The organism is Planococcus sp. APC 3900 (assembly GCF_030407735.1).
Classification (GTDB): domain Bacteria; phylum Bacillota; class Bacilli; order Bacillales_A; family Planococcaceae; genus Planococcus; species Planococcus notacanthi.
The window spans coordinates 1-57671 of the sequence record NZ_JASDCT010000010.1 but is presented as its reverse complement, the minus strand read 5'-3'; the positions used below and the strand labels follow the sequence as shown (position 1 = coordinate 57671).

At 45.3% G+C, this 57671-nt stretch carries 58 protein-coding genes and 1 riboswitch (1 of these 59 running past the window's edge); of the genes, 40 read left to right on the top strand and 18 right to left on the bottom strand.

The annotated features are described in order from the left end of the window. From QMA04_RS16725 to QMA04_RS16700, 6 genes are all read left to right on the top strand, one after another. Positions 1-784, top strand: the 3' portion of a protein-coding gene (locus QMA04_RS16725) for a CamS family sex pheromone protein (RefSeq protein WP_191716817.1). Its footprint begins 347 nt before the window's first position; the window shows 784 of its 1131 coding nt (coding positions 348-1131); its start codon lies off the left edge, out of view; it ends in the stop codon at positions 782-784. A 101-nt stretch (positions 785-885) separates the two neighbouring features. Then, positions 886-1176 carry an Asp-tRNA(Asn)/Glu-tRNA(Gln) amidotransferase subunit GatC gene (gatC, locus tag QMA04_RS16720; RefSeq protein WP_146559265.1) on the top strand — a complete coding sequence of 97 codons (291 nt, stop codon included), beginning with the start codon at positions 886-888 and terminating at the stop codon, positions 1174-1176. Positions 1177-1195: 19 nt separating this feature from the next. Next, positions 1196-2665 carry an Asp-tRNA(Asn)/Glu-tRNA(Gln) amidotransferase subunit GatA gene (gene gatA, locus QMA04_RS16715; protein ID WP_191716816.1) on the top strand — a complete coding sequence of 490 codons (1470 nt, stop codon included), beginning with the start codon at positions 1196-1198 and terminating at the stop codon, positions 2663-2665. Continuing rightward, a complete protein-coding gene (gene gatB / locus QMA04_RS16710) occupies positions 2662-4092 on the top strand; it encodes an Asp-tRNA(Asn)/Glu-tRNA(Gln) amidotransferase subunit GatB (RefSeq protein ID WP_191716815.1) in 1431 nt (476 codons plus the stop codon). The genes gatA and gatB overlap by 4 nt, the downstream gene beginning before the upstream one ends. Before the next feature lie 341 nt (positions 4093-4433). Continuing rightward, positions 4434-4994, top strand: coding sequence for a thioredoxin family protein (locus tag QMA04_RS16705; RefSeq protein ID WP_191716814.1), 561 nt, complete (start codon positions 4434-4436; stop codon positions 4992-4994). A 113-nt stretch (positions 4995-5107) separates the two neighbouring features. Next, the gene (locus QMA04_RS16700) at positions 5108-6022 is read left to right on the top strand and encodes a diacylglycerol kinase (protein ID WP_290187126.1); all 915 of its coding nucleotides are present in this window, start codon (positions 5108-5110) and stop codon (positions 6020-6022) included. Between the two features lie 69 nt (positions 6023-6091). Here the strand turns inward: QMA04_RS16700 and QMA04_RS16695 are convergent, their stop codons facing one another. Beyond that, entirely contained in the window at positions 6092-6520 is a 429-nt protein-coding gene (locus QMA04_RS16695) for an NUDIX hydrolase (protein ID WP_191716812.1), read from the bottom strand. Between the two features lie 200 nt (positions 6521-6720). Here QMA04_RS16695 and QMA04_RS16690 point away from each other — a divergent pair, with 200 nt between their 5' ends. The 6 genes from QMA04_RS16690 (at position 6721) to QMA04_RS16670 (ending at position 12607) form a co-directional block, all read left to right on the top strand. Next, positions 6721-8067: a cytochrome ubiquinol oxidase subunit I gene (locus QMA04_RS16690; protein ID WP_191716811.1), complete on the top strand. Its 1347-nt coding sequence runs from the start codon at positions 6721-6723 to the stop codon at positions 8065-8067. After that, positions 8064-9092 (top strand): cytochrome d ubiquinol oxidase subunit II, encoded by a 1029-nt coding sequence (locus tag QMA04_RS16685; RefSeq protein WP_290187123.1) that lies wholly within the window; start codon positions 8064-8066, stop codon positions 9090-9092. The genes QMA04_RS16690 and QMA04_RS16685 overlap by 4 nt, the downstream gene beginning before the upstream one ends. A gap of 14 nt (positions 9093-9106) precedes the next feature. Further along, positions 9107-9217: a cytochrome bd oxidase small subunit CydS family protein gene (gene cydS / locus QMA04_RS18245; RefSeq protein WP_404825543.1), complete on the top strand. Its 111-nt coding sequence runs from the start codon at positions 9107-9109 to the stop codon at positions 9215-9217. Between the two features lie 225 nt (positions 9218-9442). After that, positions 9443-10807 (top strand): 23S rRNA (uracil(1939)-C(5))-methyltransferase RlmD, encoded by a 1365-nt coding sequence (rlmD, locus tag QMA04_RS16680; protein WP_290187121.1) that lies wholly within the window; start codon positions 9443-9445, stop codon positions 10805-10807. Positions 10808-10949: 142 nt separating this feature from the next. Continuing rightward, complete coding sequence (locus tag QMA04_RS16675; RefSeq protein WP_191716808.1) at positions 10950-11114, top strand: Fur-regulated basic protein FbpA; 165 nt, start codon at positions 10950-10952, stop codon at positions 11112-11114. A 44-nt stretch (positions 11115-11158) separates the two neighbouring features. Next, positions 11159-12607: an amidase family protein gene (locus tag QMA04_RS16670; protein WP_191716807.1), complete on the top strand. Its 1449-nt coding sequence runs from the start codon at positions 11159-11161 to the stop codon at positions 12605-12607. A 33-nt stretch (positions 12608-12640) separates the two neighbouring features. Here the strand turns inward: QMA04_RS16670 and QMA04_RS16665 are convergent, their stop codons facing one another. Beyond that, complete coding sequence (locus QMA04_RS16665) at positions 12641-13501, bottom strand: TetR/AcrR family transcriptional regulator (RefSeq protein WP_191716806.1); 861 nt, start codon at positions 13499-13501, stop codon at positions 12641-12643. A gap of 174 nt (positions 13502-13675) precedes the next feature. Between QMA04_RS16665 and QMA04_RS16660 the strand changes: the two genes are divergently transcribed. The 4 genes from QMA04_RS16660 to QMA04_RS16645 all read left to right on the top strand — a co-directional run bounded on the left by QMA04_RS16660 (position 13676) and on the right by QMA04_RS16645 (position 18567). Then, the gene (locus QMA04_RS16660; RefSeq protein WP_191716805.1) at positions 13676-15145 is read left to right on the top strand and encodes an MDR family MFS transporter; all 1470 of its coding nucleotides are present in this window, start codon (positions 13676-13678) and stop codon (positions 15143-15145) included. A gap of 105 nt (positions 15146-15250) precedes the next feature. Beyond that, positions 15251-16411, top strand: coding sequence for a DEAD/DEAH box helicase (locus QMA04_RS16655; protein ID WP_191716804.1), 1161 nt, complete (start codon positions 15251-15253; stop codon positions 16409-16411). Then, a complete protein-coding gene (locus tag QMA04_RS16650; protein ID WP_290187117.1) occupies positions 16408-17637 on the top strand; it encodes an aminopeptidase in 1230 nt (409 codons plus the stop codon). The genes QMA04_RS16655 and QMA04_RS16650 overlap by 4 nt, the downstream gene beginning before the upstream one ends. Positions 17638-17649: 12 nt before the next feature. After that, on the top strand, positions 17650-18567 hold the full coding sequence (locus QMA04_RS16645; protein ID WP_191716802.1) for an SGNH/GDSL hydrolase family protein: 918 nt from the start codon (positions 17650-17652) through the stop codon (positions 18565-18567). Between the two features lie 66 nt (positions 18568-18633). On the opposite strand, the gene QMA04_RS16640 is transcribed toward QMA04_RS16645, so the two are convergent. Then, positions 18634-18783, bottom strand: a complete 150-nt coding sequence (locus QMA04_RS16640; protein ID WP_191716801.1) for a hypothetical protein — start codon at positions 18781-18783, stop codon at positions 18634-18636. Positions 18784-18849: 66 nt separating this feature from the next. After that, positions 18850-19923 (bottom strand): M20 family metallopeptidase, encoded by a 1074-nt coding sequence (locus tag QMA04_RS16635; protein WP_191716800.1) that lies wholly within the window; start codon positions 19921-19923, stop codon positions 18850-18852. A gap of 146 nt (positions 19924-20069) precedes the next feature. Next, positions 20070-20168: riboswitch (TPP riboswitch) on the top strand. 97 nt (positions 20169-20265) lie between these two features. On the opposite strand from QMA04_RS16635, the gene thiT reads away from it, so the two are divergent. Further along, positions 20266-20847: an energy-coupled thiamine transporter ThiT gene (thiT, locus tag QMA04_RS16630; protein ID WP_290187115.1), complete on the top strand. Its 582-nt coding sequence runs from the start codon at positions 20266-20268 to the stop codon at positions 20845-20847. A 156-nt stretch (positions 20848-21003) separates the two neighbouring features. Next, positions 21004-21756, top strand: coding sequence for a type I methionyl aminopeptidase (gene map / locus QMA04_RS16625; RefSeq protein ID WP_191716798.1), 753 nt, complete (start codon positions 21004-21006; stop codon positions 21754-21756). Positions 21757-21867: 111 nt separating this feature from the next. Here map and QMA04_RS16620 read toward each other — a convergent pair whose 3' ends face one another. After that, on the bottom strand, positions 21868-22602 hold the full coding sequence (locus QMA04_RS16620; RefSeq protein ID WP_290187113.1) for a tryptophan-rich sensory protein: 735 nt from the start codon (positions 22600-22602) through the stop codon (positions 21868-21870). 194 nt (positions 22603-22796) lie between these two features. Between QMA04_RS16620 and QMA04_RS16615 the strand changes: the two genes are divergently transcribed. The 3 genes from QMA04_RS16615 (at position 22797) to QMA04_RS16605 (ending at position 25716) form a co-directional block, all read left to right on the top strand. Further along, a complete protein-coding gene (locus tag QMA04_RS16615; RefSeq protein ID WP_290187111.1) occupies positions 22797-24596 on the top strand; it encodes a M3 family oligoendopeptidase in 1800 nt (599 codons plus the stop codon). Position 24597: 1 nt separating this feature from the next. Next, positions 24598-25146 (top strand): GNAT family N-acetyltransferase, encoded by a 549-nt coding sequence (locus QMA04_RS16610; protein WP_290187109.1) that lies wholly within the window; start codon positions 24598-24600, stop codon positions 25144-25146. 87 nt (positions 25147-25233) lie between these two features. Continuing rightward, entirely contained in the window at positions 25234-25716 is a 483-nt protein-coding gene (locus tag QMA04_RS16605) for a DinB family protein (protein ID WP_290187107.1), read from the top strand. A 7-nt stretch (positions 25717-25723) separates the two neighbouring features. On the opposite strand, the gene QMA04_RS16600 is transcribed toward QMA04_RS16605, so the two are convergent. The 4 genes from QMA04_RS16600 to QMA04_RS16585 form a co-directional block, all read right to left on the bottom strand. Then, a complete protein-coding gene (locus QMA04_RS16600; RefSeq protein ID WP_290187106.1) occupies positions 25724-26290 on the bottom strand; it encodes a beta-class carbonic anhydrase in 567 nt (188 codons plus the stop codon). Between the two features lie 487 nt (positions 26291-26777). Then, a complete protein-coding gene (mreBH, locus tag QMA04_RS16595; protein ID WP_290187104.1) occupies positions 26778-27785 on the bottom strand; it encodes a rod-share determining protein MreBH in 1008 nt (335 codons plus the stop codon). A gap of 183 nt (positions 27786-27968) precedes the next feature. Continuing rightward, on the bottom strand, positions 27969-28109 hold the full coding sequence (locus QMA04_RS16590; protein ID WP_191716791.1) for a hypothetical protein: 141 nt from the start codon (positions 28107-28109) through the stop codon (positions 27969-27971). An 85-nt stretch (positions 28110-28194) separates the two neighbouring features. Next, positions 28195-29427 carry an aminopeptidase gene (locus tag QMA04_RS16585; protein WP_290187102.1) on the bottom strand — a complete coding sequence of 411 codons (1233 nt, stop codon included), beginning with the start codon at positions 29425-29427 and terminating at the stop codon, positions 28195-28197. A 147-nt stretch (positions 29428-29574) separates the two neighbouring features. Between QMA04_RS16585 and QMA04_RS16580 the strand changes: the two genes are divergently transcribed. The 4 genes from QMA04_RS16580 (at position 29575) to QMA04_RS16565 (ending at position 33979) form a co-directional block, all read left to right on the top strand. Then, entirely contained in the window at positions 29575-30669 is a 1095-nt protein-coding gene (locus tag QMA04_RS16580; RefSeq protein WP_290187100.1) for a carbohydrate kinase, read from the top strand. Beyond that, positions 30666-31577 carry a pseudouridine-5'-phosphate glycosidase gene (locus tag QMA04_RS16575; RefSeq protein ID WP_191716788.1) on the top strand — a complete coding sequence of 304 codons (912 nt, stop codon included), beginning with the start codon at positions 30666-30668 and terminating at the stop codon, positions 31575-31577. The genes QMA04_RS16580 and QMA04_RS16575 overlap by 4 nt, the downstream gene beginning before the upstream one ends. A gap of 111 nt (positions 31578-31688) precedes the next feature. After that, positions 31689-32996: an FAD-dependent oxidoreductase gene (locus QMA04_RS16570; RefSeq protein WP_290187097.1), complete on the top strand. Its 1308-nt coding sequence runs from the start codon at positions 31689-31691 to the stop codon at positions 32994-32996. After that, positions 32993-33979: a class I SAM-dependent methyltransferase gene (locus tag QMA04_RS16565; protein WP_191716786.1), complete on the top strand. Its 987-nt coding sequence runs from the start codon at positions 32993-32995 to the stop codon at positions 33977-33979. Before QMA04_RS16570 ends, QMA04_RS16565 begins: the two co-directional genes overlap by 4 nt. A gap of 330 nt (positions 33980-34309) precedes the next feature. Here QMA04_RS16565 and QMA04_RS16560 read toward each other — a convergent pair whose 3' ends face one another. Both QMA04_RS16560 and QMA04_RS16555 read right to left on the bottom strand, forming a co-directional pair. Further along, on the bottom strand, positions 34310-34531 hold the full coding sequence (locus QMA04_RS16560) for a DUF1128 domain-containing protein (protein ID WP_191716785.1): 222 nt from the start codon (positions 34529-34531) through the stop codon (positions 34310-34312). A 58-nt stretch (positions 34532-34589) separates the two neighbouring features. Continuing rightward, complete coding sequence (locus QMA04_RS16555) at positions 34590-35951, bottom strand: alanine/glycine:cation symporter family protein (RefSeq protein ID WP_290187094.1); 1362 nt, start codon at positions 35949-35951, stop codon at positions 34590-34592. A gap of 188 nt (positions 35952-36139) precedes the next feature. On the opposite strand from QMA04_RS16555, the gene QMA04_RS16550 reads away from it, so the two are divergent. Then, on the top strand, positions 36140-36643 hold the full coding sequence (locus QMA04_RS16550) for a YtxH domain-containing protein (RefSeq protein WP_191716783.1): 504 nt from the start codon (positions 36140-36142) through the stop codon (positions 36641-36643). A gap of 106 nt (positions 36644-36749) precedes the next feature. Next, on the top strand, positions 36750-37556 hold the full coding sequence (locus QMA04_RS16545; RefSeq protein ID WP_225218640.1) for a YihY/virulence factor BrkB family protein: 807 nt from the start codon (positions 36750-36752) through the stop codon (positions 37554-37556). A gap of 22 nt (positions 37557-37578) precedes the next feature. Here QMA04_RS16545 and QMA04_RS16540 read toward each other — a convergent pair whose 3' ends face one another. The 3 genes from QMA04_RS16540 to QMA04_RS16530 all read right to left on the bottom strand — a co-directional run bounded on the left by QMA04_RS16540 (position 37579) and on the right by QMA04_RS16530 (position 40722). Further along, entirely contained in the window at positions 37579-39447 is a 1869-nt protein-coding gene (locus QMA04_RS16540) for a heavy metal translocating P-type ATPase (protein ID WP_290187090.1), read from the bottom strand. A 197-nt stretch (positions 39448-39644) separates the two neighbouring features. Further along, positions 39645-39839: an SE1561 family protein gene (locus tag QMA04_RS16535; RefSeq protein ID WP_191716781.1), complete on the bottom strand. Its 195-nt coding sequence runs from the start codon at positions 39837-39839 to the stop codon at positions 39645-39647. Positions 39840-40341: 502 nt separating this feature from the next. Beyond that, entirely contained in the window at positions 40342-40722 is a 381-nt protein-coding gene (locus tag QMA04_RS16530; protein WP_191716780.1) for an OsmC family protein, read from the bottom strand. A gap of 78 nt (positions 40723-40800) precedes the next feature. On the opposite strand from QMA04_RS16530, the gene QMA04_RS16525 reads away from it, so the two are divergent. Further along, positions 40801-41979, top strand: a complete 1179-nt coding sequence (locus tag QMA04_RS16525; RefSeq protein ID WP_203341346.1) for an MFS transporter — start codon at positions 40801-40803, stop codon at positions 41977-41979. Between the two features lie 344 nt (positions 41980-42323). Here QMA04_RS16525 and rlmD (QMA04_RS16520) read toward each other — a convergent pair whose 3' ends face one another. Further along, positions 42324-43688: a 23S rRNA (uracil(1939)-C(5))-methyltransferase RlmD gene (gene rlmD, locus QMA04_RS16520; RefSeq protein ID WP_191716778.1), complete on the bottom strand. Its 1365-nt coding sequence runs from the start codon at positions 43686-43688 to the stop codon at positions 42324-42326. Positions 43689-43729: 41 nt separating this feature from the next. After that, positions 43730-44629 carry a TIGR01777 family oxidoreductase gene (locus QMA04_RS16515; protein WP_290187087.1) on the bottom strand — a complete coding sequence of 300 codons (900 nt, stop codon included), beginning with the start codon at positions 44627-44629 and terminating at the stop codon, positions 43730-43732. Positions 44630-44732: 103 nt separating this feature from the next. Between QMA04_RS16515 and recX the strand changes: the two genes are divergently transcribed. From recX to QMA04_RS16500, 3 genes are read left to right on the top strand one after another with little or no spacing between them, the layout of a single operon-like run. Next, positions 44733-45539: a recombination regulator RecX gene (gene recX / locus QMA04_RS16510; RefSeq protein ID WP_290187085.1), complete on the top strand. Its 807-nt coding sequence runs from the start codon at positions 44733-44735 to the stop codon at positions 45537-45539. Then, positions 45532-45864, top strand: a complete 333-nt coding sequence (locus tag QMA04_RS16505; protein ID WP_191716775.1) for a YfhH family protein — start codon at positions 45532-45534, stop codon at positions 45862-45864. The genes recX and QMA04_RS16505 overlap by 8 nt, the downstream gene beginning before the upstream one ends. 4 nt (positions 45865-45868) lie before the next feature. Further along, on the top strand, positions 45869-46123 hold the full coding sequence (locus tag QMA04_RS16500; RefSeq protein ID WP_191716774.1) for a YfhJ family protein: 255 nt from the start codon (positions 45869-45871) through the stop codon (positions 46121-46123). Positions 46124-46184: 61 nt separating this feature from the next. Here QMA04_RS16500 and QMA04_RS16495 read toward each other — a convergent pair whose 3' ends face one another. After that, positions 46185-46370 (bottom strand): hypothetical protein, encoded by a 186-nt coding sequence (locus QMA04_RS16495; protein ID WP_191716773.1) that lies wholly within the window; start codon positions 46368-46370, stop codon positions 46185-46187. Between the two features lie 117 nt (positions 46371-46487). Next, positions 46488-47468 (bottom strand): metal-dependent hydrolase, encoded by a 981-nt coding sequence (locus QMA04_RS16490; RefSeq protein ID WP_191716772.1) that lies wholly within the window; start codon positions 47466-47468, stop codon positions 46488-46490. Between the two features lie 151 nt (positions 47469-47619). Here QMA04_RS16490 and mutY point away from each other — a divergent pair, with 151 nt between their 5' ends. The 9 genes from mutY (at position 47620) to QMA04_RS16445 (ending at position 57649) form a co-directional block, all read left to right on the top strand. After that, positions 47620-48669, top strand: coding sequence for an A/G-specific adenine glycosylase (gene mutY / locus QMA04_RS16485; protein ID WP_290187082.1), 1050 nt, complete (start codon positions 47620-47622; stop codon positions 48667-48669). Positions 48670-48671: 2 nt separating this feature from the next. Further along, the gene (fabL, locus tag QMA04_RS16480) at positions 48672-49418 is read left to right on the top strand and encodes an enoyl-[acyl-carrier-protein] reductase FabL (RefSeq protein ID WP_191716770.1); all 747 of its coding nucleotides are present in this window, start codon (positions 48672-48674) and stop codon (positions 49416-49418) included. Between the two features lie 103 nt (positions 49419-49521). After that, positions 49522-50067, top strand: coding sequence for a nucleoside tri-diphosphate phosphatase (gene ntdP / locus QMA04_RS16475; RefSeq protein WP_191716769.1), 546 nt, complete (start codon positions 49522-49524; stop codon positions 50065-50067). A 59-nt stretch (positions 50068-50126) separates the two neighbouring features. Next, entirely contained in the window at positions 50127-51872 is a 1746-nt protein-coding gene (locus QMA04_RS16470) for an ABC transporter ATP-binding protein (protein ID WP_284700320.1), read from the top strand. 153 nt (positions 51873-52025) lie between these two features. Then, complete coding sequence (locus QMA04_RS16465) at positions 52026-53045, top strand: ABC transporter ATP-binding protein (protein ID WP_203341339.1); 1020 nt, start codon at positions 52026-52028, stop codon at positions 53043-53045. Further along, on the top strand, positions 53020-54003 hold the full coding sequence (locus QMA04_RS16460) for an ABC transporter ATP-binding protein (protein WP_191716767.1): 984 nt from the start codon (positions 53020-53022) through the stop codon (positions 54001-54003). Before QMA04_RS16465 ends, QMA04_RS16460 begins: the two co-directional genes overlap by 26 nt. A 29-nt stretch (positions 54004-54032) precedes the next feature. Then, positions 54033-55655: an ABC transporter substrate-binding protein gene (locus tag QMA04_RS16455; RefSeq protein ID WP_191716766.1), complete on the top strand. Its 1623-nt coding sequence runs from the start codon at positions 54033-54035 to the stop codon at positions 55653-55655. 84 nt (positions 55656-55739) lie between these two features. Further along, positions 55740-56744, top strand: a complete 1005-nt coding sequence (locus QMA04_RS16450; protein WP_191716839.1) for an ABC transporter permease — start codon at positions 55740-55742, stop codon at positions 56742-56744. 53 nt (positions 56745-56797) lie between these two features. Continuing rightward, complete coding sequence (locus QMA04_RS16445; RefSeq protein WP_203341388.1) at positions 56798-57649, top strand: ABC transporter permease; 852 nt, start codon at positions 56798-56800, stop codon at positions 57647-57649. Positions 57650-57671: the final 22 nt, after the last annotated feature.

The following is a 57671-nucleotide window of genomic DNA, read 5'->3' as shown; positions in this document are numbered from 1 at the left end:
CAAAGACAATCCGGCGGGGTTGAATCCTGCAGACGGCCGCTCAGGTGAGCAAAAGAAAGCAGGCGAACGTCCGCCTGCGGAAATCCTTGCCCATGTCATTGAACAGAATTATTTGGTGAAGACAAAAGAAGACACCATAAGGCTCGGCGGAATTTCGGTCGGGCTTGCATTGAACTCGGTTTACTACAGTTCGGAAAACGATATCGCCTATGAAGAGGAAATTCCACAAGAGCAGATTGAGAAAGAAGGCAAGCGCATGGCTGATGAAATCGTCAAGCGCCTGCGTGAAAAAGAAGGTTTGGGAGACGTTCCAATTGTAGTGGGTCTCTTTAAACAAAACTCGCGAAATACTATGGTGCCCGGAACCTACTTCTCATATGGTGCTGCCCCGGGAGGCGAACAAGCTATTGCCGGCTGGAACGCAGTAAACGAAAACAACGTGTTGTTTCCTACTTCCGGTTCGGATGAACGTTACCGTGATATCGATACGGCATTCCGCAACTTCAAGCAGGACGTTGAAATCTACTTTTCCAATTTCACCAGTGTCATCGGTACTGGTCATTATCAGGAAAACCAATTGAAAGAATTAAAGATTGAAATCCCAATCCAATTCTATGGCGCTGCCGAAGTGATCGGATTTACACAATATGTCACGGGACTGGTCGTGGATCATTTCCCTGAAAACGTACTGATCGAAGTCAGTGTAACCTCTACCAACGGACCAGAAGCGTTGGTCTTGCGAAAAGCAGGAGAAACCGAACCATTTGTTCACATTTACGAATAAATTGCATGAAAACGGGGATGGCCATGCGGCTGTCCCTATTCATTTTTTTAGAAAAATGTTATGATATAGCGTATGTTTACTGAATCCGGAGGTGTAGAAAAATGGCGAAAATGACTAAAGAAGAAGTAATCGAAGTCGCTCATTTGGCGAGATTGGCAATTACTGATGAAGAAGCGGAGCATTTTGCAGATCAATTGGAAGCAATTACGAATGCAATGGAGTTGCTGAATGAACTGGATACAGAAAACGTCGAGCCGACCACTCATGTCTTGCAGATGGTCAATGTATTGCGCGAAGACAAATCCATCCCTGGATTGGACCGCGAATTGATGTTGAAAAACGTAAAAGAACATGAAGGCGGACAAGTAAAAGTCCCAACAATCCTGGAATAACCGGAAGGAGGAACCATAGATGTCATTAGTGGATAAAACAGCTGCAGAATTGCAGGAAATGATACATACAAAAGAAACGACGATTGCTGAAATGACGCAACAGGCGTTTGACCGCATCGAAGCTCTTGAACCAAAAGTGGATGCATTTCTTGCATTGAACAAAGAACGCGCAACCGAACAGGCCGCAGAAATGGACAAAGTGCCTTTTGCTGAACGCGGGCCGTTATTTGGTTTGCCGATTGGAGTAAAAGACAATATTGTAACAGAAGGCTTGGAAACAACAGCTTCCAGCCGTATTCTAGAAGGTTTCAATCCAATCTATAACGCAACGGTTGTAGAAAAATTGAAAGAAGCTGGAATGGTGACTGTCGGGAAATTGAATATGGATGAATTCGCAATGGGTTCTTCCAATGAAAACTCGTATTACAAGAAAACGAAAAACCCATGGGATCTTGAAACAGTGCCAGGCGGTTCTTCAGGCGGTTCTGCTGCTGCAGTCGCTGCTGGAGAAGTACCATTCACTCTGGGATCAGATACCGGCGGATCGATCCGGCAGCCTGCTGCATTCTGTGGTGTAGTTGGCATGAAACCGACTTATGGCCGTGTTTCGCGCTTTGGCTTGATCGCTTACGCTTCTTCGTTGGATCAAATCGGTCCGATCACAAGAACCGTTAAAGATAATGCTTTATTGTTGAATGCCATTTCAGGGCATGATGACAAGGATTCAACTTCTGCCAATGTGGAAGTTCCGGATTTTGCTGCTGCCTTGACAGGCGACATTACGGGACTGCGCATTGGTGTTCCAAAAGAGTATTTTGGTGAAGGTGTCGGCGAAGCTGCAAAACAAGCTGCTCTTGACGCTTTGAAAGTGCTTGAAGAAAGAGGCGCCATCTGTGAAGAGATTTCACTTCCTCATTCGAAATACGCGTTGGCGACTTACTATCTATTGGCTTCTTCTGAAGCATCTTCCAATCTTTCCCGCTTTGACGGCATCCGTTATGGCTACCGCACGGAAAAAGCCGGAAGCCTGCTGGAGTTTTACATGAATACCCGTTCTGAAGGCTTTGGCGATGAAGTCAAGCGCCGCATTATGCTTGGCACTTATGCATTAAGCTCAGGCTATTACGATGCATATTACAAAAAAGCACAAAAAGTCCGTACGCTGATCAAAAAAGACTTTGATGATGCTTTTGAAAAATACGATGTCATCATCGGTCCGACAACGCCAACACCGGCGTTTAAAATCGGTGAAATCATCGACGATCCATTGACGATGTATGCCAATGATATTTTAACGATTCCAGTAAACTTGGCTGGCGTACCTGCCATTTCCGTTCCTTGTGGATTCGACAACGGCTTGCCGCTTGGCTTGCAGATCATCGGGAAATATTTCGACGAAGAAACCGTATATCGTGTGGCTGATGTTTTTGAGCAAGCGACCGATTTCCATAAAAAAACTCCTCAAACATGGGAGGGAGCAGCAAAATGAACTTTGAAACGATCATCGGACTTGAAGTCCATGTAGAACTTAAAACAGAATCCAAAATGTTCTCTCCTGCACCGGCTCATTTCGGCGCAGAGCCGAACACGAACACAAACGTGATTGACCTTGGTTATCCAGGCGTTCTGCCAGTCGTCAACAAAACGGCAGTGGATTGGGCAATGAAAGCTGCACTTGCATTAAACTGCCAAATTACCCGCCATACCAAATTCGACCGGAAAAACTATTTCTACCCGGATAACCCGAAGGCTTATCAGATTTCTCAATTCGATCAGCCAATCGGCGAACACGGCTGGATTGAAATCGAAGTAAAAGGCGAGAAGAAACGCATCGGCATCACGCGCCTTCACATGGAAGAAGATGCAGGGAAACTGACGCATACCGGCAATGGCCATTCCTTGGTCGACTTTAACCGCCAAGGGACACCGTTGATCGAAATCGTTTCGGAACCTGATATCCGCACAGCTGACGAAGCTTACGCTTACCTGGAAAAAATCAAAGCAATCATTCAGTACACAGGTGTTTCAGATGTACGCATGGAAGAAGGTTCGCTGCGTTGCGATGCGAACATTTCGCTTCGTCCGTTCGGCCAGGATGAATTCGGCACGAAGACCGAATTGAAGAACTTGAATTCATTCAACTTCGTCCGCAAAGGCATTGAGCACGAACAGATTCGCCAAGAGCAGGTTCTGCTATCAGGTGGGATCATCGAACAGGAAACACGCCGCTACGACGAATCAACAGGCAAAACCTTGTTGATGCGCATCAAAGAAGGATCTGATGATTACCGTTACTTCCCGGAACCGGATCTGGTCGACATTGTCATTGATGATGAATGGCTGGAGCGCGTCCGTGCTGAAATTCCGGAATTGCCGGATGCCCGCAAAGCCCGCTATGTTACGGAGCTTGGCATGTCTTCGTACGATGCTATGGTTCTGACATTGGCAAAACCAATTTCCGATTTCTTTGAAGCGACAGTAGCTGCCGGCGCTGATGCCAAACTGGCTTCGAACTGGCTGATGGGTGAAGTATCAGCTTACTTGAATGCTGAACAAAAAGAGCTGGAAGATACGGCTTTGACTCCTGAAGGTTTGGCTGGCATGATCAAATTGATTACGGATGGCACCATTTCATCTAAAATCGCCAAGAAAGTCTTTAAGGAATTGATTGAAAAAGGCGGCGACGCGAACGATATCGTCAAAGCGAAAGGGCTTGTCCAAATCTCAGATGAAAACACATTGCGTGAATTCGTCACAGCAGCACTCGACAACAACCCACAATCGATTGAAGACTTCAAAAACGGCAAAGACCGCGCGATCGGTTTCCTTGTCGGGCAGATCATGAAGCAGACGAAAGGGCAGGCAAATCCGCCATTGCTCAATAAAATCCTTCTTGCAGAAATTGCAAAACGATAAAAGATACCACTAGTAAAAGGGCGGTCCGTAAAGGGCCGCTCTTTTTTTATCGATTTACAGGTACAAAATATGAGTATTTAGACTGGCCATAGCTCTGGGGAACTTAGCATGGGGCCGAGTCGTCTTTAAAACGAGTGTCGTGCTAATTCTTCGAATAAAGCGCTGGAAAAGGCTATTTCTGCATCTGAGCCTTGAAGACTTTGCTGGAGAACAGTAAACTGAGGATAAAGCGAAATTACAGTCAATGGAATTTTCTTAATTCATTATGGATTTGGAAAAGATCCAAACGGGGTTATCGCCCGGCTGGCCACCAGTAAAGCAGACAAAGGAGAAGTGATTAGATGATGACCGAACAGGAATATTTTGCACAAGGCATTACGTTGGAAAGTTATATGGCTCAAATGGAGTCAAATCAACAAAAGTCTTACAGTATATACGAAAAGTTTGAATTGCCTGAGGATCCGGGATTCATGGCGTTGCTGAAAGAGAAAAAGCCTCATGTACTGGTCATTACAGAAGACTGGTGCGGGGATGCCATGATGAACAATGCCATCTTGCGGAAAATCGCGGATGCGGCTGACTTGGATGTCCATTGTGTATACCGTGACGAAAACTTGGAATTGATGGATCGTTATTTAACGAATGGAGGACGTTCCATTCCGAAATACATCCTCCTGTCGGAAGATGGCCAGGTATTGGGAGACTGGGGCCCGCGAGCATCTAAAGTGCAGGAATTCGTCGATGAGAAGAAATCGGTTCTGCCTGAAAAGGGAGATCCGCAATACGACCTTCACATGAAGACGGTCATTAGTGAAATTTCAGATGGCTTTGTTTACAACGAAGAGTTTTGGAATATTGTCTATGAAGATTTGCGCAAGGCATTTGAAACGGCCTTAAAATAAACAAGGGACGCTGTCCACAAAAAAGGACAGACATCCTGCAGGACAATGTTAACAAAGAGTCCACAAATTTTTCCTGTCTTATTTTTATAGGAAGTCCAGAAAGGCTGAATCTGATGAAACGTGCACGCATAATATACAATCCAACTTCCGGCCGTGAATTATTCCGTAAGCATTTGCCCGAGGTTCTGGAGAAAATGGAACAGGCCGGATACGAAACTTCCTGTCATGCAACGACTTGTGAAGGTGATGCGATACAAGCTGCTAAAGTTGCCGTAGAACGAAATTTTGATTTGGTGATCGCCGTCGGAGGAGATGGCACACTGAATGAAGTCATTTCAGGGATTGCTAAATTTGAGAAGCGGCCGAAAGTGGGCCTGATACCGATGGGGACGACGAATGATTTTGCGCGCGCTGTCCATATTCCACGTGATATCAACAAGGCCGTTGATATTATTCTCAAAGGGGATTCAATTCCAGTGGATATCGGCTTGATGAACGATGATCGGTATTTCATCAATATTGCAGGCGGCGGAAGAATCACCGAGTTGACTTATGAAGTGCCAAGCAAACTGAAAACGGTTCTTGGCCAAATGGCTTATTATTTGAAAGGCATCGAAATGTTGCCTTCCATCCGGTCTTCGCGCGTCAAAATTGAATACGATGGCCAGATTTTTGATGACAGTGCCATGATGTTCTTAATCGGTTTGACCAATTCGGTTGGTGGATTTGAGAAACTGGCACCAGATGCCAGCATCAATGACGGCAAATTCACGTTGCTGATTTTGAAAGAGCTCAATATGGCGGAGTTTATCCGTGTTGCCTCTTTGGCTTTGCGGGGAGAGCATTTGTCGGACCCTCATGTCATTTATGCGAAAGCCAGTAAAATTACAGTGACGACAGAAGAACGGGTGCTCTTGAATTTGGATGGGGAATACGGCGGCGTCTTGCCGGCGGTATTTGAAAACCTGGCAAGCCATATTGAAATGTATGTCCCGCTTGATTCATTAAAGGAACATGACCGCAAATAAAAAGCTGGAAAATGGAGTGTCTCTCCGTTTTCCAGCTTTTTATATTTATAAAGTCAAGTAATCCTTTGCTTACAGGAGTTCGATGGCTTTGTCCTGTTCTGCTGCAAGCTGCGGCAGGTTCTTAATTGGTTCCCAACGGAACAGCAAGGTCATGCCATTGTCACGGCCATGGCTTTTAATGGTGTGTTCAAATTGTTCGACCGGTTCACCTGTGTATTCAAATTGAAAGATGTTCCGTTCATACGCTTTGTCCTGATGCTCAGGATAGTAGGTATACTTATGGATTTTCCCGACGAATTCAAGAACATCGCTTGGCAATCCTGTTTCTTCTTTTACTTCTCTGTATAAGGCATCAATCAACAGTTCGCCTTCTTCGATTGTACCGCCCGGCACCTGCAATCCGACTTCCGGTTCTCCTTTGTACTCGAAAACCAGCAATTCGCGATTTTCTTCATCGCCTCTTGTGATATATGCAAATACTTTCCGTTTTGTTCTCATGCTGCATCACCCTTTTTTATTGTTCTCTTTAGAATACTAAAAATTGAGAAAAATTACAATTCTTTTTACTTTCTTTGTCACACCTTATTCAAAGTTTGGCTGGAAAACAAGGCTTGGGAGGCGTTTTGGAAATAGGGTTTGATGTACAATAGGAACTATAGAAACAGTGAATCAAATGCATAAAAAAGGAGACGAGTAGATTGGACTTTCAAGATCCGGCTTTTCTGAGTCGCATCCTAACGCTATTGACTCTATCGTTCCACATTCTTTACGCAACGATCGGCGTAGGTGTCCCTCTTATGATTATGATTGCCCAGTGGGTGGGCATTAAGAAAAAAGACGATCACTACATTTTGCTGGCACGCCGTTGGGCCAGAGGATTCGTCATTACTGTTGCAGTAGGTGTTGTGACAGGTACGGCAATCGGTCTGCAATTATCTCTATTATGGCCGAATTTTATGCAGCTGGCAGGGAACGTGATTGCCCTTCCGTTGTTCATGGAAGTATTCGCATTTTTCTTTGAAGCTATTTTCCTGGGGATTTATCTTTATACATGGGATCGCTTTGAAGACCAACGCAAACATTTTCTATTGCTTATTCCAGTTGCACTGGGTGCAGCAGCGTCATCTGTTTTCATTACGATCGTCAATGCCTTCATGAATCAGCCGCAAGGTTTTGAAGTGCTGAACGGTGAAATGGTCAATGTCAGCCCGCTGCTGGCTATGTTCAGCCCGGCAGTGCCGACCAAAGTGGCACACGTCATGGCGACTGCTTTCATGACCAGTGCATTTTTACTGGCTTCGATCGCGGCATTCCGGATGCTGCGCGGTTCGACACATATTTATCATAAGAAAGCCTTATTCCTCACCATGAAACTGGGGCTGGTGTTTGCCATTGCCACGGCATTGATTGGGGATTTCTCAGGCAAATATTTAGCAGAGTACCAGCCGGAAAAATTGGCGGCTGCTGAATGGCATTTTGAAACGGGAGAAGAAGCAGAATTGATTCTTTTCGGTGTGTTGGACGGGGAAGAAGCGAAGTACGCCATAAAAATCCCGTATGCCTTGAGCATTTTGGCACACAGCAATCCGTTTACAGAAGTAATTGGCCTCAATGAATTCCCGGAAGATGAAATACCGCCGCTGTGGATCCATTATCTATTTGATACGATGGTGATGATCGGCATGTGGTTGGCATTGTTCTCCTTTGTCTATGTGGTGGCCGCTTGGCGCGGCTGGACATTTATCCAGGCTAAATGGTTCCGCTGGTTGACTGTAGCCGGAGGACCTTTGGCGCTTATCGCCATTGAAGCAGGATGGTGGTTTACAGAGGTCGGACGACAGCCTTGGATACTCAGAGGCCATATGAAAGTCAGTGAAGGGGCAACCACGAGCGGCCAAGTGGACTTGATGATTATCCTGTTTGCTGGTTTGTACATCATCCTCGGGATCGGAACGGTTGTCGTCTTGTCCAGAATGTATAGACGCAATCCGGTTGAAAAAGAATTGGCGGCACGTGAAAATGCTAAAGGCGGTGAAGAACAATGACATTGGAAATTATCGGCATCTCCGTTCTCTGGCTGTTTTTGTTCCTGTACGTCATCGTCGCATCGATTGATTTCGGTGCCGGCTTCTTTAATGCCTATAGCTCATTTATCGGCAAACAGCATATATTGACAGGCATCATTCAACGTTACCTGTCACCTGTATGGGAAGTCACCAACGTATTCTTTGTGTTCTTCTTTGTCGGGATTATCGGATTTTTCCCGCAGACTGCGTTTTATTACGGCACAACGCTGCTGGTTCCGGCGAGCCTTGCATTGATATTGCTGGCAATCCGCGGTTCCTATTACGCATTCGCGACTTACGGGGCAAAAATCAACCATAGAGGATACATCTACATGTACGGTTTGTCCGGGCTATTGCTGCCGGCAGCTTTGTCGCCGGTATTGGCCATGTCCGAAGGCGGGTTCATCAAAATGGATAATGGCCAGCCTTACCTGGATTACTGGACCCTATTTACCAGCCCATTGATGTGGAGTATCGTAGTTTTGAGTTTAACGGCCGTACTTTACATTTCAGCTGTGTTCCTGACTTGGTATTCTTCCAAAGCCGGCGACTTGAAAGCCAACGAACTGATGCGCAAATATGCATTGATCTGGGCAGGTCCTGCCATCATTACAGCAACTGGAATCATCTACGAGCTGCGCGGCCATAATCCGGAGCATTTTGCACGCATCCTCGATTTATGGTGGGTATTCGCCGTATCGTTCCTGTTGTTTGCGGGAACAGTGTACTTGATTTGGAAGAAACGCCATTACGGTTGGGCTTTCATTTTATTGATGGGGCAATTCTTTACCGCGTTCTTTGCTTATGGGGCATCGCATTACCCATATCTGCTGTATCCGTATTTGACTATTTATGACAGCTTTACAAATGAATCGATGGCCATTGCGCTGATCATAGCGTTTATCGCTGGTTTATGCCTGTTGTTGCCATCGCTTTACTTATTGTTCCGCTTGTTCTTGTTCGATAAGGATTATGTCGAAGGCAAATCGGATTACCACGCATAAAGGAGGCATTATCCATGCAGGATTTCATGATATTTTATGCACCATTCCTGGTTTTGTTCGGATCCATCATTTTCGGATTCTGGTTCTCACTGAAGGATGGCCCCGCTACAAAAGATAAAAAATAGAGACGCGCGTAGGCCTTTGCCTGCCGCGTTTTTTCTGTTTAAATAGAGTTTTAGTTCTTGATTCCTGTCTGGACTTTAATGCCTAAATTCTAAGGTTATAAGCCACTTCAGCAGTGTGGCTGAAAAACACCGCTTCGCTAGAATGTCTTATGCCTGTCGAATTTAAGACGGGCACTTTTTCTTTTCTTGTTGTATGATAAGTAAATGTGAAATGGAGTGAACTTTTTGAAACCAGTAAATAAAAATGACCGGATAACGGTCCATGTAGAAGATTTGACGCATGACGGTGCAGGCGTAGCGAAAGTAGAAGGCTACCCGTTGTTCGTCCCAGGCGCGTTGCCGGGGGAAGACGTAGTTGTGCACGTTTTGAAGACGTTGAAATCCTATGGCTTTGCAAAGCTTATTGAAATAAAACAGTCATCGCCTTTTCGTGTTACAGCTCCTTGCCCGGTCTTCGACACGTGCGGAGGCTGCCAGATTCAGCATCTGTCCTATGAAGGGCAAATGACCTTCAAACAAAAATTGGTGCGCGATGCCATCACACGGATCGGCAAATTGCCGGACGTGCCGGTACATCCTGTAAAAGGGATGGAACATCCATGGCGCTACCGCAATAAGTCCCAGATTCCAATTGGCACACAAGATGGCAAAATAGTTGCTGGATTTTATCAGCCGCGTTCGCATGACATTGCCGACACGGATATCTGCCTGATCCAGACACCGGAAGCCGACGCTATAATGGTGTCACTCAAAAAGAGTTTGGCTGAAATGGGCATTGAGCCTTATGAGGAAGCAACGCACCGCGGCATGCTTCGCCATGTAGTGGTCCGAAAAGCGCGTGCTACTGGGGAAATCATGGTGGTTCTGGTAACCAAGAAAAAGAAATTCCCTCAAGCGGCACATGCCATTGAATTGATTCAGGCGACTGTTCCGGAAGTGACATCAATTGTCCAAAACATCAATAGCGAAAAAACCAATGTCATTTTTGGCGATGAAACCCTGACGCTTTGGGGCAAAGATGTAATAGAAGACCAAATCGGCGATGTGCGTTTTGAGATTTCTGCGCGTTCATTCTACCAGATCAATCCTGAACAAACAGAAGTTCTCTATGGCCAAGCTTTGGAATACGCTCAATTAACCGGAAAAGAAACGGTAATCGACGCATATTGCGGAATCGGGACCATTTCCTTGTTCCTTGCGCAACAGGCTGAATTCGTGATGGGGGTTGAAATTGTGCCCCAAGCGATAGAAGATGCCAAACGCAATGCGGAATTAAACGGTTTGTCTAACACTTTGTTTGAAGCCGGACCAGCCGAACAAGTCATTCCGCGCTGGTACAAAGAAGGCAAGAAAGCGGATGTTTTGGTTGTTGACCCTCCGCGCAAAGGCTGTGATGAGCAGCTGCTGCGGACGATCCTTAAGCAGCGCCCGACACGTGTGGTTTATGTATCCTGCAATCCGGCAACATTGGCACGTGATCTGCGCATATTGGAAGACGGCGGCTACCGCACAAAAGAAGTGCAGCCCGTCGATATGTTCCCTCAGTCCACTCATTGCGAAGCAGTGGCGTGGCTGGAGTTGGCAGAATAAATGGAGTGAGCCCGATCAGCTATTAAAGCTGATCGGGCTCTTTTCAACTTTTTGGTTAAAATAGGCTAATTTGATGTTAACAGGTTTTAACCGTATAGAGCGGAGGGTAAAGACAAGAGAATACATCAAGAAGGAGAGAACGATGAAAATGGTGCAGATACCCGAGTCAAAATTCACGGATAAACGTGAAACCATCATTCAGGGACTGGTCGAAAAGAACGTGTTCAAGATCAACGGACGCCAGCTGTATGAAACCTCACTCTATGAATTAATGAAAACCTATACAGAGACTGACCAAGCCGGCTGATTCCGGCTTTTTTCAATGCCTTATATAAATGGGAGGAAGAATCCATGCACAATAAAGAATTGGAAAGCTACCGCCAGGAACGGCTTGATGAAATGACAATCGAGGAAATGCAGGAGGCGATGGACAAAGGGAAGCTCACTTCCGAAGAACTTGTTCTCATGTATAAAGAAAATATTTCGTTACGAGACAAAAATACAGACGCTGTACTGGAGATGAATCCGGATGCTTTGCTGACTGCGCAAGCGCTTGACTTTGAGCGCCGGCAAACCGGTCCGCGTTCCGCTCTGCACGGCATTCCGGTCTTGGTGAAAGACAATATGGACACCTGTGATAAGATGCATACCAGTGCAGGGTCTTTAGCATTAAAGGATCATTATGCTCTAAAAGATGCCAAAGTGGTGGAAAAATTGCGCCAGGCGGGTGCCGTGATTCTCGGCAAAACCAATATGACGGAATGGGCGAATTTTATGTCCGATAAAATGACCAATGGCTATAGCTCGAGAGGCGGACAAGTGAAAAATCCATATGGTGAATTTGACGTGGGCGGTTCAAGTTCAGGGTCCGCCGCAGCTGTCGCTTCGAATTTGGCGGCGGGCGCAATCGGAACAGAAACGTCGGGATCGATCATTAATCCCGCTGCACAAAACAGTTTGGTCGGAATCAAGCCCACCGTCGGGTTGGTGAGCCGCAGCGGCGTCATCCCGTTGTCTCATACACAGGATGTTCCAGGTCCTTTAGGGCGGACTGTAGCAGATGCTGTAGCGCTTTTGGAAGTCATCATTGGCATCGATCCGGAAGACAAGATTACAGCATTTGCGGCTCAGTTTGAGGATTATGACTGGCGCAGCCATATGAGGAAAGACGGGCTTCAAGGTGTTGCATTGGGTGTAGCGAGAGGGCTGTTTAAAGAAATCAATGATGAACAGGCTGAGCTTTTTGAACAGGCGTTGGATGCGCTTCGTGAATGCGGTGCGGAAATCGTAGACGAAGTTGATCTGGGCGTCGAGCAGGAAGACCTTGGATTTGCGGTGTTGCTGCATGAATTCAAGGCGAACTTGAATGCGTATTTGGCGAAGTCCAATCCGGACCAACGAATTCGTTCCTTGGATGATGTCATCGCTTTCAATAATGAGCATGCAGAGAAAATGCTGAAGTTTGGACAGAATTTGCTGGAGCAGGCTAATGGGATGAGCGGCATGCTAACGGAAAGAGAATACGTCGAAGCATTGGAACGCAACCGCTTTTTGGCGGCAGAGCGTGGAATGAAGAATGTCCTGGAGAATATCGGTGTGGATGCGTTGGTATTGCCGCAGGATTTTGGCTGCAACATAGGTGCGGCTGCAGGCTTCCCATCAATTACAGTGCCTTTTGGCTTTAGTCCATCGGGTGAGCCTTTTGGTATTACGTTTGCTGGCCAAGCATTCAGCGAACCGACACTGATTGAATACGCATATGCATTTGAACAAGCCGTCAAAGGACGGCGAAAACCATAGAAAAAAGCAGCGTCCTTAACAGGCGCTGCTTTTTTATGCAATTTCATCTAAATGTTTCCACACCTGTTCAATCATAATCGACAATTCAGCTTCAGTCCGGTCATCATTAGCCAACGTGGTAAGGACACTTTCGATCAGTGCTTTTCTTGGAGTTTCCGCAGCCAGCTCAGTTGCCAAAAATTGCACGAGCTGTTGCGTGTTCTTCTGTTTTTTCAATTTCTCGGCGTATGTTGCCAACATTGGAGACAGTTCCTCTAATTCGATGTTGTCGGCAGATTTAGCAAGCGGCAATTTCAAGTTGCCGATAAATGTATCTTTAGCCGCTATTTGGAGTGCGATGGTCGCCTGCAGCCTCCGGATGACGAAAGAAGAAAGCTTGTCTGCCGGCAGTGCATCTTCGGATACAAGACGCCAGATATGAATCAGCTGCTGGACATAACCGTGTACAAATGCTGCATTTTCCAGTGCATAGGGAGCCGCTTCTTTGCCGAAAACATCGATGATACGTGAAGAAATCCATTCCATTTCCAAAGAGTACTGTTTAATAGAAAAGGATTTCAATTCCGGTTCTTGTGAATAGAAGATGCTTTCATAGAGAGAAAAGAGATTTTTTTCAAGGTTGAGTTTGATGCGGATGAACAATTGCTCCGCCAATACTTCCGGATCATTGGCTTGCTTGCCGACAGCAGCTGCCATTCGCCGCTGCCTGATTTCACTGCCAATCGAATCCATGATGGCCATAAGGCACTCTGCTTTGGATCCGAAGTAATTGTAAAAAGTCCCTTTCGATACATTCGCTTCATCCAATATGTCTTGGATAGAAGAAGAATTATAGCCTTTATTGATGAAAAGTTCATACGCTGCATTTAGGATTTGCTGTTTTTTAGGATTCATATACCTCACCTTTATACCGATAGTCTACTGTTATGATAACTTCAAAACACTTATATATCAATGTTTTTAACTTTATCGGATAAAATGCTTGAAAAAAATATACAGGCGGTATAGAATAATGCAATGGAGAAAGAGAAAAAAATAAAGAGCACCATTTACGGAGGAAACACAAAGATGAAAGAACAGAAAAAAACGCCTTATGGCATTATAGCCATTCTCTTTACGGGAGCGTTCGTAGCAATTTTTAACCAAACTTTATTGAATATAGCATTGCCTGAAATTATGCTTGATCTGGGGATCGATGCATCGACAGCGCAGTGGCTAGTTACGGGCTATATGCTGGTCAACGGAATTCTGATTCCAGCCAGTGCCTATTTGATCCAGCGGTATTCCAACCGCTCAATTTTCATCGTAGCGATGTCCTTGTTTGCACTCGGAACGCTATTGGCCGCAGTGGCTCCTGTATTCAGCGTATTGCTGGCAGGGCGCATGATTCAAGCTGCCGGATCTGCTTTAATGATGCCGTTATTGATGAACGTCATGCTTGCAGCATTTCCGGTTGAAAAACGTGGATCCGCAATGGGCGTATTCGGACTTGTTATGGTCGTTGCGCCTGCAATCGGGCCGACCCTTTCCGGATTTATTGTCGAACATTACTCATGGCGTGTGCTTTTCTGGATCGTCCTGCCAGTGGCATTGATTCCATTAACATTAGGGATCTTCAAATTAAAGAACCTGACATTCCAAGACAGAGAGATATCGCTTGATAAAGCGTCGTTGGCTCTTTCCAGTTTAGGGTTTGGCGGGGTATTGTACGGATTTAGTTCAGCGGGTACGATGGGCTGGACCGATCCGGTTGTTATGGTGACCATTGCTGTTGGTGTTATTTCACTCGTTATTTTCGGTTTCCGCCAATTGAAACTGGATAAGCCTCTATTGGAAATCCGGATTTATAAATACCCAATGTTCGCATTGTCATCAGCGATTTCAGTGGCCATTTCCATGTCCATGTTTTCAGCGATGATCCTGATGCCAATTTACATTCAGACCATCAAAGGCATTTCGCCGATCGATTCAGGCTTGCTGATGCTGCCAGGTGCACTGGTTATGGGCTTCATGTCTCCAGTCACCGGCCGGTTATTTGACCGATTCGGCGCAAAAGTGTTGGCCATTCCCGGCTTGGCGATTGTTGTGCTGACGACGTTCATGTTCAGCCAGTTGAGCCTGGATTCCAGCTACCTTAGCATCATGATGATTTACACGTTGCGCATGCTCGGTATTTCTATGGTCATGATGCCGGTCATGACAAATGGGTTGAATACGTTGCCGATGAAAGCTTATCCGCATGGAACGGCCATCAACAATACCTTGCAGCAAGTTGCGGGTGCGGTCGGTTCAGCTTTCCTTATTACCGTGATGAACACACGAACGGAGTCGACAGCGAAAGAGCTGGCGGCGGCCGGAACAGCTCCTGAAAGCATCATGAACTTGGCTATGCTGGATGGCATCAACTTCTCATTTTTCGTTTCCACTTTTATCGCGTTAGTGGCATTAGTGCTGTCTTTCTTCATTAAGAAGCCGGTACGTCCTGTCACTGAGACGGAAAAAGAGATCGTCTACCGACAAAAAGAAGTAACTGAATAATCAACTGAGCCAGTCCTTTTGCGGACTGGTTTTTCTTGCGTGAAAAAGGCGACAGAACACCAAATATGGTACACTAAAAGCATTGAAAAGAAGGTGGAATCGCAGATGACTTTTGTAAATGAATTAAGCCCGATGTGGCAAGAAAAATGGGAAAAAGCTGGATTTGAAACGGCTATGCCGATCCAGGAACAGATGATTCCGGAAATGTTGGCAGGCAATGATATCGTTGCTGAATCACCGACCGGATCGGGTAAAACATTGGCTTATGTATTGCCGATCCTGGAGCGCGTCAACCCTGAAAAACAGGCAATCCAGGCAATGATCGTCGCACCGTCGCAGGAATTGTCCATGCAGATCGTCAACGTATTGCGTGAGTGGACAGAAGGTACGGATGTCACCGTTACGCAATTGATTGGCGGGGCAAATATGCAGCGCCAATTGGAGAAGTTGAAGAAAAAACCGACGATTGTCGTAGGGACGCCTGGACGTTTGAATGAATTGGTGAAATCCAAAAAACTGAAAATGCATGAAATCCGGATATTGGTGCTGGATGAAGGAGATCAGTTGATGGCGCGCGAACACCGGGGCATCATGAAAGATCTGATTGAAAAAACTCAGCATGAACGCCAATTGGTGCTGGTATCTGCTACAATCACCGAAGAAATAGAATTGGTGGCGGAACGGTTGATGCAGCATCCTACACGTCTGCAGGTAACGGCTGAAGATTTGCCGATGCTTGGAAAAGTGATGCATTCATTCATCAAAGTGGATGAGCGTGACAAGACAGAAATGCTGCGCAGCCTGTCGCATATTCCCGGCATGAAAGGCTTGGCATTCGTCAATAACCTGGACCAATTGCTGATGAAGGAAAATAAACTGAAATTCCGCGATGCGAAAATCGTGACCTTGCATTCTGAAATGAAAAAAGATGAACGCAAAAAAGCCTTGGATGCTTTCCGCAAAGGTGAAGTTGCTGTATTGATTGCGACAGAAGTAGCAGCGCGCGGTTTGGATATCGATAAAGTGACGCATGTCATCCATGTCGATGTACCGCAAACAGTTGAGCAATACCTGCATCGTTCAGGCAGAACCGGAAGAGCGGGAGCAGATGGCGAAGTATTGACTTTGCTGGCTTATTCCGATGAACGCCATTACAAGAAATTCACGAAGGAATTGCCTTCCAAGCCTGTCCAAAAAGTGATTCATGGCGGGAAACTGATTGAAGGTTCCAGCAAAACCATTGCTGCAAAGGGGAATAAACGATGAATTTTCAAGAGAAGCTTGAGCAATATGCTGATTTGACGGTTTATGTAGGATTGAATGTCCAAAAAGGACAATTAATCGTAATCAATACGACGACTGACACGCTTGAATTCACACGCCTGGTTGTCAAGAAAGCATATGAGGCAGGGGCCAAGCGGGTCCAAGTCAATTATGAAGATCCTGTTTTGACACGGACGCATTTCGAATTGGCGCCAGATGAGGCATTTCAGGAATATCCGGAATGGTCTGTCGTTCAACGCGATGAAGTGATCAATACAGGCGGGGCCTTCCTGTGGATTGACGCTGAAGATCCGGATTTGCTGACAGGCATCCCGACTAAGCGCCTGGCTGATTCACAAAAATCTGCCGGCAAAGCATTGGAGCGTTATCGCCAAGCGGTCGGTACAGATAAAGTGGCTTGGTCGATCGTCGCTATTCCTTCACCGAAATGGGCACAAAAAGTCTTTCCGGATTTGCCGGCTGAAAAACAGATGGACGCCTTATGGCAAGCCATCTTCAAAACAGTGCGTATCGGCGAAGGTGATGCGGTCGAAGCTTGGAAAAACCATATCGCTTTGCTGGAACAGCGCGCTGCTCAATTAAACGATAAACGCTATGTGAAGTTGCAGTACACTGCACCTGGCACACAATTGACCATTGAACTTCCCGACAAACATATTTGGATGTCCGGCGCTTCAAAAACGCCTCAAGGCAATCCGTTTATCGCCAATATGCCGACAGAAGAAGTTTATACGGTGCCGTTAAAACATGGAGTCGACGGCAAAGTCCGTAATACGAAGCCATTGGTTTATCAAGGCAATGTCATTGATGGGTTTACGCTGACCTTTGAAAAAGGCAAAATTGTTGAAGCTAAAGCGGAGACGGGGCAGGAACTTCTCAATGAAATGATCACTGCAGATGAAGGAGCGGCTTATTTAGGGGAAGTGGCGTTGGTGCCGCATCATTCGCCAATTTCCGATTCCGATATTCTGTTCTACAATACCTTGTTTGATGAAAATGCTTCGAACCATTTGGCAATCGGCGACTCTTATCCGACTTGCTATGAAGGGGCACGCGATCTGGAACGTAATCAACTGGAAGCCATCGGTTTGAACACATCAATCGTCCATGAAGATTTCATGATTGGCAGCGATAACATGGATATTGATGGAATCACCGCCGATGGTTCAAAAGAGCCTATCTTCCGGAACGGAAATTGGGCATTCTAAGAGGTGAATGACATGAAAAAGTATTGGATCGCGGCAGTGGCTGGCCTTCTGCTTTTCAGCGGAACTGCTTCGGCACAAGCAGAACTCAAGATTCCGGCAGCTTACATCGCTATCGGTGATTCGCTGGCGGCAGGGCAAACACCTGAACGCGAGATAGATGCTGGGTACGCCGACATGATTGCACAGGAATTGTCACGCAATCAGCCTATGGCTTTCTACTCGAAAAATTTGGCGTTTCCGGGATTTACAACAGCTGACGTATTAGACAGCATCCAGTCGGATGAAGCGAAGAGCGTGTTGGCATCGGCCAACCTCATTACCGTTTCAGCTGGAGCGAATGATTTGCTGCGCCTGGTCCAAGACGATCCGGCACAGGGATCGCTGACTTTCCAGCAGATCCAGGCAGATTTTGCACTCAATGAAGCAAGAAAGAATATGGAGTTGATTTTGGCTGAGCTGACTGAGCTCTCTCCGAATGCGGATGTTTATGTGATGGGCTATTATTTCGCTTATCCGCATGTCCGTGACAGCCAAAAATCCGGAACAGCCAAACAACTGGACCGGCTGAATGAAATTCTGGAACGTTCCGCTGAAAAAGCAGGAGCGACATTTGTTTCCGTAGACCAATCATTCGGCGATGAGGCTGTAGAAAAAATTCCGAATGCAGCTGACGTCCATCCGAATGCGGCTGGCTATCAGGCAATGGCCAATGCGTTTTTTGATGAATATCAGGCAACGTGGACAGTTGAAGATTTTGAATTGCCGCCACCGAATCCATTGACATTCGAACAGATAATGGAAGCGGAGGAGCAGGATGGTGATGGAGGGCAGGAAGAAGAGGGCAGTGAGACTGAAGAGACAGCTCAGCGGCCATCCAATCATAGTCCGACCGGTTACCTGGCTTTGCGGGAAGCAATGCCTTTTATTTAGAACATCAAAAGCAACTTATAGCCTAAAAAAAGTTCCGGCATGAATTTCATGCCGGAACTTTTTGTTTTAGCGTTTTTTTCCACGCGTCGGAGTTTGCTGTGTAGAAGCCGGTTGCCCAGCTTTTCCTTGTTTTCTTTTATTTAATACTTTACGGATAATCGGATAAGCGATGGGGCCATATTTTATCGCGGATTTCACTAGTCGTCCAATTGCCATATAAATCTCTCCAATCATAGGGTTAGTAATTAGTATTTTCCCGAATCGGGCAGTGTGCAAACATTTTTACGCTGATTGCGCATGTGCCAGCAGAATGTCTTTGTATTCATGGACGCTGGAAATCAAGACATACTCGGCGTTGCCATGCCAGTCATCTCCACTTGGTCCAAATTCAATGGCACCTTCGCCGCCGGTGACGGCTGCATAATACCGTGTATCGGCTGCACCGTGCTGGCCGAATAATACGGCTTCTTTATCAGTCGTTTCGAGAATCGCTTTTTGCAGAGTCTGGATAAATGGGTTTTCTTTTGTTGTTGTCAGCGCAGGTGTTGAACCTGAAGCTTTATAATCCATGTCGATGTTCAAGGTTTCAGCTAATTCTGCTAATTGCCGAACGATTTCCTCTTTATCCTGTCCAGGCATAAAACGGATGTCATAAGACATCTCGCACGTTTCAGGCACCACGTTATAACGGTCTCCTGCTTTAATGATCGGCAGGTTCACCGATGGCTGCTCATAATACTCAGTAGATTCTTTCCGGAATGGCAGCTCTGTTGCAGCCATATGGAATTTCATAGCGGATTCGATGGCATTGATGCCTTCCCAAGGGCGGCTGCCGTGTGCGGGCTTGCCTTTGAAAACCATATCCATTCGTAAAATCCCTTTCGACTGCAATCCGACTTTTAAGCCTGTCGGTTCTCCGCAAATAACAAAATCACCATGGAAGCCTTGCTCGACCAACCACTTAGATGTATTGCGGCCACCGATCTCTTCGTCGGTGACAATATGTAATTGAACTTTTCGGTTCAAACCGCTAGGCTCCAGTTCAATAAAAGCTTGCATCATTGCTGCAACACCCGCTTTCATATCAGCTGCGCCGCGTCCGTAAATGCGGTCTTGTTCTTCGACTGGCACAAACTGTTCTTTATGGCCAGGAACTACATCGACATGGCCATTCCAAACAATGGTCTCATTGCCTTGTCCTTTCTCAGCAGTGAGCATCAAGTAGCCTTTATTGTCGTGGACAGTAACCATTTCTCCTTTTTGTTTCAGCCAGTCGGCACAAAAAAGGAGAGCTTCATTTGCTGCTTCTTTTGTATCACTTTGAATTTTAATCAATTCCTTCAATAATTCAATCATTCATTCGGCAACCCAGAATCCCGGCTGCCTCCACCACCTTTCGGATTTTTTCACTACCATCACTTTACCCTGTCAGAGCTACTTAAAACAGCCTTGCATTAGAAAGAGGCCTTGTGTACAATACAGGTGACTGAATAAATATTTGTATACACCACAAGGGGAGCTTTAGCTGAGAGTGAACAATCTGTTCTTACCCTTTGAACCTGTAAGTTAACACTTGCGCAGGGATGTGGATGGAAACCGGCTCTTACAACGGCGCCAGGCTCTGTCCTGGCGCCGTTTTTAATATGGTTTTATTCACGGCCCTTCTGGTGATGTGCACAACACATTAAGGAGGAAGTCATGAGAAATAAAAAAGTATTGTTGATGATGGAGATTGCCATTTTTGCAGCTCTTGGATTTGTATTGGATTTTGTTTCTTTCCGGATGCCGCAGGGAGGTTCGGTCAGTCTGGTGATGATCCCGATTATTTTAATCGCATTTAGGCGAGGTGTCGGCGCGGGTGTACTGACCGGGATTTTGGTGGGATTGCTCCAAATTGTTTCCGGATTTATTTCTGTCGCGCCTTTATCATTCGGATTTGTTGTCATGCAGGTTTTATTGGATTATCTTCTGGCATACGGAGTTGTAGGGCTGGCTGGTGTCATGCGCACCAAGTATCTGCAGCATGCGCATGCCAAGCAAACCGGCAAGATGTTGGCCGCTATTGTCGCAGGGGTGTTGATTGCATCGGTGTTGCGTTATTTGGTTCACGTCATCACAGGAATCCTGTTTTTCGGTATGTTTGCTGAAGGCAATGTGGTCATCTATTCAGCGATCTATAATGCTACCTACATGATACCTGTATTCTTGCTTGCCGCTTTTGTCTGTTCCGCACTTTTTGCCGCTGCACCCAGATTAGTGGATGCCGCTAATACGAATTAACACAAGCAAAGGGCTTTCCGGGAATTCATTCCGGAAAGCCCTTTGCTGTTTAGGAGTTCGAGCTTGCTTGCTAGTTTTTTCAAATCTGCCAAGAAGCCTCCAGTTTAATTTTGTGGTATAATTCTTGAATAGAAAAGCTTGAAAGAAGGGTCTTTGATGATAGCAACTACTGATAAAGAAATTGAAATGCTGAAAAAAGCCGGCCAAATGGTGGCTGAAATTCGCGAGGCGATGAAAGCAGCAACCAAAGCTGGAGTCACTACCAAGGAAATTGACGACTTGGGCGGTAAATTATTCGAGGAGCTGGGCGGAGTTTCCGGTCCGAAATCAGAATACGATTTCCCAGGATATACATGCATCAGCGTTAATGAAGAAGTGGCGCACGGCATTCCAGGCAATCGTGTTATCCAGGATGGTGACATCGTAAATATCGATGTTTCTGGTTCATATGAAGGATATTTCTCTGATACGGGAATTTCCTTTGTTGTAGGCGAAGGGCATCCGGATAAAGAAAAAATATGTGAAGCAGCCGCATCTGCGTTCGACCGTGCGATGACAAAAGTCAAAGCCGGCGCTAAACTCAACCAAATCGGCAAGGCAGTGGAACGTGAAGCAAAAGAACAAGGCTTGTTTGTCATTAAAAACCTGACTGGCCATGGCATCGGGAAATCACTGCATGAAGCTCCTCAGCACATTTTGAACTATTATGATGCATGGGAAACGACCATCCTGAAAGAAGGCATGGTACTTGCAGTAGAACCGTTTATCTCACAGAAAGCTGAACATATCGTGGAATCAGGAGACGGCTGGACATTCATCACACCGGATCAGTCATTGGTTGCGCAAATCGAGCATACGGTGCTTGTGACAAAAGGCGAACCGATTCTTTTGACTAAACTGGATAAATAGTATTTGCATTTATAGAAAAAGGGATTCGGATGATTATCCGGATTCCTTTTGCCGATTTCAAAGCAATAAAAAACTGTGGACAAACTCGTCAAACGGAGTCTGTCCACAGAATCATTGAACTGCCTCGGCAGTTCTTTTTTTAATTAATAGAATACCGGTTAAAATGACGCCGCTTAAGAACAAGGCAGCAGTTGTCACCAGCATTTCACCTGTACCGTGTTTAACGGCGATTCCAATAAACGCCCAGATAAAGACCAGCGCAAAGGGAATATCGAAATGATGGAAACGGATATGCAGTGCCAGCGCAGTTGCAACAGTCAACATGATGACGGTCCACAGCTGGTCACTGAGCCCCCAGCCGCCCCAATTGTGGTAGGTCAACACAAAGCTGATGTTGGCGATGGTTGCCACACTGATCCATCCCATGTTAACTGAAATCGGCAGCCGTTCGGTGAACTTTCTTTCCGAGTTGCTGTATTGCAGGTAAAGGGCGATCAATGCCACCAAATAGCCGAGCATCGCGGCGATGGACCAGATGAAAAATTCATAATGCCAAAGCAGCAGCCAGCTGATGTTAAAGACACAACTCAAAACAAAGAACAAGGCAATTTTAAATGAAGGGGTTTGTCCCTTTCTTAAATTCACCCAGAAAGCGATGATCCAAATCGCCAGCAATAGATAAATAATAGACCAAATTGAAAATACATAACCGGCTGGCGTAAACAGGACCAGAATCCGGTTTGAAATTTCGCCGGTTGTTTGGCCATTCAGCGGCAAAATGTTTGCTAGAGCATTCGTGACAATCACGGCGAGAAAAGCGATTGTCATAAGCAAAATACGAATCATGCGAAATCCCTCCTTCTTTTCAGTATACCTGTAGCCGTTTCAATCAACAATTAACCCTTTCCAAAAGATTCCCTAAAAATGGCGATAAGGTGAAGAGTTTACCGGAGAGAGTGGAATATTGTTCCGGTTCCGGAATAAAAAATGTTATACTAATAAGTGTTTTTAGAAAATTTAGTTTACCAGGGGGAAAAATTATGACAGTCAACTATCCGGAAGTATGGGATTTGGATACGTTATTTCCAGGAGGCAGCGAATCACAGGAATTGCGTCAACATATGGATGACGCATCGACAAAGCTTTCTGGTTTCGAAGAGTCGGTCCAGCAGTTCGAAGTTCCTTCTGCAAAAGGGGATGCCCAAAAAGTAGCTGATCTGCTGGAACAGATGAGCTTAATGATGAAGCACCTAAGCCAATCCGGTGCATTTATCGGCTGTTTGATGGCCCAAAATACACAGGATAAAAAAGCGGCGATTCTTGATAGTGAATCTTCTTCTTTATCAGCCCGCTTCCAAAATTCCTTCCAAAAAATTCAGCAGGATTTGGCAAAGACAGAAGAAAGCGTTTGGGAAGAACTGTTGAATGAAGAACCTTTGCGTGACTTCACTTTCGTTTTGAATGAATGGCGTGAAGAAGCAAAGATGTTGCTGTCTGAAAAAGAAGAAAGCCTGATTACGGCATTGAGTGTAGATGGCTACCATGGCTGGAGCCAGTTGTACGATATGCTGGTCGGAGAAATCAGCGTTACAGTTACAGTCGACGGCGAGCCGAAAACTTTATCGGTTGGGCAAGCCAATAATCTAAGTTCCCATAAAGATGCTGCAGTCCGTAAAGAATCTTATGAAAAATTAGAGGAAGCTTGGACAGATAAAGAAGAATTCTTTGCGAAAACACTGAATTCCATCGCGGGCTTCCGTTTGGAAACGTATAAAAAGCGCGGTTGGAATAACCCGCTTCAGGAACCGCTACATATCAATCGCATGAAAGAAGAAACTTTGGACGCCATGTGGGGGGCAATCAGCAAGAACAAGCAACCTTTTGTCGCGTATTTAAACCAGAAAGGAAAATTACTTGGAAAAGACGGACTGGATTGGTACGACGTAGATGCACCGGTAACGGAAAGCACACAGCAGTTTTCTTATCAGGAAGGTGCAGAATTCATCCTTAAACAATTCGGGAAATTCGGGCCGGAATTGGAGCAGTTTGCACAGCAGGCATTTGAAAAGGGCTGGATTGAAGCGGAAGACCGTCCGAACAAACGCCCTGGAGGATTTTGTACGGGGCTGCCACTAAGTGAAGAATCCCGTATCTTCATGACCTATAGCGGCTCGATGTCCAATGTGGCAACTCTGGCACATGAACTTGGGCATGCATTCCACACTTATGCACTGAGCCCTGTGCATTCATTGAACCGCTCTTATGCGATGAATGTTGCAGAAACAGCATCCACATTCGCTGAAATGATCGTTGCGGATGCAGCTGTAAAAAATGCGCAGTCCAAAGAAGAGAAAATTGCGTTGCTGGAAGATAAAGTACAGCGCAGTGTCGCTTTCTTTATGAATATCCATTCGCGCTTCCTGTTTGAAACCCGTTTCTATGAAGAACGCAAAAATGGCGTCGTTCCGGCTTCTCGATTGAACGAATTGATGGAACAGGCGCAGAAGGAAGGGTTTGCAGGCGGATTGGCGTCAACACATCCTCATTTCTGGGCATCCAAGCTGCATTTCTATATCACTTATGTGCCATTTTATAATTTCCCGTATACTTTCGGCTATCTTTTCTCATTAAGCGTTTATGCGAAAGCAATTGAGGAAGGAACCGGCTTTGAAGAAAAGTATATGGCTTTGCTTCGTGATACAGCAGTGATGTCAGCCGAAGACTTGGCAATGAAGCATCTGGGCGAAGATATTACACAACAGGCGTTCTGGGAAAAAGGAATCGCTTTATGTGTCCAGGATGCTGAGGAATTTATTTCGCTGACATCTGCTGAGGTTTAATATGAATTTGCTTTTCGAGGGGAAGACCTGTTATTTGCGCAGCTTGGCGATTGAAGACGCAGAAGAAATGGTGCAATTGCTGCTCCGAAACCGGGATTACTGGTCTATCTACGAACCGCGCCACCGGGACAGTTATTTTTCTGCAGCTGTTCAGCGGGAAAAAATCCGTGAGTCGATTTATCAAGCAAGGGAAAACCGGGAGTACAGTGTGGGAATTTTTGAGCATGAGACGAATAAGTTGATCGGCCATATTTCTGTATACAGCGTAAAGCGAATGCCTTTTCTAAGCGCTTTGGTCGGCTATTCAATCGATGAAGCTTATATCGGCAAAGGCATTGCCACAGAAGCGGTAAAGTTGATGACTGCTTTCGGCTTTGAACAGCTTCGCCTTCACCGGATCGAAGCATATGTATCTCCTGAGAATATCGGTTCTATCCGTGTATTGGAGAAAACCGGGTTTCATCAGGAAGGCTTGCTGAAGGAGTTCCTTTACATCAATGGCGAATGGAAAGACCATTATTACTACGCCATGATTGAAGACGAGTTTTGAAAGGGCAAGGCCACCTATAAAAAATGGTGGAAAGAGATGCAACGCTGGTTTGAAACGTGAATAAAAGCGGAGGAAGGTGTGCAGAAGTTGGATAAAGATAAATTATTCTCTTATCATAAATGGGCAACACTGGCCTGTTTGGAGCACGTTCGAGGTTTTGGCGAAGAGCTTTATCAAAAAGAAGGAGCGAATTCGTTTTCTTCGATTCAGGCGACGGTTGCCCATGTTGTTGGTGTGGAAAAACTATGGCTGATGCGGATGAATGGGATAGAAAAGCCTGCGTTTGAACATTTTGATGTGGAGACGACAGACAAAGCAATCGAAGCGTTTATGCTGCTGCATGCAGAAATGGAATTGTTTTTCGCTTCATTAGCAGAAGAACAGTGGCAGGAGATACTCGATTACCAGAACATGCGAGGCGACAATCTGGCTACTTCACGCGAAGATATGCTCTTTACAGTTGTTAATCATGCCAGTTACCATCGAGGGCAGATTACGTCTTTCCTCCGCCAATTCGGCAAAGAAGGAATTCCGCTCGATTATATTTATTACCAAAAACAAAACCGCTGAGAAATTCTCAGCGGTTTTTGTTTCCATCAATCACGACATCCAGTTTTCCAGTTGTCGGATCGATTACCAGGCCATGGACCGGAACATTTGGATCCAATAACGGATGGTGGCGAACCATGTTGACACTGTGGGTGACACTTTCTTCAACATTATCGAAGCCGCGGAGCCAGCCTTCCAAATCAACTCCAGAATACTCCATCATCTCGATGGTTTTTTGATCCACGCCTCGTTTTTTAATCTTCTCGAGCATTTCATGTGGTTTAATATTAGACATGCCGCAATCGTGATGCCCGATAATATAGATTTCGTCTGCATTCAATTCATATACGGCTACCAGCAAACTGCGCATAATGCCGCCGAATGGGTGATTGATGACAGCACCGGCACTTTTGACGATTTTAATGTCACCATTTTTAAAGTTCATCGCTTTTGGCAGCATTTCAAAAAGACGCGTGTCCATGCATGTCAAAATAACGACTTTCTTGTCAGGAAACTTGGTGGTCATGTACTCTTCGTAACGCTTTTCTTTCACAAACTCTTCGTTGTACTCCAAAATTTCATCTAATAAAGCCATTATACTTCCTCCTTGTCGACTACTACTTTTTAAGTTTAATCCAAATTTCTGAAAAATACGAATCGAATTTGCCGTTTCGAAAGAAATAAGGAAAAAAGTCATTGCGCAACGCTTCGGATTTAATAAGACCTTGCCTTTTATAAAACTGTACGTAGGTAAATTAGAACAGTGTTTTTCACGGGGGTTCAAGAGTGAAAAAACGGAAAGCAGCTCCGCGTGCTTCGGAGTGTTTTCCGTTTTTCTATATCCAGCGCCCGTGCAGGTTCTAGGGACATAAGCCAATCCGGCTGTGCGGCAAAGGACGCCGCTTCGCCAGCTCGTCTTATGCCCTTCAAACCTGCACGGGCGCTTCCGCTTTTCTTAGTGTCCAGCTCCAGCAGCAAGCCCCTCGAGTCGCTTCAGCCTTACCAGCAATGGCAAAGGCCGCCATTACCGGTAAGGCTTCCAGCGCTTGTCGTGGCAAAACGGCTGCTTCCGCTTTTCTATATTAACGCGACATTTTCTCTAACTGCTTAATCATGTTCAGCGACAGTCCTGTTCCGATGGCGACTGATTCCAGTGGTTGTGGTGCGATATGGACGGGCACTGAGATTTCTTTTGACAGCCATTCCTGCATGCCTTTCAATAAAGCACCACCGCCTGAAATGACAACGCCTTGGTCAACCATGTCACCCGACAGTTCAGCTGGACAATTCTCCAGTGTTGCGCGGATGCATTCCAAAATGGCGGATAAAGATTCTTTCAGCGCTTCTTGTGTTTCAAGAGAGCTGAGTGTAATGGTTTTCGGCAAGCCGGTCATGATGTCACGGCCGCGGATTTCCATGTTCTCTGTTTCATGGGGAACAGGAGCATAGCCGATTTCCATTTTTATATTTTCAGCAGTGCGTTCACCGATCAATACGTTGTACTGTTTGCGGACATACTGGATAATATCTTCATCCATCCGGTCGCCCGCAACTTTAACGGTGTTGGAAGAAACCACCCCGCCAAATGAAATGATTCCCACTTCTGTAGTACCGCCGCCAATATCTACAATAACACTCGCTACCGGTTCGCTGATTGGAAGTTCCGCGCCTATTGCAGCAGCTACAGTTTCTTCAATTAAGTGAACGGTTTTGGCGCCGCTCTGTTTCACTGCGTCGTGGATAGCACGGCGCTCAACTTTAGTGGCACCGGAAGGGGTACAAACCATCACATTGGGTTTGCGATAAGCACTTCCAAGTTGTTTGGCCGCTCTTTGCATGACCGCTTTCAGCAGATCAAGAGTGGCATCAGAGTCGGCGATGACGCCGTCTTTCAGTGGGCGGATCACCAGGATGGAATCTGGTGCTTTGCCAAGCATAGCTTTCGCTTCAGTGCCGATCGCCAGCACCGCACGAGTTTTTGCATCCAAGGCGACAACAGAAGGTTCATTGATGATAATGCCTTTTGTTTTTGTGTAAACAAGTATATTTGCAGTTCCTAAATCGATACCAATATCTATTGCAGAAAACATACGTGAATTCCTCCTATGAATAAAGACGCTAACTAGTTCGGATTTTACCATTACGAGCTGTGGAGTGGAAGAGCAGAAGGGACCTAAAGAGCCTGGGAATTAGATAAAATACACACATTTGGCAGTGCTTTTAGTGTGAGGAACATAAAAACCGGCTTCAGAGAAGAAGCCGGTTTTTATCGCTCAGTATTTTTTTTCAGGCGTTGGGTCTACGTGCTCTGCATCGTGCGTGTGAAGCTCTTTTCCAAGGAAATGGAGAAGTGTAAAGAAAAACATGAAAATTACGGCCATGAAGCCGAGTACGACAGTAATGTCATAAAACATAATGATAACTCCTCTCTAAACTGTAATTATCAATATTAAGTATACATGATTTTGGTCTAAAAAATAAGTGTCGAATTATCGAGACTTAGAAAGCCCAGTTGCCACCGCGGAAAATCGGTTCGCGGCTGCCATCTTCCAGGATGCCATCAATGTCCATTTCGGACGAGCCTATCATGAAATCGACATGGGTAATACTTTGGTTTAGGCCGTTTTTCAATAGTTCTTCCTGAGACATGGTTTTGCCGCCTTCGATACAGAAAGCATAAGCGCTGCCGATAGCAAAATGGTTGGAGGCATTTTCGTCGAACAACGTGTTGTAGAATAAAATATTTGAATCGGAAATTGGCGATTGATGTGGAACTAATGCAACTTCACCAAGGAAATGAGAACCTTCATCAGTAGCAACCAATTGCTTCAGGACATCTTCGCCATGTGCAGCTGTTACATCAACGATTTTTCCATTTTCGAATGTTACTTTAAAGTCATCAATAATATTGCCGCCATAGCTTAGGGGCTTTGTACTGGAAACATAGCCATTTACGCCTGTTTTATGCGGTACAGTAAAGACTTCTTCGGTTGGCATATTCGCCATGAAAGAATCGCCTTTTTCGTTGATTGAGCCGGCTCCACACCATAGATGGCCTTCTGGAAGAGCAACTTCCAAGTCAGTTTTAGGTGACGTATAGTGAAGTTTTGCATATTTTTTGCCGTTCAGATAATCGACTTTGGTGTGCAGCAAGCGGTCATGTTCTGTCCAAGCCTCAATCGGTTGATCAAGATCAGCACGTACAGCTTTGAAAATAGCATCCCAAAGTTTGTCGATTTGTTGGTCAGCCGGTACATCTGGAAACACTTTAGCTGCCCATTTTTCAGAAGGGGCTGCGATAACGGTCCAGCTGATTTTATCAGATTGAACATATTGGCGGTATTTGCTCAAAGCCTGTCCAGTTGCTTTTTGTGAAGCAGCAATGCGCTTTGAGTCAATGCCAGTCAATAGGTCAGGGCTTTGAGACACCACGCTGATGAAAGCAGCGCCTTGCTCTGCCAATTGCTCGCGTTCCTGTACTTTCCATGCTGGGAAATCAGAGAACGAATCTTCCGGCGCTAATTCAAAGCGCAGGCGAGAGATCGTATCGTCGTTCCAGTCTACAAAAACTTGTTTCGCTCCGGTTTCATAGGCCTTTTGGGTAATTAAACGGACCAAAGGTGCTGCATCAATGGAAGCGGCGATATAAAGCGGCTGTCCGGGTTGAATATTTACTCCTACTTTTACCGCCAGTTCAGCATAGCGGGATAATTTTTCATTAAAAGATGTCAAATAAATCTCTCCTCTCATCTCTTTCTATAGTAGCAATTTTCTGTAACTGCCTGCAATGATTTATAACGATATACGAAATATATTTTGCTTGCATTTTCTGTTATAAAAGTTTATGATTTAAACAAATGTTTGAGTGGAGGTGTGATTATGAATCAGAAAGAAGTGGAAGTGCTTGAATTGATCCGGCGCAACCCGTATCTATCTCAACAGGAAATGGCAGAACGCCTAAACATGTCCAGGCCATCACTGGCCAATTTCATTTCCAATCTCATGCGTCAAGGGAAAATCTTAGGCCGCGCTTACGTACTGCCCGAAGAACAGACGGTCATTTGCATCGGCGGGGCAAATGTCGACAGAAAATTCCTGATGGAACGTCCCGCGCAGATGGGAACATCCAATCCGGCTTCCGTTTCCGGCAGCGTCGGTGGAGTAGCCAGAAACGTCGCGGAAAATTTGGGGCGCCTCGGCCATTCAGTCAAGCTATTGTCGATTGTGGGAAATGATCCGGAATGGAACTTAATCGAAACCGCTTCCAGCCAATTCATGTCGACTGAAATGACAAAAGCAGTCGACGGATTGTCAACTGGAACCTATACAGCGATTTTGGAACCGGACGGCGAAATGCTGCTGGCAATGGCGGATATGAAAATTTATGACTCTCTGACGCCAAGCTATATTGCTAAAAATGACAGTGTTTTATTATCATCTGCCTTTCTGGTGATCGATTTGAATTGTCCAGTGGAAACGGTGGAATATGTTCGTCAGTTGGCCATCATCAATAACATTCCACTGGCAGTCATTCCGGTTTCAGCTCCAAAAATGGACAGGCTCGGAACAGATTTGGCCGGCATCAGCTGGCTGATTCTTAACCGCGATGAAGCAAGCAGGCATTTGCAGATGCCCATCAATTCCATAGAGGATTGGCATCAGGCTGTTGAACAGCTGCTGAGTCAAGGTGCGGAAGCAGTTGTCATCACCGGTGGAAAAGAAGGAGCCGTAGCAGGAAATGCAAACGGCATCACACATTACCAGGCGATGCAAGTCGACCAGGTCAGTGATGTGACCGGAGCAGGAGATGCATTTTCCAGCGCCATTGTCCACAGTGTAATGAATGGGAAGGAATTTGAATCCGTTATCCATTCAGGAATGGTGAATGCGGCAAAAACTCTTCAAAGCAATGCGACTGTAAGACGAGAATTGACAGCAGTACAACTACAAAAAGAACTGGAGGAATTACAATGACATCAATGATTTCTTATTCAACTGAAGTACAGCAAGCAATGGAGGACAAAAAGCCGATCGTGGCACTCGAATCGACGATCATTTCACACGGTATGCCTTATCCCCAGAACGTAGAAACGGCACGCGTGGTAGAACAGATTATCCGTGATAATGGTGCAGTTCCTGCAACAATCGCCATTATGGACGGCAAAATCAAAATCGGTTTGTCTGATGAAGAACTGGAAGTGCTTGGCAATAGCCCAGGCGTTTCAAAAGTATCAAGAAGAGATATCGGCCAATTGATCGCCACGAAAAAAATCGGTGCTACAACTGTCGCTGCAACGATGATTTGTGCAGAACTTGCAGGCATCCGTGTTTTCGCAACAGGCGGCATAGGCGGGGTGCACAGAGGCGCTGAGACGACCATGGACATCTCAGCTGACTTGGAAGAACTTTCGAACACAGGAGTGGCTGTTGTTTGTGCAGGCGCAAAATCCATTTTGGATATCGGCTTGACGTTGGAATACCTGGAAACAAAAGGGGTTCCAGTCATCGGCTATCAAACAGACGATATGCCGGCATTCTACACACGCTCAAGCGGCTTTGATCTGACATTCCGCAGTGATGATGCTGCTGAACTGGCTGAAGTGCTGAAAGCAAAATGGGATCTGGGCATTACAGGCGGAGCAGTAATCGCCAACCCGATTCCAGCTGAACATGCACTGGAAGACTCATTCATCAATGGCATCATCACTCAAGCCATGACTGAAGCGAATGAAAATGGCATTTCCGGAAAAGAAGTCACGCCTTTCCTATTAGGGAAAGTCAAGGAATTGACGGAAGGCAAGAGTTTGGTCGCGAATATCGAACTGGTCAAGCATAATGCAAAAGTCGGAGCCGAACTTGCGGTCGCTTACAATAAACTTTAAGAATAAATTGTGAAAAGAAGTCCATTCGTGGACTTCTTTTTTTATTGGGGAGGTTTATTGGGTTTTCACTATCCTAAAGGTAGGGTAAGGAGAAAGAAGGGGATGAAGCACATGAAAACTGATGTATTCATCGGCGGGGGTGGAATCGGTGGATTGACACTTGCACTGAAATTGGTGCAGCGTGGAATCGATGTGGTTCTCGCCGAACGGATGGCTGTAAAAGCACCTACCTATAAAGGGGAACTGCTGCAGCCGAAAAGTATGCAGATATTCGACAGCCTTGGAGTATATAAGAAAATATGTGATCGCTCTAATGAAATTAAAGTTTTGGACATGCTGGAACTTTCAAGTTCTCTCCAAGTAAAGGACCAGGCATTTATGGATTATAGCGTGTTGCCCGGCAAGTACAGTGCAGCTTATATGATGCATCATGAGGAATTGAAGTCTGTTATTTTAAAAGCTGCCTGTGAATATGAAAACTTTCATTATTTCAAAGGAACGGCCTGCAAAGGATACGGAGAAAATACAGCGTTGCTTCAAAAAGGAACCGAAAAGTTTGAAGTGGAGGCGGAATTTTTCTTCGGTGCTGAAGGGCGTTCGTCAGTCACTAGGAAAGCCATGGAAATTGAAGTGAAACAGACCACCTACAATCATCATTTTCTGACGGTGACGTTTCCGCGTGCTGAAAATTTTACAGACGGTCAAATCATTTCTACATACAACCGTTTTCTGGGGCTTTTCCCGCTGCCTGATAATCAGGTGCGAAGTGTTTACTTGATACCGCCAGGCGATTATAAAGAACTCAAGGAAAAGCCAATCAGCCATTTCCATAAACTGTACACGGATTTAGCGCCTGCGGTAGATGGTTATGTCCAGCAATTGACGGATTGGAAGAAAATCCAGTTGATGATTCCGGTAATGTATCATGCGGATTCATATGTGAAAGGCAATAAAGCTATCATCGGTGACGCTAGCCACGCTGTCCATCCAATGGCCGGAGAAGGCATGAATATGGCTATACAAGATGCGGATATACTAGGCGAATTAACCGCAGATATGTTCAAAGAAGAAAAAAAAGACGAAAGCAATTTAAAGTGGTACGAAACCGTCCGCTATAAGCGTGCAGACCATGTGATACAACTCAGCCACTTGGCAGCTTTGGCCTATTCTTTTCCATTTAAACCGGTCAGCTACATCCGCCAACGGACTTTCGAGCGCATGGAAGAAGACCCAATTCTTCATTTTAAGCAAATGTTGAATGTTTCGGGCCTTGGGATGTGGAAAGAAAACGTTCGAGATCGTTTCATACAAGGAGGCATCATGCCCGTCCGCATAAAAGATTTAACAAAAGACACAAAAGAATTAAAGTATTATACACCAGAAGAAGATTACCCATGGAAAGCGGAGGGACTCAGATGATCGATGTCATGAAGATGTTTAAAGCAAGAATGTACATGAAACGAAATGAACCTTTTTTATATAGTTGGCATGCATACGTCGGATATGAGCTTGATTTGTTTAAAGCCTTCGATCGCCCTATGTCCCAATATGATGTAGCCGATGCGCTGCAATTGGACGAAGATTTATTGAACCAGTGGGTGAATGTTGGCGTCTCGATCGGCCATCTCAAAGAAGCCGGTAGAAACCGATATAAAACCTGGAATGCATGGAAGCTGCCGAAACCGAAGGGCAACAATTCCTCGGGTGTTCTGCTAAAGGAAATGATGGAGTTGCATATCCCGACCTTGCTGAATTACCCAGAGATGATGCGCAAGCAGGAACGCCTTCATTTTGATGAAGAAAAACACGCTCCGACTGTAGCTGAAACAAGCAGGTTGCTGGAAGTATTGGCTCTGCCGAAAATGTCCAGACGCCTGAAAGGCCAAAATATCGACTCGGTGCTGGATATTGGCTGTGGAGAAGGCGGATACATCAAAAAGCTTGCAGAACGTTTCCCCGACACCCACTTCACTGGAATTGAAATCAGTCCATCTGTAACGGAAGTAGCGAAAGCCTTGACGAAAGAAAATAATAATATTTCTATTGAAAATGCCGATCTATGGGATTACAAACCATCAGAGCAGCAAGGCATGGTTATGATGAACAATGTCATCCACTATATCGACCTCGGAAAGCGCCAGGACCTTTTTACTGAACTGGCCAGCTGGATCAAAGACCAAGGTATTCTGTCAGTTGTGACACCTATCGCTGGAGACAGCGACAGCCCACCATTTGCTAATGTTTTCAATAGTTTTTTCTCATCTTTCGACAACCTCTACCGATTGCCGACGCGCGAAGAAATGGCAGAATGGGGCGAGCAGGCAGGACTCGAGTTGCTTAGCATCCAAACCGTCATCAAAGAAGGCGGCTGGTATATTGTGCAGTATGAAAAGAAAAGCTGAGGCGACCGTTATACTCCGACAGACATAAGATGAACTTCCGAAGCGGCGTTTTTTGCCGCACAGGAAGGGCAGCTTATGATCCGAGGAGCAGGCCGCCGAAGCTGGACAAAAAAGAAAAGCTGAGGAAGCCGTAAAGGTTCGACAGGCATAAGACAGACCGGCGAAGCGACGTGTTTATGTCGCACAGCCGGTTTGGCTTATGTCCCGAGAACCTGGCTTCCGAAGCTGGACAAGAAAAAATGAAATGATCGTATTGCTCCCATAGGCAATTACAGCAACATAAAAAAAGGCCCTGAAGGATTTTTTCCTTCAGGGTCTTTTTGTGCTTGCTTATTTGCGTAAAGAACCAAGTTCGGTTGCAATTGCCTGCATTTCACTCGTGCTGAACTTTTCGCGGTTCGCGACCATTTCGTAAAGTTCATGCAAATCTTCGTATTGGGAAGCGTTGAAGTGTTCGGCTTTCATTGCATCCACATTGACCATACGCAATTTTGATTTTATTTCTTCAATCATAAAGCTGACGTTTTCTGGTGACGGTTTTGATAAGTCCATGATAAGCTCCTGCCTTTCGGGTGGTTATGCTTAATCATTTCATTATTCAAAAGCAATGTCAATTGCCAGTTTGTCCAGCGGCTTTTTCTTCCTTGATTTTAGCAATGATGCGCTTGGTTTCATAGACGATAACGCCTGATAGGCCAAGAAGTCCGATCAAGTTAGGGAAGGCCATTAAGCCGTTCATCACATCAGAGAAAGTCCAAACGACATCAAGTGAAACGTTTGCGCCAACGAAAACCATCAAAACGAAAGCGATGCGGTAAACGATCAGCAATGCCGGGTTCTTGAATAAATACTGGAAACATTTCTCTCCATAGTAAGACCAGCCGATGATGGTAGAAGAAGCAAAGAAAATCAATCCGATGGCTACTACAATTGGGCCAGCTCCTCCAAGGAACTGTTCAAAAGCTGCAGTTGTCAGAGCTGCACCTTCAAGAGATTTATCTGTATAAAGGCCGGACATGACAATTGTGACACCGGTAATCGAACAGATGATGATGGTATCAAAGAGTACTTGTGTCATGGAAACCAATGCCTGGCGTCCTGGAAGATCCGTGATTGCAGCAGCAGCAGCAATCGGCGCCGACCCAAGTCCCGCTTCGTTGGAGAATACGCCTCGTGCTACACCATATCGGATAGCCGCACCAATGGCACCGCCAACAGCAGCTTCACCGGTGAATGCCGCACTGAAGATCGTAGCAAAAGCACCTGGAATCAGTTCCATGTTTAAAATCATAATAATTATTCCTGCGATTATGTAGAATAACGCCATAAAAGGAACGAAGAACGAAGTGACGCGGCCGATGCTCTTAATTCCGCCAAGCAGAACCAAGGCGGTGAAAATTGTTAAAATGATTCCGGTAATCCATGTTGGAACACTGAATGTATCGCGGACGACTGAAGCGACTGAGTTCGATTGTGTCCCGTTGCCGATTCCGAAAGCCGCAATGGCACCAAAGATGGCGAATAAAACAGCCAACCACTTTTGTTTCAAGCCGTGCTCAAGGTAATACATCGGTCCGCCAGCCATCTGGCCTTTAGCGTCGACAACACGGTATTTGACTGCCAATACAGCCTCTCCGTATTTGGTGGCCATTCCGAAAAATGCAGAAAACCACATCCAGAAGACAGCACCCGGTCCACCGAGGATGACCGCTGTTGCAACACCGACGATATTACCGGTACCTACGGTTGCAGCCATGGCGGTTGATAATGCTTGGAAATGGCTGATATCCCCTTTAGAGGTCGTATCCGAATTTTTGGTGAAAACCAATTTCAAAGCATAAGGCAATAATCGGACTTGGAGAACACCAAGACGAACTGTTAAGAAAATTCCTGTACCTACTAATAAAATCAATAAAGGTGGTCCCCATACGTAACCGCTGATAGTGCCCAATAGTTCTTCGAACTGCGCCATTATTTTTCCCCCTTTTTCAATATCCTTTTCTGTCTATTAAACCTCCTGTAAACATAATATTCCGAAAGTTTTTCGATATAGTCAAGTTATTTTTAAAAAATATATGCTGTATAAGTGTTTAGGTTTTCAAAGTTTAGGGAAAATTCCTACCAGATGTGAAAAACATATTTTATTGGGAGGAATTTAGGATGAGCCAAAACAAATTGATGACAGGTTTACTAGTAGGCGCGGCAGTGGGGATTATTGTCTCACTATTGGACCGCAATACAAGAGATGACGTTATACAGAAATCGAAAAAAGCAACAAACAATGCAAAATACTATGCTTCAAATAGAGATGAATTGGTACAGGCTTTCCAGCAACAAGCTGAAAGAGCGCAAAATCTGTATTCACGCATTTCTGAAGATGCTTCATATGTTGGAAGCAAGGTGAATGAATTGAAAGAAATGACTCCACAAGTGAAAGAAATGGCGCTTGAAACAAAAGAAGCGTTCATGGATACAAAAGATGCAGTAATTGAGACAAAAGATGATGTGATTTCAGCAGTTAAAGAAGACAACCCATCTCCGACATCTTCGTTAACGGATAGTTCGAACTCTTCAACAGGTTCTGGAAATAACTCATCATCAAATAAAAGTTCCGGGACAGGCTATCAGTCTGGATCGAACTCAAACACTGGGAATCGGTCATAATCCGATCGGCCCGAATACATCTTCAGGACAGCAAGCGGACAATAAAAAAGACCGTACCCACTCAGTTACTTTCGATGTAACGACTGGAAAAGGTTTTTTAAAAGAATTGTTTCAACGGATCAAAGACGTCGATGTGCCAGGACTTGGAGCACAATTGGCGTTTTTTTTCCTATTATCAATTTTTCCCTTGCTGATTTTCCTGGTTACTTTATTGCCGTATTTAGCGTTGTCTCGGGATGAAATTTTCAGCTACCTGGAAGAAGTCGTCCCCTCAGAAGTGTATGTCCTGATCGAAAGCACGTTGGAAGAAATTCTGACGAACCAGAATACCGGATTATTGTCTTTTGGTATTTTAGCGACGATTTGGTCTGCCAGTCTAGGAATGGATGCTTTGATCAAGTCATTGAACCTGTCCTATAAAGTAACAGAAAACCGTCCGCTTCTAATAGCGCGGGGGATGTCGATCTTGATGACAATTTTATTGATTTTTATTTTGATTGTCGCTTTGGCATTGCCTGTTTTTGGTGAACAGCTTGGATTGTTGATCTTTTCATTTCTGGGGCTGGAGGAAGGGTTTCTCGCATTATGGAATTCTATCCGCTTTACAATACCCGGGATTATTACATTCGTTGCCTGCGCGATCATCTATTGGTTGGCCCCGAATGTAAAGATGAACATTTTGAGTGCACTGGGAGGCGCAGCGTTTGCTGCAACCGGCTGGTTGGCGACTTCTTATCTGTTCTCCATCTACATCAGTAATTTCGGAAACTTCTCAGCGACATACGGCAGCATCGGTGGCGTAATCATCCTGATGCTGTGGCTCTATATATCAGCTATGATCTTGATTGTTGGCGGACAGATCAATGCGGTGATGAAAGAACGCCGGCACTATATTAAGCAAAAGGCATCCTGAATGAAACATTCAGGATGCCTTTTTATACATTGCGGTTGAGCATGCGCAGCCCATTTAGAATGACTAGTATTGTGCTGCCTTCATGTCCGATAACACCAATCGGCAAGGTAATGGTTTGGAAAAAGTTCGAGATGATCAAGAGAATGATTACAGAAACTGAAAAGAAGATGTTTTGTTTAACGATGCGCTGCATTTTTTTTGAAAGCCTGATGGCGTATGCGATGCGCGACAAATCATTTTTCATTAAAATGATATCAGCGGTCTCCAAAGCGATATCTGTTCCGGCACCCATAGCGATGCCTGTTGTTGCTGTGGCCAAAGCTGGAGCATCATTTATGCCATCACCTGTCATTGCTACATACTCATATTTTTTCAGGAGTTTTTTCAGTTCTTTCACTTTATCGCCTGGGAGGCATTCGGCGATGTAGTCGTCGACTCCGGTTTCTTTTGCGATGACTGCTGCTGTCTTTCGGTTATCTCCTGTCAGCATGATGCAATAAATACCTGCTTTTTTCAATTCCTCAATTGTCGATTTGGTGATGTCACGGACTGTATCCTTCAAAGCCATAGCGGCAAGAATTCCTTCATTGTCCCGAACAAAGGTCACGGTTTTCCCTTGATTGGCCAATTTCTCCAAAAGGCCATCCTCAAAAGTCTCCGCCAACTCCTCACCGACGAATTTTGGTTTGCCGACGAGAAATTCTTCAGAGTTAATAGTTGCTCTTAACCCATTTCCCGGGACATCTTCAATTGTCAGATTGGGTGTGGGAGTAATGCCTTGTAAAACGATAAAATCGCTGATGGCTTTAGCTAAAGGATGATTGGACTGGGATTCGATTCCGGCAATTTTAGCCATAGCAATTTTCTTATCCATTCCTTGTCGGATGACAAAATCTGTGACTTCAGGCTGTCCACGGGTCAAGGTGCCGGTTTTATCAAAAGCGATGGCCCGCACCACGCTCAAATTCTCAAGGTGCATGCCGCCTTTGAATATGATGCCGCTCTTAGCGCCATTAGAAATGGCTGCCAGTGTGGCAGGCATAATTGAAGCGACAAGTGCACAAGGAGAAGCCACAACCAGCAAAACCATTGCCCGGTAAAATGTTGTGTTCCAATCCCAAGCAAAAAGATAATGGGGCAAAAAAAGCATAAGAACAAAAGCGAAGAGCACCACTTTAACATAACGTCCTTCAAAACGTTCGATAAATTGTTGGGAAGGGGATTTTTCGCTTTGTGCTGATTGGACCAGATCAATGATTTTTTGAAACATGGTTTCAGTGCTCGGTTTAGTCATTTCCATTGTGATGGCTCCCGATAGATTGACGGTGCCAGCAAACAGTTCATCTTCTTTGTATTTGGATACAGGGAGTGCTTCACCGCTGATGGTCGATTCATCAACTGCAGTTTGGCCGTTTTGCAGGACGCCATCAACGGGTATCCGTTCTCCCGGTTTCACCAAGATCATGTCGCCAGTATGCAAATCTTTGAGGGAAACACGTACAGTTTTCTCTTCTTTAACAAGCCATGCAGCTTCAGGTTGGATTTTCATCAAGGAAGTAATCTCTTTCCGGCTTTTGTTCATTGTATATGTTTCCAATGCACCGCTTAATGAAAAGATGAAAATCAGAATGGCTCCTTCAGTCCAGTAACCGATTATGGAAGAGCCGACTGCGGCTAAAATCATTAAGATTTCAACGTTGAGCTGCTTGTCTTCAAATGTTTTCAGGATGCCATATTTGGCTTTGGCGTAACCGCCAATTCCAAAGGCCATCAGATAGATGATGACTGAGTATGCATACAGGTTTTGATGTTCAAGTGTGAACGCGATAACAATTAAGATCCCTGAAAAAATTGCTGCTATCAATTCAATGTGAGTCTTGAAAAATGCCATCTGCACTACCTACTTTCCTCCATAACATATTTACTGAATCCTTTAAAAAAGCTTTTTTGGAGAACGTGTAAATTGAAGAATGAATTTTCGGAACTCTTTTTTTAATGTTATCATATTTTCTGTAAACAAATGCATATACAATCAACAGAAAGAAAACAAAAGAAAAATCCGCTGCCCGATAGGCAACGGATTAAGGCTTACTGGTCTTCAGTTGGACGGCCTTGAAACTGTTTCATTTTGTCATCTAAATCATCAACCATCGCGATTAAGCGATCAATATCTTCAAGCTCCGTGTTTTCAGGTTCAATAGCGTCTAATACTTCCAAAAACATGTTCAAGCGCTGTTTCATATAAGAAACTTGCTGCTCTTTGTTTGTAATGGATTTTCCCATTCGATACACCTCATTTCGCATGTTAATCGTAACGGAAATTGGACAAGATTTCAATACAGAGAAATTTCAATCAGTTGGGGCATCCCAAGTGAAAAAAGACAGAATTAGACTAAAAACGCCGCATCCTCCGTCAATGCCTGTGTAACCGACATCCAATCGGACTTCTACGGCATGGGTCTCACGCTGGCGGAATTAAGAGTCTTACTGACCGTTAAAGAAAGATAAACTATAGGTAAAACTAATTATTTTACTAGTTATTCTATTTTGAATATTTACTTAATATAAAGTTTGTGTTAAATTAGGGTTAATCAAACGAGAGGGGAGGCCGAAGGGAATCAGCGAAACCAGACCACAACATCAGGAATATCGAAGGAGGGGGTTCGCACATTTCATCGGCACCTTAGCCGGAAATGATATTATGAAAGATAAATCAACTGTATATAAAACATAAAAGGCTCATCCAAAATCTGACATCAGATGCGGAATGAGCCTTTTATGCTGTTTAGCGCGTTTCGAAGGTTTCAACAATTTCGATTGAGTCTTTTACAGACTGGACCATTGAGCAGTTTTTGCGTGTCAATTCCATCACACGAGGCATTTTCTCTTCGTTGATGTCTCCGGTGACGATAAAATGAAGATGGACTTTCTCAACTCGATCTGCCTCTGCTTCATTGCGTATAATTTCTTTAACCTCGATTTGAATATCTTCTGCAGGCATCCGCATTTTATCAAGCACTTTTCTCATAACCCCACCGCTGCAGACAGCCAGTGAAGACACCAACAATTGATACGGGCGGAAGCCGTATTCTTCATTACTTGAAATTTCGAGTTCACCAAAAGGCAGATGTCCGGTAAACCCATTTTTGTTCATTGAATAATTCATCTATAAACGCCTCCTATGTTAGAATTGTATCTGAATTCTTATTAAAAACAAAAGAACGTGCTTGTTCGGGGAGGCATCATGAAAGAATTTTTGAAAAGTGAGCGTGGCCGGTTTTGGATCTTGGTTGCGATTGTTTCCATTTCCGGTTTTTCACAAGGAATGTTGTTGCCGCTAATTGCGGTTATTTTTGAACAAGATGGTGTCTCATCCGCCTTGAATGGTTTAAGTGCTACCGGATTATATGTCGGAACGCTTATAATTGCGCCTTTTATGGAACCCCAATTGCGGAAGTTTGGTTATAAGCCTCTGATTTTAGTCGGTGGGGGACTGGTCATTCTATCGCTGTTGCTGTTTCCGCTATGGAAATCGGTGCTGTTCTGGTTTGTTCTGCGCATTTTGATTGGTGTAGGAGATCAGGCATTGCATTTCTCTACTCAAACCTGGATCACCAGTACGTCGCCTCAGCACCGACTGGGCCGGAATATTGCTATTTATGGCATGTCATTCAGCATTGGGTTTGGCGCAGGACCTCTTTTTGTGCCGCTGGTGAATATTTTTGAAGCCTTGCCGTTCATCGTCTCAGGATTGCTGTGTTTATTGGCTTGGTCTTTGGTGTTCTCATTGAGGAATGATTTTCCGGAAACCTCAAGTGGAAGCATGACAGCCAAAGGGACAGCTGGACGATTCAAAGCGGCGATTCTTATTGCCTGGGTGGCTTTTCTGCCTCCGTTAGGCTATGGATTTTTGGAAGCCTCTCTGAATGCTATTTATCCGGTTTATGCATTAAGGCAGTCGATTGAAGTAGGGATGGTTTCGATTATGCTTGCCGCTTTCTCTGCCGGAGCCATTGCCACACAATTGCCGTTAGGAAACCTCAGTGACCGGATCGGCAGAAGGAAAGTTCTATTGTTGGCTCTGGTTGGTGGAGCTGCCGTGTTTACGATAGCCAGCTTTTATGAATCCAATGCCTGGCTGACCGTCGGACTTTTTGCGTTGGCAGGCATGTTTGTAGGATCTACATTTTCACTGGGAATCTCTTATATGGCCGATCTGATGCCGAAAGACCTCTTGCCGACCGGCAATTTGCTATGCGGAATTGCGTTCAGCATCGGAAGCTTGGCAGGGCCGTCCATGGGTGGTCTATTCATTGAGTTCTCAGGAGGGCTTAGTTTTCTGTTGTTGATTGCTGGCATCCTGTTGTTCATCTCGGTACTGATAGCGTTGAAAAGTGATGCGAAAAAAGCACTGGCTGTTTAATTCATTCCAAATAAAAAAGCTGGACCGCAGAGTGAAAACTCCTTGGTCCAGCTTTTTTATTGCTTAAGCACTTCCGCTTTTCATTGTCCAGACTCCAGCGCCCAGCTCTTTGGGTCATAAGCCAACCCAGCTGTGTGGCAAAGAGCGCCACTTCGCTGGTCTGTCTTATGCCCGGCAGAGCTACACGGACGCTTCAGCTTTTCCAGCAATGGCTGAAAGAACGCCATTACCGGTAAGTCTTCCAGCGCTTTTCGGAGGTCCGCAGGATGTGCGGATCAGCTAACCGTTGCGACAGGAAGTCGCGTTACTAGGTTAGCTTCTGCTGTTGGCTGCTTTCGCTTTTCTTATTTCAATACCAATTTCGTTACCGATTCCACTTGCGCGGTTTGCGGGAACATGTCGACTGGTTGAATGTATTCGATTCGGTAGATCTTCGTCAATTGCTGCAGATCCTTTGCCAATGTTGAAGGATTGCAGGATGTGTAGATAAAGCGCTTCGGCTTTACTTTCAAGATGGTTTTCAAAAGCGAATCTGCGAGACCGGTTCGAGGTGGATCCACGGTCAACACATCAGGAACAAATCCCTCGGTGCTCCATAGCTCCAACCATTTTTCAGCCGTACCGGTAACGTATTTTGCTGCGTAGCCTTGCTTTTTGGCATTGGCTTTCGCATCAACCACACTTTCATGGATGACATCCATGCCGCGGATTTCTTTGGCACCGTCAGCCAGCCATAGCCCGATGGTGCCGACGCCACAATAGGCATCAACGACTTTTTCCTGGCCAGTCAGTTCAGCAGCGCGTTTGATTTCGTTGTATAATTTGACGGTTTGTGTTGGGTTCAGTTGGAAAAAGGCACGTGCTGATAAATCGAATGCCAATTCGCCCAGTTCTTCGTGAATGGTGTCTTTACCGAATAAAGTAATCGTCTCATCTCCGAAAATAAGGGATGTTTTTTCTTTATTGATATTCTGGACAATGGATACCAGGTTTGTATCGATTTTTTTCAAGCGTTCCAGCAATAATTCTTTTTGTGGAATTTTCGAGCGTGTCGTTACCAGCACCAATTGGATCTCTCCAGTTTTTACACCGGTACGGACAACGATAGTGCGAATGATGCCTTTCATGGTCTTGCCGTCATAAATCGGCATTTTCAGTTCTTCCAGAATCCGCTTGACTGCATTGGTGATGACAGTCGTATCGGGGTGCTGAACGATACATTGTTCGATATCCAATAATTGGTGGGAGCCTTCCGCAAACAATCCAGCAATGACCTTCGAACCCTTCAAGCGTGTTTGAAACTGGCTTTTGTTCCGGTAATGCCAAGGATCTTCCATGCCGATGGTTTTTTCCACATGAACTTTCGTGCCTTTCAGGTAACGTTCCAATGCCTGTATGACAAGATCGCGTTTTTCGACCAGTTGCTGGTCATAAGTCATGTGCTGCAGTTGGCAGCCGCCGCAAGCTTCATAAATCGGGCAAGGCGGTGTTTGGCGATGTGGAGATGCAGTACGTAATTTCACGACACGCGCTTCAGCAAAATTGCGTTTGACGACTGTCACTTGTGCGGTGATTTCTTCGCCTGGCAAAGCTCCCGGAACAAATATCACATTGCGTTTGAAATAGCCAATGCCTTCGCCATTGATACCGAGGCGTTTAATGGTCAACGGGAATTTCTGGCCTTCTTCAATAATAGGTTTATCATTCATGGATATCACGTCCTTCAGTTAATCATCCCCCCATTATAGCCTTATTTATAGATATCAGCCAGTGCCGATCGCAAATTTGGGAATTTGAATTGGAAACCATGTTCTTCGAGAACAGTCGGCAAGACCTGTTGGCCTTTCAAAACCAATTGGCTCTTGTCTCCCAACACTGCTTTTAAGGCAATAGAAGGAACAGGTATCCAATGTGGACGGCCAAGTGCATGTGCAATTTCTTTGCCGAATTCTTTCATTCGCTTCGGTCGGGGAGCAGTGACGTTGAATGGTCCACTCAGTTTGTCGTTATCGAGCGCAAACATAAGTGCCCGTGCCACATCCCTAACATGGATCCAAGACAGCCATTGTTTGCCGGAGCCGACCGTGCCGCCCACAAACAGTTTGTATGGCAAAGCCATCAACGGCAAAGCGCCTTCTTTTCTTCCGAGGATGATGCCAAAGCGGCCACAAGCTACACGGACGCCTTCCGATTCGGCACGGGTAGCTAAAATCTCCCAATCCCGCACTGTCTGTGCTAGAAAGTCCGATCCGAGATCAGTGGAAGACTCGGTATAAGTCGCGGTTTGAGAAGGCGGATAAATACCGACGGCACTGGCATTGACCAAGACTTTCGGCTTTTTCTCCAGCTTACGGATAATCCGCAGCAGTTCATTGGTTGCGTCCATGCGGCTTGTATAGATCAATTTCTTCTGTTCTTCACTCCAGCGTCCGTCGTTTATGGAAGCGCCTGCTAAATTGACGAAGGCATCAATACCTTCCAGCTGCCTCTCTGGAACGGCGTCTTCCGACAGCCATTTCACATATGTAATTTTATCAGCGGCTGTTTTCGGTTTTCTTGTTAAGATGTAAACCTCATCGCCTCGTTCAAGTAATTGGCGAGTCAGTTCTTCACCGACAAAGCCAGTTCCACCAGTGATTGCTATTTTCATTTCCATCGCCTCCGTTTTCTACTAGCATACCCTTTAAAGTGTAAGGCTATGCCATTACTTGGTTGAAAGGTGTATAATGTGTAAAGAAGAGGGGTGCCAGGAAATGCCGATTATTTCAAAAATCACACAGGGAAAAAAGAACCCTGAAAGGTATAATATCTTCTTTGAAGATAAGTATGCTTTTAGCGTGGATGAAGCGGTGCTTGTCAGGTATCAGCTCACAAAAGGGAAAGAGCTGGATCAATGGACCATCGAAGAAATCAACTTCGAAGATGAAATCCGGAAAGCCTATAATAAAGCTCTGTATTACCTTGGATTCCGTATGCGTAGTGAAGGGGAAGTGCGCCAGAAGCTGAAAGAAAAAGAATATGGCGAAGCCGTTATAGATGAAGCCATCAAAAAGTTGTATACCCATAACTTTTTAGATGATCAGCAATTTTCAGAGGCGCTGATGCGGACACAGATTAATTCCAGTAAAAAGGGTCCTCGTGCTATTCAGCAGGATATGCAAAAGAGAGGGATTGATAAACAAATGCAAAAAGACGTTTTAGATTCCTATTCCGAAGAAGAACAATTGGAAATTGCCAAAGGCCTTGCTGAGAAAATCGCCCTCAAGGAAAAGATGAAGACGCCTAGTCAAATCCATCAGAAAATCAGTGATACCTTACTTAGAAAAGGCTATAACTATTCGCTGATCAAATTGGCGATCGAAGAGCTGGACCTTGAAAAAGATGAAGATCAATGGACAGAAATCGTCACCGAACAAGGAGATAAATTATGGCGCAAGCACAGCAATAAACTGACAGGCTACGATTTGAAATCGAAAGTCAAACAAGGTTTGTACCAAAAAGGGTTTCCGGGTGAAGTGATCAATGAGTATATAGATAAGAAGGAGCTTGAAAATGACTGAAGAAAAACGCTATAGCGACATGACTGAACATGAACTCCGTGGGGAAATTGCCCGTTTAAAAGAAAAAGCTCGAAAAGCTGAGCAACTGGGCATGGTCAATGAATTTGCGGTATTAGAACGAAAAGCCATCATGGCGGCGGCTTACATGCTAGATCCTGCCGATTTCAAAAAAGGGGAAGTGTACCGTATAGAAGGCGACCCGAATGTTTATTTTCAGGTTGACTATTTAAAAGGGTTATTCGCCTGGGGCCACCGGATGGGTGGAAAAAAACATACGGAAGCGCTGCCGATTTCCATGCTGCGCCCGTTAAAAGAAGGGAAGTAAACAGATGAAAGAAATTATCGAACAATTGACGATCGAGCTGATGGAGAAAAACCCGAATTTGTCAGAAGAAAAAGCGCGTACCTGGATTGAATTGCTGGCTTCTGATTTTGAATCTTCCTATGCCAAAGCGGGATATGATTACCAAGGTACTGCAGTGGTCGAGAAAGTAATGCACCAGTGGATTGAGAGCTATGGCGATAAAATTCATGAATTCGCCAGCACAAATCCAAAATATGCCCATCTATTGGATGTCCAATAAAACATAAGCACCTTTATTCAGCAGCTTGTTCTTCTTGTTTAAGGAAGAACAACAGCTTGTCTTAAACAAAAAAGAGCTGTCCCAAAAGGTCATGAAAAATGACTTTTGGTGACAGCCCTTTTGTTGTTCCCGAAAGACCCGGCAGATGTCCATTGCGGCGGACGCGTTCCGCGGGCACGGCTTCTGCCGCTTCCCTCGCTGCGCTCAGTCCAGTGGCTCCAGCAAGCGCTGGAGTCGCCGCCTCCATTCCCATCAGCCAGCTGTTCTCAGAAAACGTATTCCCCCATCAAAAAACAGCCGGGGAAAAAGGCTTTCTTTCTCTCCGGCTGTTTTATTTTAGAGACTTATGGGACAGCCCCGTTTTCTAGTTATGGCTGAAGTCCAATTTTTTTCGTAACTTGTCTTCACTGAAAATCCAACCAGTATAGGAATTGATGATCTTGCATTCCTTATCCAAATGGGCAACGGCCACAAATGGGTAGTAATCATTGCTGCGGTAACGCAGGTCAATCAGCCGTACTTCATAAATCTCTCCGTATTGGTTAATTTCCCAACGGTACAATGGAGAAAACGAAATAAAGGCGGCCATGTTTTTATCTTTCAATGCAGCTTGGATCAAGTTATTTTCAGGCATTTCTTTTTTCATAAACTTGTCATAGATATTGATGGTCCTGCCGTAGGCACGGCCAACGTAATGATGCCGTTCTGTGTTTGCCGCAATGCGCCAATGGAAAAATCGCATGGTTGGTGCAACAAAAACATCGGTTGCACCTGGAATGGTGTTCCGCACAGCATGCTTGATAGCTCTTTGAACTGCAAACCTTGCAAGGTAATAGAAGAACATAGCAACGTACAAAATGCTGATCGTCCAGACCGGATTGGCTCCGAATGCCCAAATCATCAAGGCCACTATGTGTGCTCCGAAGATGATGGGATCAAAGGTATTGATGACACCAAGAGCAACCCAGCGATTGGAAATCGGCCTCAATGCTTGCGTACCGTATGAATTGAAGATATCGACAAATACATGCATAAAGACAGCCAGGAAAGACCAGAGCCATAAATGAAGCAAATTAGCTTCTGGAAAAATGAGAGATAATGCACCTGCAATCAGCAGCGGCCATAGCAGCACTGCGGGAATGGAATGAGTTGCGCCGCGGTGATGGCGAATATAGACTGCGTTATCACGAAGCTTTAAGACAGTGTCGATGTCAGGAGCGAGCGATCCAATGATGACACCGGATATCACTGCGGTCGTGGTGACGGGGTGGCTGGCGACGACCGGATCGGCCATTGCGAGGCCGCCAAGGGCAATGCCCATGACAATGTGAGTTCCTGTATCCATTGCCTCATCCCCTCTCTAAAGAAGTTAAATTTAACGGGAACTGCAAAGTTTTGTTAAAATAAAGAGAAACTGATTCTCTCATCCATATATACCCGAATCGGTGCGTGAATAATCAAGCTGAACGGAGGCAATCGCCATTAAACTAGAAAAAATGCAATTTCAAAATGACTTGATCAGCTGGTTTGCAGCAGAAAAAAGAGATTTGCCCTGGAGACGCACGGCAGATCCTTACCAAATCTGGATTTCAGAAATCATGCTGCAGCAAACTCGTGTAGATACAGTCATTCCTTATTATAAACGCTTTATTGAAAAATTTCCGACTTTGAACGATCTGGCGGAAGCCGACGAGCAAGTCCTTCTGAAACAATGGGAAGGGCTCGGCTATTACTCCCGTGCCCGCAACCTGCAGGCTGGTGTCAAAGAAGTAGCCGAGAATTACGGCGGCATCGTTCCTGATAACCGCAAGGATATGTCTTCATTGAAAGGAGTCGGTCCCTATACAGCAGGAGCAGTCTTGAGCATAGCTTATGGAATTCCTGAGCATGCAGTAGACGGCAACGTCATGCGTGTCTTGTCCCGAATTTTGTTGATTGAAGAAGATATTGCAAAACCGAAGACACGGAAAATATTCGAAGAAGCTGTAACGGAAATCATCAGCCATGAAGATCCTTCCTCATTCAATCAGGGCTTGATGGAATTGGGAGCCTTGATCTGTACACCCACTTCACCAAAGTGTTTGCTATGTCCGGTACGTGAGCATTGTGCCGCATTTGATGAAGGCAAACAACAGGAACTGCCCATTAAATCAAAAGCGAAAAAAACAAAGTCATTGCAATATGCAATGGTGGCAATCCGCCAGGGCAGTAAATTGCTGATGGAACAGCGGCCGCCGACGGGGCTATTGGCGAATATGTGGCAATTTCCGGTGTTGGAAACCTCAGCAGATGTGCTGCCGCTCGAAATCGAAGAGCAGCTATCGGAAAGTTTAAAAGGTGCTGTGGACAATGCTGAAAAAATTACTTCTTTCAAACATGTCTTTTCTCATTTAACATGGAACGTGGATGGCTTCATAGCCAACAGTGAAAATATAGTTGCCCCTGCCCATATGAAATGGGTGACGGCGGAAGAATTGGATTTATTGCCGATCGCAGGACCGGTCCAAAAAATGAAAACAGCATTACAGCAAAGAGGAGATGTTTAACCATGGCAGAACAAAAAGTAGCGTTGGTGACAGGCAGCAGCCGAGGCCTCGGCAAAGCAATGGCAATCGCATTAGCAGAACAGGGATACGATATCGTCGTCAATTATGCACGCAGCAAAACGGCTGCACTTGATACGGTGAAGGAAATTGAAGCACGAGGGCAAAAAGCCTTATTGGTGCGCGCCAATGTTGGTGATGTCGAAAAACTTCGCGGCATGTTTGAAACAATCAAAGAAGAATTTGGGCGTTTGGATGTTTTCGTTTCCAATGCGGCTTCAGGCGTCTTGCGTCCCATCATGGAACTGGAAGAATCACATTGGGATTGGACCATGAACATCAACGCCAAAGCAATGCTTTTCGGTGCACAGGAAGCAGCGAAATTGATGGATAAAGGCGGCAAAATTGTCGGTGTCAGTTCATTGGGGTCTATTCGTTATTTAGAAAATTATACGACGATAGGAGTTTCAAAAGCAGCAGTAGAGTCAATCACACGCTATTTAGCGGTTGAACTGGCGCCGCTTGGAATTGCCGTCAATACTGTGTCTGGCGGAGCGCTTGATACAGAGGCGTTGAAGCACTTCCCGAACCGTGATGATCTGTTGAATGATGCCCGGGTCAACACGCCGGCAGGCCGGATGGTTGAAATTGAAGACATGGTCAAAGCGGCTATGTTCCTCATTTCTTCCGATTCGGATATGATCCGTGGCCAGACGATTATCGTTGATGGAGGCCGCTCGGTCGTCATGTAATCCTTAGGACCTTCCGCCTTATTGCTGTATGTTTTCAGAATTGATTGATATAATACTGAAATAGCAGATAAACAAAGGCTTAGACAAGAAGGTGGGATTTTACATGGCGATTCCTGCGGAGGGTGAAACAATCCAAATCCACAGTTACAAGCACAACGGCCGAATCCACCGTGTCTGGCAGGAAACTACTGTACTGAAAGGTACGAATAATATTGTAATTGGTGCAAATGAACGGACGCTTGTAACAGAATCCGATGGCCGAACCTGGTTGACACGTGAACCTTCAATTTGTTATTTTCACGCAGAACATTGGTTCAACATCATCTGCATGCTCCGAGACGACGGTGTTTATTATTATTGCAATGTCAGTTCTCCATTCGTCTATAATAATGGCTCGTTGAAATACATCGATTATGACTTGGATGTAAAAGTGTTTCCAGACATGTCGTACACGCTGTTGGATGAAGACGAATATGAAGACCATAAGCGGCAAATGGGTTATCCTGAAGTGATCGATCAGATTCTTCACAGGAATGTGGAGAAGCTGATCAGCTGGATTAAACAGCGCAGAGGGCCATTTGCCCAGGACTTTATCGAAGTATGGACGAACCGCTATGAATTTCATAGACTGAACCGGATTCGTGATTAAGATGAAAACCTGTTGCTTGCCGACAGGTTTTTCGTTTTGAATAGAATGGAGTGAATGTTTTGAGCAGTATGAAACGCTATATGCAATTTGTCAAACCGTATTATTGGCAGATTGCGTTGACAATCTTTATCGGGATATTTAAGTTTGCGATCCCGTTGTTTATTCCATTGCTGATCAAAATCGTCATTGATGATATTATCGGAGCGGATGCCTTATCGAATGCCGAGAAGTTGGAGCAGCTGTATCTATGGCTCGGCGGAACGGCGATTGTCTTTTTCCTGCTGCGTCCGCCGATTGAATATTACCGGCAGTATTACGCACAATACGTCAGCAATAAAATCCTTTATGATATCCGGGGGTATCTTTACAGCCATCTGCAACGATTGAGCTTGCGCTATTATGCCAATACGCGGGCAGGCGAAATCATTTCACGCGTCATCAATGACGTCGAGCAGACCAAAAACTTCGTTATGATCGGTTTAATGAATGTCTGGCTCGATTTAGCGACGATACTCATTGCTATTGTCATCATGCTGACGATGGATGTTTCCTTAACGATTGTTGCATTGCTGGCGTTTCCGTTCTATGCGTTCAGCGTCAAGTATTTTTTTGGCCGCTTGCGCGATTTGACACGGGAACGCTCACAGGCTCTGGCCAATGTGCAGAGTTACCTTCATGAACGAGTGCAGGGAATGAGCATCATCAAAAGCTTTGCACTTGAAAAGCATGAACAGAAAATTTTCAACGATACCAACGATCAATTTCTGGAAAAGGCAATTGACCATACTAAATGGAATGCCAAAGCGTTTGCGGTCGTAAACACTATTACGGATGTCGCACCGCTGCTGGTGATCGGGTATGCCGGTTACCAGGTCATCCAAGGCAATTTAACGCTTGGGACGATGGTGGCATTTATTGCGTATATCGAGCGCTTGTACAATCCGCTTCGCCGGTTGGTCAATTCTTCGACGACGTTGGTACAATCGCTTGCTTCCATGGACCGTGTCTTTGAATTGATGGATGAAGACTATGATGTAACCGATAAGGAAAAAGCCCATGATTTGGCTGTAGTTGATGGCAAACTGGAATTCCGCGACGTGTCTTTCCACTATAATGATGGCGGAACGGAAGTATTGTCTGACTTGAACTTTACGGTGAAACCAGGAGAGACGGTTGCGTTTGTTGGAATGAGCGGCGGAGGGAAATCAACAATTGTTTCCCTTATCCCACGTTTCTATGACGTGACAAGCGGGGGCATCTATATGGATGACCATGATCTGCGCGATGTGACGACCCATACATTGCGTGACCAGATCGGATTGGTTCTTCAGGATTCCATCCTTTTCAGTGATTCAGTGAAAGCAAATATCTTAATGGGGAAACCGGGAGCAACGGATGAAGAAGTGATTGCGGCAGCGAAAGCTGCGAATGCCCATGATTTCATTTCTGAACTGCCGGAAGGATATGATACGAAAGTCGGAGAGCGTGGAGTCAAATTATCAGGCGGACAGAAGCAGCGCGTGGCAATTGCACGAGTGTTCCTGAAAAATCCACCGATCCTCATTCTTGATGAAGCGACTTCAGCACTTGATCTAGAAAGTGAGGCGCTGATCCAAGATTCCTTGGAACGTCTGGCTCATGACCGCACAACTCTTATCGTGGCACACCGTCTTTCAACCATCACCCATGCAGATCAGATTCTGGTCATCGACCATGGCAAGCTTTCAGAAAGCGGCACACATACTGAACTGATGGAACAGCAGGGCGTCTACTATAATCTCTTCCAAGTACAGCATTTTAATTGAAAAATACAGAAGCCTCCAATTTATTGGAGGCTTTTTCTATATGCTGGACTTCCAAAAACTCCAAAAAAGAAATATTGCATTAATAGTAATATTACGTATAATTGAAAGAAGAAGAATAGTCTGAATCATTTTTTGTGCCAAAGGGGGAGCATCATGAATGAACGCAAAACCATCTTGGATGTTAAAGGGTTGAAAACAACTTTTTTCACTGATGATGGAGAGATACCGGCAGTAGATAATGTAGATTTTCACATACGAGAAGGGGAAGTGCTTGGCATTGTAGGGGAATCTGGATGCGGAAAAAGTGTCACTTCACTATCTATTATGGGGCTGGTACCAAGTCCGCCAGGAAAAATCACCGGAGGCGAAATTTTATTTCAGGATAAAGATTTAACAAAATTTTCCGAAAAACAAATGAGGGGCATCCGAGGCAATGACATTGCCATGATCTTCCAAGAACCAATGACTTCATTGAATCCGTTGTTTACCATCGGTGACCAGCTTCGGGAAGCGATTAAAATCCATAAGAAGGATTGGTCGAAAAAACAAATTCAGGAACGCGCCATCGAAATGATGAAACTGGTAGGATTGCCTCGCCCAGAAGGTTTGATGAAGGAATATCCGCACCAATTGTCAGGTGGGATGCGCCAACGCGTCATGATCGCTATGGCACTTCTGTGTGATCCGAAAGTCTTAATTGCAGATGAGCCTACAACGGCACTTGATGTGACCATCCAGGCACAGATCCTGAAATTGATCAAAAACCTAAATGAGCGGTTGAATACAGCTGTCTTGCTGATCACCCACGATTTAGGTGTTGTCGCTGAAACCTGCGAACGGGTCGTGGTCATGTATGCCGGGAAAGTAGTCGAAGAAGGGCCGGTCCATACAATTTTCAATGATCCGCAGCATCCTTATACAAGAGGATTGCTGGAATCGGTTCCAGATATGCGCTTCAAAAAAGAGCGTCTGTATTCGATTCCCGGAAACGTACCGAAGCCCGGAACCATCAAAACAGGATGCAAATTCGCAGCGCGTTGCGAATTCGCTTTTGACCGCTGCATCGGAGAAACACCGGAACTGTACCAAACAGCGGATAATCATCAAACCCGTTGTTTCCTATTTGATCCGAAGGAGGTACAGTCTCATGACAGAACCGTTGTTAAAAGTTGAAGGGCTTAAAAAATATTTCCCCATTAAATCAGGGGTTTTAGGCAGAGTCAGCAACCATGTAAAAGCGGTGGATGATGTGTCATTTACTGTCCAGGAAGGTGAAACGCTGGGGATTGTGGGTGAATCGGGCTGTGGAAAATCGACGACTGGCCGGATGCTGATGCGCCTTTTGGAACCGACAGAAGGCACCGTGACATTTGACGGGCAGGAATTGACCAGTTTGTCGAACAACGATATGCGTAAAGCGCGCCGTGATATCCAGATGGTTTTCCAAGACCCTTATGCATCATTGAATCCGCGCCACACCATCGAAAAGATTTTAATGGAACCGCTTAACGTCCATAATATAGGCGATCCGAAAGAACGCAAAAAGAAAGTCCATGAATTTCTGGAGATTGTCGGTTTGAGCAGCTACCATGCCAAACGTTATCCGCACCAATTCAGCGGAGGTCAACGCCAGCGCATCGGAATTGCGCGTGCGTTGATGACGAATCCGAAGTTGATCATTGCAGATGAACCCGTATCAGCACTTGATGTATCGATTCAGGCACAGGTATTGAACTTGATGCAGGATCTTCAGAAAGAGCTGAAACTGACTTATATATTCATTGCCCATGATCTAGGGGTGGTTCGCCATATAAGTGACCGCGTAGGCGTTATGTATCTCGGGCAGATGGCGGAGCTCGCCGATACAGAGGATCTTTACGAAAAACCGCTGCATCCTTATACACAAGCCTTATTGGCTGCGGTGCCGGTGCCTGATCCGGAGTTTGTCCGTGAAGAAGTTGTCATTTCTGGAGATGTGCCAAGCCCTGCAAATCCACCGAGCGGCTGCAGGTTCCATACACGCTGTCCTTTTAAAATGGATATCTGCTCCCAGGCTGTACCAATATTTGCAGAGGTTGAAAAAGGTCATTCTGTTGCCTGTCATCTTTACGAAGAATGCAGGCCGCAATGATAATAAATAGAAAAAACGGAGGGGTTAATTTGGGAAAGAAAAAGTTCTTATCGTGGGCATTTCTGCTTCTTTTATTAGTATCCACAGCTCTTTATGGCTGTAGTTCTGATAACGGGTCAGAAGGCGGCGAAGGCGAAGGTGGAAGCGAAGGCGGATCCACTGAAGAGAAAACATTGATCTTTGGGCGCGGAGGCGACTCGGTTTCTCTTGATCCGATTACTGTCACAGACGGTGAATCTTTTAAAGTAACAAAAAACGTTTTTGATACATTAGTGAATTTTGGTGAACAGGATACAGAAATCGAACCAGCTTTGGCTTCTGAATGGACACCTTCTGAAGATGGCTTAACCTATACTTTCACATTGGAAGAAGGGGTTAAGTTCCACGATGGCACTGATTTCAACGCAGAAGCAGTAGTTAAGAACTTCGAACGCTGGGCAGCCGGTGATGGAGAAAAATTCCCTTACTATGGTTCTATGTTCGGTGGATACGGTGATGAAGAAGGAAATGTAATTGAATCTGTTGAAGCAACAGGTGATTATGAAGTGGTCTTCACACTGAAACGCCCGCAGGCACCATTCCTTAAAAACTTGGCGATGAGCCCGTTCGGCATTGCCTCACCAACTGCGTTTGAAGAAGCAGGAGATGCATTCGGGGATAACCCAGTCGGAACAGGACCATTCAAGTTTGTTGAATGGAAACGCAATGACACCATCACAATCGAGAAATTCGATGATTATTGGGTAGATGGCGAGCCGAAATTGGATCAAGTGGTATTCCGCGCGATTCCAGATAACTCTGCTCGTTTAAATGCTTTATTGTCAGGTGAAATTGACTTGGCAGACGGCATCACGCCTTCTGATGGCGCAACAATCGAAGGAGACGAAAATCTTCAATTGTTTGAACGTCCATCCATGAACGTTGGTTACCTGGGAATGACGGTAACACGTGAGCCATTTGACGATCCAAAAGTACGCCAGGCAGTAAACCACGCGATTGACAAACAAGCGATTGTAGATGCGTTTTTTGAAGGGCGTGCAGAAGTAGCGAAAAACCCGATTCCGCCGGTAATCAGCGGGTATAACGACAGCATCGAAGGATATGATTATAATCCTGAACGTGCAAAAGAATTATTGGCTGAAGCTGGATTGGCAGATGGTTTTGAAATGGAACTGTATGCAATGCCGGTTCCACGTCCATATATGCCGGATGGCCAAAAAGTAGCAGAAGCGATTCAAAAGAACTTGGCTGATGTTGGTGTAACAGCTGAAATCGTGTCATTTGAATGGGCTACTTATCTTGAAAAAGCTGCAAACGGAGAAGCTGATGCATTCCTTCTTGGATGGACTGGCGATAACGGTGATGCAGATAACTTCCTATATGCCTTGCTTGACCAAGACAATGTTGGGACAAATAACTACACGTATTACGAAAGCCAGGAATTGCACGATGTTCTGATCCAGGCGCAATCAGAAGTTGATGAAGACGTAAGAAACGACTTGTACATGCAAGCCCAGGAAATCATCCATGAAGATGCACCTTGGGTACCGCTTGCACACTCTACACCGCTATTAGCTGGTGGCAAAAACGTCATCAATTTCAAAGCGCATCCAACTGGTTCTGATAAATTGGCTTCAGTAGATTTAGAGTAGGTTATCCAAGGGAGGAAGTCAGATGATTTCCTCCCTTTTTTTCTTCCTGTTATACATATTGCAAGAGATGGAGAGGTGAAGAAGATGCTTCACTATATCGGAAGGCGGCTTCTACAGTTAATCCCGGTTTTACTCGGCATGACATTTATCGTATTTATGATCATCCGCGCAATTCCTGGTGATCCTGCACAAGTCATCCTGGGTCAACAAGCATCCGAAGAAGCGATAAAAGCATTACGAACAAACTTGGGGTTGGACAATCCCTGGTATATCCAGTACTTTGATTATTTGAAAGGACTGGTCACAGGCGATCTGGGAGAGTCACTTCGTACGAGAACTCCAGTAGTGGATGAAGTATGGCCGTATTTGGCTGCAACCATTGAACTTTCTTTATTCGCCATCATTATTGCCGTTATTATTGGAATCAATGCGGGCATCATTTCTGCATGGTTCCAGAATTCTTGGTTTGATTACTTGGCTATGATCATCGCATTGATTGGGGTATCAATGCCGATCTTCTGGTTGGGGCTGATGAACCAATGGATTTTCTCGATTGAATTGGGGATCCTCCCAACCACAGGCCGTGAAAATGTCCGGGATCCTGTGGATGTCATCACCGGATTTTATGTGATCGATACTTTGATTGCGGGTGATTTTAATCAATTATCTACAGTATTGAAGCATCTGGTCTTGCCGGGTACGGCATTAGCGACGATCCCGATGGCCATCATTGCCAGAATGACGCGCTCGAGTATGCTTGAAGTCATGCGTTCGGATTATGTTCGGACAGCACGCTCAAAAGGCTTGTCGATGTTTTGGGTAGTTTACAAACATGCGCTTAAAAATGCCATCATTCCGGTATTGACGATTATCGGTCTCCAGATGGGGCTGCTGCTTGGCGGTGCTATTTTGACGGAAACCATTTTCGGTTGGCCTGGAATTGGGCGTTACATCTATGAAGCGATTGGATTCCGTGATTATCCGGTCATCCAGTCTGGAATTCTGATTGTCGCGTTTATTTTTGTCATGATCAATCTTTTTGTCGATCTGCTTTATGGCTTGGTCGATCCACGCATCAAATATGACTAGGAAGGAGGAGACGTACATTGGCTGAAACAGCAATCAAACAAGAACAAGCGGAAATGCAGAAAGTCGCCGGCCCCTGGAAAGAGGCCTGGCGTGGTTTCCGTAAAAGCAAAGTAGCGGTAGTGGGAATGGGGATTGTCATTTTCTTCATCCTGTTGGCAATTTTCGGGCCACTGTTGACACCGCAAGGCATCAATGAACAAAATCTGTCTCAACGGCTTATGCCTCCTTCTTCCTCAAATTGGATGGGGACGGACGATTTCGGCCGGGACATCTTATCGCGTGTGGTATACGGGGCCCGCATTTCCTTATGGGTCGGATTTTTAGCGGTTATCGGCTCGGTTGTCGTCGGCAGTATTTTGGGGATTTTAGCGGGATATTACGGCCGTTGGGTGGATACCATCATTTCCCGCATCTTCGATATCATGCTGGCGTTTCCAAGTATTTTATTGGCGATTGCCGTTGTGTCGGTTTTAGGACCATCACTGCGCAATGCACTCATTGCCATCGCCATCATCAATGTGCCGAACTTTGGCCGCTTGATCCGCTCGAAGGTATTGAGCATCAAAGAAGATGAATACATCATGTCCGCGAAAGCGATCGGCATGAAAGATAATCGGATTCTTGTGTCACATATTTTGCCGAATTCCATGGCACCGGTGATCGTTCAAGGTACACTCGCGATTGCGACTGCTATCATCGAAGCAGCAGCTCTTGGATTCCTCGGTTTGGGAGCGCAGGCTCCATCGCCGGAATGGGGCAAGATGCTTGCTGATTCACGTTCGTATTTGACGAATGCCCCATGGACCATGATTTTTCCAGGTGTAGCAATCATGTTGACAGTTTTAGGCTTTAACTTGATGGGTGACGGTTTGCGCGATGCATTGGATCCGCGAATGAAATCTTAAAAAAACGTGCAGGGCAATTTGC

Excerpts from the sequence above, each read along its gene's own strand:
- QMA04_RS16515 (WP_290187087.1), bottom strand. The coding sequence starts at position 44,629 with ATGAAAATAGCAATCACTGGTGGAACTGGCTTTGTCGGTGAAGAACTG.
- QMA04_RS16465 (WP_203341339.1), top strand. The coding sequence starts at position 52,026 with ATGAATGAACGCAAAACCATCTTGGATGTTAAAGGGTTGAAAACAACT.
- QMA04_RS16640 (WP_191716801.1), bottom strand. The coding sequence starts at position 18,783 with ATGGCAATTGGACGACTAGTGAAATCCGCGATAAAATATGGCCCCATC.
- QMA04_RS16675 (WP_191716808.1), top strand. The coding sequence starts at position 10,950 with ATGAAAATGGTGCAGATACCCGAGTCAAAATTCACGGATAAACGTGAA.
- fabL (WP_191716770.1), top strand. The coding sequence starts at position 48,672 with ATGGCAGAACAAAAAGTAGCGTTGGTGACAGGCAGCAGCCGAGGCCTC.
- QMA04_RS16540 (WP_290187090.1), bottom strand. The coding sequence starts at position 39,447 with ATGGCATTTTTCAAGACTCACATTGAATTGATAGCAGCAATTTTTTCA.
- recX (WP_290187085.1), top strand. The coding sequence starts at position 44,733 with ATGCCGATTATTTCAAAAATCACACAGGGAAAAAAGAACCCTGAAAGG.
- QMA04_RS16600 (WP_290187106.1), bottom strand. The coding sequence starts at position 26,290 with ATGGCTTTATTAGATGAAATTTTGGAGTACAACGAAGAGTTTGTGAAA.
- QMA04_RS16490 (WP_191716772.1), bottom strand. The coding sequence starts at position 47,468 with ATGGATACAGGAACTCACATTGTCATGGGCATTGCCCTTGGCGGCCTC.
- cydS (WP_404825543.1), top strand. The coding sequence starts at position 9,107 with ATGCAGGATTTCATGATATTTTATGCACCATTCCTGGTTTTGTTCGGA.
- QMA04_RS16615 (WP_290187111.1), top strand. The coding sequence starts at position 22,797 with ATGACAGTCAACTATCCGGAAGTATGGGATTTGGATACGTTATTTCCA.
- QMA04_RS16695 (WP_191716812.1), bottom strand. The coding sequence starts at position 6,520 with ATGAGAACAAAACGGAAAGTATTTGCATATATCACAAGAGGCGATGAA.
- QMA04_RS16670 (WP_191716807.1), top strand. The coding sequence starts at position 11,159 with ATGCACAATAAAGAATTGGAAAGCTACCGCCAGGAACGGCTTGATGAA.
- QMA04_RS16635 (WP_191716800.1), bottom strand. The coding sequence starts at position 19,923 with ATGATTGAATTATTGAAGGAATTGATTAAAATTCAAAGTGATACAAAA.
- QMA04_RS16580 (WP_290187100.1), top strand. The coding sequence starts at position 29,575 with ATGAATCAGAAAGAAGTGGAAGTGCTTGAATTGATCCGGCGCAACCCG.
- thiT (WP_290187115.1), top strand. The coding sequence starts at position 20,266 with ATGAGAAATAAAAAAGTATTGTTGATGATGGAGATTGCCATTTTTGCA.
- QMA04_RS16685 (WP_290187123.1), top strand. The coding sequence starts at position 8,064 with ATGACATTGGAAATTATCGGCATCTCCGTTCTCTGGCTGTTTTTGTTC.
- QMA04_RS16620 (WP_290187113.1), bottom strand. The coding sequence starts at position 22,602 with ATGATTCGTATTTTGCTTATGACAATCGCTTTTCTCGCCGTGATTGTC.
- QMA04_RS16550 (WP_191716783.1), top strand. The coding sequence starts at position 36,140 with ATGAGCCAAAACAAATTGATGACAGGTTTACTAGTAGGCGCGGCAGTG.
- QMA04_RS16570 (WP_290187097.1), top strand. The coding sequence starts at position 31,689 with ATGAAAACTGATGTATTCATCGGCGGGGGTGGAATCGGTGGATTGACA.
- QMA04_RS16525 (WP_203341346.1), top strand. The coding sequence starts at position 40,801 with ATGAAAGAATTTTTGAAAAGTGAGCGTGGCCGGTTTTGGATCTTGGTT.
- QMA04_RS16450 (WP_191716839.1), top strand. The coding sequence starts at position 55,740 with ATGCTTCACTATATCGGAAGGCGGCTTCTACAGTTAATCCCGGTTTTA.
- QMA04_RS16665 (WP_191716806.1), bottom strand. The coding sequence starts at position 13,501 with ATGAATCCTAAAAAACAGCAAATCCTAAATGCAGCGTATGAACTTTTC.
- mreBH (WP_290187104.1), bottom strand. The coding sequence starts at position 27,785 with ATGTTTTCTGCAATAGATATTGGTATCGATTTAGGAACTGCAAATATA.
- gatA (WP_191716816.1), top strand. The coding sequence starts at position 1,196 with ATGTCATTAGTGGATAAAACAGCTGCAGAATTGCAGGAAATGATACAT.
- QMA04_RS16645 (WP_191716802.1), top strand. The coding sequence starts at position 17,650 with ATGAAAAAGTATTGGATCGCGGCAGTGGCTGGCCTTCTGCTTTTCAGC.
- QMA04_RS16705 (WP_191716814.1), top strand. The coding sequence starts at position 4,434 with ATGATGACCGAACAGGAATATTTTGCACAAGGCATTACGTTGGAAAGT.
- gatB (WP_191716815.1), top strand. The coding sequence starts at position 2,662 with ATGAACTTTGAAACGATCATCGGACTTGAAGTCCATGTAGAACTTAAA.
- QMA04_RS16590 (WP_191716791.1), bottom strand. The coding sequence starts at position 28,109 with ATGTTTTATGACATTACTGTCGTACTCGGCTTCATGGCCGTAATTTTC.
- QMA04_RS16445 (WP_203341388.1), top strand. The coding sequence starts at position 56,798 with ATGCAGAAAGTCGCCGGCCCCTGGAAAGAGGCCTGGCGTGGTTTCCGT.
- rlmD (WP_191716778.1), bottom strand. The coding sequence starts at position 43,688 with ATGAATGATAAACCTATTATTGAAGAAGGCCAGAAATTCCCGTTGACC.
- QMA04_RS16495 (WP_191716773.1), bottom strand. The coding sequence starts at position 46,370 with ATGGAGGCGGCGACTCCAGCGCTTGCTGGAGCCACTGGACTGAGCGCA.
- QMA04_RS16505 (WP_191716775.1), top strand. The coding sequence starts at position 45,532 with ATGACTGAAGAAAAACGCTATAGCGACATGACTGAACATGAACTCCGT.
- QMA04_RS16460 (WP_191716767.1), top strand. The coding sequence starts at position 53,020 with ATGACAGAACCGTTGTTAAAAGTTGAAGGGCTTAAAAAATATTTCCCC.
- QMA04_RS16535 (WP_191716781.1), bottom strand. The coding sequence starts at position 39,839 with ATGGGAAAATCCATTACAAACAAAGAGCAGCAAGTTTCTTATATGAAA.
- QMA04_RS16560 (WP_191716785.1), bottom strand. The coding sequence starts at position 34,531 with ATGGACTTATCAAAACCGTCACCAGAAAACGTCAGCTTTATGATTGAA.
- QMA04_RS16565 (WP_191716786.1), top strand. The coding sequence starts at position 32,993 with ATGATCGATGTCATGAAGATGTTTAAAGCAAGAATGTACATGAAACGA.
- QMA04_RS16555 (WP_290187094.1), bottom strand. The coding sequence starts at position 35,951 with ATGGCGCAGTTCGAAGAACTATTGGGCACTATCAGCGGTTACGTATGG.
- QMA04_RS16500 (WP_191716774.1), top strand. The coding sequence starts at position 45,869 with ATGAAAGAAATTATCGAACAATTGACGATCGAGCTGATGGAGAAAAAC.
- QMA04_RS16655 (WP_191716804.1), top strand. The coding sequence starts at position 15,251 with ATGACTTTTGTAAATGAATTAAGCCCGATGTGGCAAGAAAAATGGGAA.
- ntdP (WP_191716769.1), top strand. The coding sequence starts at position 49,522 with ATGGCGATTCCTGCGGAGGGTGAAACAATCCAAATCCACAGTTACAAG.
- QMA04_RS16660 (WP_191716805.1), top strand. The coding sequence starts at position 13,676 with ATGAAAGAACAGAAAAAAACGCCTTATGGCATTATAGCCATTCTCTTT.
- QMA04_RS16575 (WP_191716788.1), top strand. The coding sequence starts at position 30,666 with ATGACATCAATGATTTCTTATTCAACTGAAGTACAGCAAGCAATGGAG.
- gatC (WP_146559265.1), top strand. The coding sequence starts at position 886 with ATGGCGAAAATGACTAAAGAAGAAGTAATCGAAGTCGCTCATTTGGCG.
- mutY (WP_290187082.1), top strand. The coding sequence starts at position 47,620 with ATGCAATTTCAAAATGACTTGATCAGCTGGTTTGCAGCAGAAAAAAGA.
- QMA04_RS16610 (WP_290187109.1), top strand. The coding sequence starts at position 24,598 with ATGAATTTGCTTTTCGAGGGGAAGACCTGTTATTTGCGCAGCTTGGCG.
- map (WP_191716798.1), top strand. The coding sequence starts at position 21,004 with ATGATAGCAACTACTGATAAAGAAATTGAAATGCTGAAAAAAGCCGGC.
- QMA04_RS16650 (WP_290187117.1), top strand. The coding sequence starts at position 16,408 with ATGAATTTTCAAGAGAAGCTTGAGCAATATGCTGATTTGACGGTTTAT.
- QMA04_RS16530 (WP_191716780.1), bottom strand. The coding sequence starts at position 40,722 with ATGAATTATTCAATGAACAAAAATGGGTTTACCGGACATCTGCCTTTT.
- QMA04_RS16700 (WP_290187126.1), top strand. The coding sequence starts at position 5,108 with ATGAAACGTGCACGCATAATATACAATCCAACTTCCGGCCGTGAATTA.